The organism is Metabacillus indicus LMG 22858 (assembly GCF_000708755.2).
In the GTDB taxonomy this organism is placed as follows: domain Bacteria; phylum Bacillota; class Bacilli; order Bacillales; family Bacillaceae; genus Bacillus_P; species Bacillus_P indicus.
In genome coordinates this window covers 1-55,126 of record NZ_JGVU02000003.1, presented here as the reverse complement: position 1 = coordinate 55,126, position 55,126 = coordinate 1, and the positions used below count along the sequence as shown (strand labels likewise).

General features: G+C 44.9%; 57 protein-coding genes, 2 tRNA genes and 2 rRNA genes. 1 reads left to right on the top strand and 60 read right to left on the bottom strand.

Annotated elements, in window-relative coordinates; all coding sequences use genetic code 11:
• The 48 genes from AZ46_RS12550 to metG all read right to left on the bottom strand — a co-directional run.
• A 16S ribosomal RNA gene (locus AZ46_RS12550) occupies positions 1 to 131 on the bottom strand; the annotation flags it as partial.
• Positions 132 to 419: 288 nt separating this feature from the next.
• Entirely contained in the window at positions 420 to 1,919 is a 1,500-nt protein-coding gene (gene lysS / locus AZ46_RS12545; RefSeq protein ID WP_029286122.1) for a lysine--tRNA ligase, read from the bottom strand.
• A 109-nt stretch (positions 1,920 to 2,028) separates the two neighbouring features.
• On the bottom strand, positions 2,029 to 3,030 hold the full coding sequence (dusB, locus tag AZ46_RS12540) for a tRNA dihydrouridine synthase DusB (protein WP_029286120.1): 1,002 nt from the start codon (positions 3,028 to 3,030) through the stop codon (positions 2,029 to 2,031).
• A 22-nt stretch (positions 3,031 to 3,052) separates the two neighbouring features.
• Complete coding sequence (locus AZ46_RS12535) at positions 3,053 to 3,262, bottom strand: helix-turn-helix domain-containing protein (protein WP_029286118.1); 210 nt, start codon at positions 3,260 to 3,262, stop codon at positions 3,053 to 3,055.
• Positions 3,211 to 3,738 (bottom strand): 2-amino-4-hydroxy-6-hydroxymethyldihydropteridine diphosphokinase, encoded by a 528-nt coding sequence (gene folK, locus AZ46_RS12530; protein WP_029286116.1) that lies wholly within the window; start codon positions 3,736 to 3,738, stop codon positions 3,211 to 3,213. Before folK ends, AZ46_RS12535 begins: the two co-directional genes overlap by 52 nt.
• A complete protein-coding gene (gene folB, locus AZ46_RS12525; RefSeq protein ID WP_029286114.1) occupies positions 3,735 to 4,097 on the bottom strand; it encodes a dihydroneopterin aldolase in 363 nt (120 codons plus the stop codon). The genes folK and folB overlap by 4 nt, the downstream gene beginning before the upstream one ends.
• Entirely contained in the window at positions 4,090 to 4,947 is an 858-nt protein-coding gene (folP, locus tag AZ46_RS12520) for a dihydropteroate synthase (RefSeq protein ID WP_029286112.1), read from the bottom strand. Before folP ends, folB begins: the two co-directional genes overlap by 8 nt.
• A 14-nt stretch (positions 4,948 to 4,961) precedes the next feature.
• The gene (gene pabC / locus AZ46_RS12515; protein WP_029286110.1) at positions 4,962 to 5,822 is read right to left on the bottom strand and encodes an aminodeoxychorismate lyase; all 861 of its coding nucleotides are present in this window, start codon (positions 5,820 to 5,822) and stop codon (positions 4,962 to 4,964) included.
• A complete protein-coding gene (gene pabA / locus AZ46_RS12510; protein WP_029286109.1) occupies positions 5,822 to 6,406 on the bottom strand; it encodes an aminodeoxychorismate/anthranilate synthase component II in 585 nt (194 codons plus the stop codon). The genes pabC and pabA overlap by 1 nt, the downstream gene beginning before the upstream one ends.
• A gap of 11 nt (positions 6,407 to 6,417) precedes the next feature.
• Positions 6,418 to 7,836 carry an anthranilate synthase component I gene (gene trpE / locus AZ46_RS12505; protein WP_029286107.1) on the bottom strand — a complete coding sequence of 473 codons (1,419 nt, stop codon included), beginning with the start codon at positions 7,834 to 7,836 and terminating at the stop codon, positions 6,418 to 6,420.
• A 112-nt stretch (positions 7,837 to 7,948) separates the two neighbouring features.
• A complete protein-coding gene (gene cysK, locus AZ46_RS12500) occupies positions 7,949 to 8,872 on the bottom strand; it encodes a cysteine synthase A (protein ID WP_029286105.1) in 924 nt (307 codons plus the stop codon).
• Positions 8,873 to 8,991: 119 nt separating this feature from the next.
• Entirely contained in the window at positions 8,992 to 9,900 is a 909-nt protein-coding gene (locus AZ46_RS12495; RefSeq protein WP_029286103.1) for a peptidyl-prolyl cis-trans isomerase, read from the bottom strand.
• Between the two features lie 23 nt (positions 9,901 to 9,923).
• The gene (gene hslO, locus AZ46_RS12490) at positions 9,924 to 10,799 is read right to left on the bottom strand and encodes an Hsp33 family molecular chaperone HslO (RefSeq protein WP_029286101.1); all 876 of its coding nucleotides are present in this window, start codon (positions 10,797 to 10,799) and stop codon (positions 9,924 to 9,926) included.
• 18 nt (positions 10,800 to 10,817) lie between these two features.
• Entirely contained in the window at positions 10,818 to 11,585 is a 768-nt protein-coding gene (locus AZ46_RS12485; RefSeq protein ID WP_029286099.1) for a type III pantothenate kinase, read from the bottom strand.
• A 214-nt stretch (positions 11,586 to 11,799) separates the two neighbouring features.
• Positions 11,800 to 13,731: an ATP-dependent zinc metalloprotease FtsH gene (gene ftsH, locus AZ46_RS12480; RefSeq protein WP_029286097.1), complete on the bottom strand. Its 1,932-nt coding sequence runs from the start codon at positions 13,729 to 13,731 to the stop codon at positions 11,800 to 11,802.
• A 103-nt stretch (positions 13,732 to 13,834) separates the two neighbouring features.
• Positions 13,835 to 14,377, bottom strand: a complete 543-nt coding sequence (hpt, locus tag AZ46_RS12475) for a hypoxanthine phosphoribosyltransferase (RefSeq protein WP_029286095.1) — start codon at positions 14,375 to 14,377, stop codon at positions 13,835 to 13,837.
• Positions 14,378 to 14,398: 21 nt separating this feature from the next.
• Positions 14,399 to 15,787, bottom strand: coding sequence for a tRNA lysidine(34) synthetase TilS (gene tilS / locus AZ46_RS12470; RefSeq protein WP_029286093.1), 1,389 nt, complete (start codon positions 15,785 to 15,787; stop codon positions 14,399 to 14,401).
• Between the two features lie 108 nt (positions 15,788 to 15,895).
• On the bottom strand, positions 15,896 to 16,978 hold the full coding sequence (locus AZ46_RS12465) for a protein kinase domain-containing protein (protein ID WP_029286091.1): 1,083 nt from the start codon (positions 16,976 to 16,978) through the stop codon (positions 15,896 to 15,898).
• Positions 16,944 to 17,681, bottom strand: coding sequence for a VWA domain-containing protein (locus AZ46_RS12460; RefSeq protein ID WP_029286089.1), 738 nt, complete (start codon positions 17,679 to 17,681; stop codon positions 16,944 to 16,946). Before AZ46_RS12460 ends, AZ46_RS12465 begins: the two co-directional genes overlap by 35 nt.
• Positions 17,682 to 17,784: 103 nt before the next feature.
• Positions 17,785 to 20,265, bottom strand: coding sequence for a stage II sporulation protein E (spoIIE, locus tag AZ46_RS12455; RefSeq protein ID WP_029286087.1), 2,481 nt, complete (start codon positions 20,263 to 20,265; stop codon positions 17,785 to 17,787).
• Positions 20,266 to 20,532: 267 nt separating this feature from the next.
• A tRNA-Glu gene (locus AZ46_RS12450) sits at positions 20,533 to 20,604 on the bottom strand.
• Between the two features lie 9 nt (positions 20,605 to 20,613).
• A tRNA-Met gene (locus tag AZ46_RS12445) sits at positions 20,614 to 20,690 on the bottom strand.
• A gap of 171 nt (positions 20,691 to 20,861) precedes the next feature.
• Positions 20,862 to 21,314 (bottom strand): S1 domain-containing RNA-binding protein, encoded by a 453-nt coding sequence (locus AZ46_RS12440; protein WP_029286085.1) that lies wholly within the window; start codon positions 21,312 to 21,314, stop codon positions 20,862 to 20,864.
• A gap of 81 nt (positions 21,315 to 21,395) precedes the next feature.
• Positions 21,396 to 21,776, bottom strand: a complete 381-nt coding sequence (locus tag AZ46_RS12435; protein ID WP_029286083.1) for a septum formation initiator family protein — start codon at positions 21,774 to 21,776, stop codon at positions 21,396 to 21,398.
• Positions 21,777 to 21,788: 12 nt separating this feature from the next.
• Positions 21,789 to 22,418, bottom strand: a complete 630-nt coding sequence (gene yabQ / locus AZ46_RS12430; protein ID WP_029286081.1) for a spore cortex biosynthesis protein YabQ — start codon at positions 22,416 to 22,418, stop codon at positions 21,789 to 21,791.
• Entirely contained in the window at positions 22,415 to 22,720 is a 306-nt protein-coding gene (yabP, locus tag AZ46_RS12425; protein WP_029286079.1) for a sporulation protein YabP, read from the bottom strand. The genes yabQ and yabP overlap by 4 nt, the downstream gene beginning before the upstream one ends.
• 82 nt (positions 22,721 to 22,802) lie before the next feature.
• Positions 22,803 to 23,066: an RNA-binding S4 domain-containing protein gene (locus AZ46_RS12420; protein WP_029286077.1), complete on the bottom strand. Its 264-nt coding sequence runs from the start codon at positions 23,064 to 23,066 to the stop codon at positions 22,803 to 22,805.
• An 18-nt stretch (positions 23,067 to 23,084) separates the two neighbouring features.
• Positions 23,085 to 24,548 carry a bifunctional methyltransferase/pyrophosphohydrolase YabN gene (yabN, locus tag AZ46_RS12415; protein WP_029286075.1) on the bottom strand — a complete coding sequence of 488 codons (1,464 nt, stop codon included), beginning with the start codon at positions 24,546 to 24,548 and terminating at the stop codon, positions 23,085 to 23,087.
• 20 nt (positions 24,549 to 24,568) lie between these two features.
• Positions 24,569 to 26,164, bottom strand: a complete 1,596-nt coding sequence (locus AZ46_RS12410) for a putative polysaccharide biosynthesis protein (protein ID WP_029286073.1) — start codon at positions 26,162 to 26,164, stop codon at positions 24,569 to 24,571.
• Positions 26,165 to 26,315: 151 nt separating this feature from the next.
• Complete coding sequence (gene spoVT, locus AZ46_RS12405) at positions 26,316 to 26,852, bottom strand: stage V sporulation protein T (RefSeq protein ID WP_029286071.1); 537 nt, start codon at positions 26,850 to 26,852, stop codon at positions 26,316 to 26,318.
• Positions 26,853 to 27,040: 188 nt separating this feature from the next.
• Positions 27,041 to 30,577 (bottom strand): transcription-repair coupling factor, encoded by a 3,537-nt coding sequence (gene mfd / locus AZ46_RS12400; protein ID WP_029286069.1) that lies wholly within the window; start codon positions 30,575 to 30,577, stop codon positions 27,041 to 27,043.
• Positions 30,578 to 30,715: 138 nt separating this feature from the next.
• Positions 30,716 to 30,946, bottom strand: coding sequence for an anti-sigma-F factor Fin family protein (locus AZ46_RS12395; RefSeq protein ID WP_029286067.1), 231 nt, complete (start codon positions 30,944 to 30,946; stop codon positions 30,716 to 30,718).
• 63 nt (positions 30,947 to 31,009) lie between these two features.
• Positions 31,010 to 31,567, bottom strand: a complete 558-nt coding sequence (gene pth / locus AZ46_RS12390; RefSeq protein ID WP_029286065.1) for an aminoacyl-tRNA hydrolase — start codon at positions 31,565 to 31,567, stop codon at positions 31,010 to 31,012.
• 192 nt (positions 31,568 to 31,759) lie between these two features.
• Positions 31,760 to 32,410: a 50S ribosomal protein L25/general stress protein Ctc gene (locus tag AZ46_RS12385; RefSeq protein ID WP_029286063.1), complete on the bottom strand. Its 651-nt coding sequence runs from the start codon at positions 32,408 to 32,410 to the stop codon at positions 31,760 to 31,762.
• Between the two features lie 240 nt (positions 32,411 to 32,650).
• On the bottom strand, positions 32,651 to 33,604 hold the full coding sequence (locus AZ46_RS12380) for a ribose-phosphate diphosphokinase (RefSeq protein WP_029286061.1): 954 nt from the start codon (positions 33,602 to 33,604) through the stop codon (positions 32,651 to 32,653).
• Positions 33,605 to 33,695: 91 nt separating this feature from the next.
• The gene (glmU, locus tag AZ46_RS12375) at positions 33,696 to 35,051 is read right to left on the bottom strand and encodes a bifunctional UDP-N-acetylglucosamine diphosphorylase/glucosamine-1-phosphate N-acetyltransferase GlmU (RefSeq protein WP_029286059.1); all 1,356 of its coding nucleotides are present in this window, start codon (positions 35,049 to 35,051) and stop codon (positions 33,696 to 33,698) included.
• A gap of 217 nt (positions 35,052 to 35,268) precedes the next feature.
• Entirely contained in the window at positions 35,269 to 35,559 is a 291-nt protein-coding gene (gene spoVG / locus AZ46_RS12370) for a septation regulator SpoVG (RefSeq protein WP_029286057.1), read from the bottom strand.
• A gap of 191 nt (positions 35,560 to 35,750) precedes the next feature.
• Entirely contained in the window at positions 35,751 to 36,125 is a 375-nt protein-coding gene (locus tag AZ46_RS12365; RefSeq protein WP_029286055.1) for a RidA family protein, read from the bottom strand.
• A gap of 16 nt (positions 36,126 to 36,141) precedes the next feature.
• Positions 36,142 to 36,975: a pur operon repressor gene (purR, locus tag AZ46_RS12360; protein WP_029286053.1), complete on the bottom strand. Its 834-nt coding sequence runs from the start codon at positions 36,973 to 36,975 to the stop codon at positions 36,142 to 36,144.
• 55 nt (positions 36,976 to 37,030) lie between these two features.
• A complete protein-coding gene (gene ispE, locus AZ46_RS12355) occupies positions 37,031 to 37,900 on the bottom strand; it encodes a 4-(cytidine 5'-diphospho)-2-C-methyl-D-erythritol kinase (RefSeq protein ID WP_029286051.1) in 870 nt (289 codons plus the stop codon).
• A gap of 169 nt (positions 37,901 to 38,069) precedes the next feature.
• On the bottom strand, positions 38,070 to 38,255 hold the full coding sequence (locus AZ46_RS12350; RefSeq protein WP_029286049.1) for a small, acid-soluble spore protein, alpha/beta type: 186 nt from the start codon (positions 38,253 to 38,255) through the stop codon (positions 38,070 to 38,072).
• A 182-nt stretch (positions 38,256 to 38,437) separates the two neighbouring features.
• On the bottom strand, positions 38,438 to 38,707 hold the full coding sequence (gene veg, locus AZ46_RS12345) for a biofilm formation stimulator Veg (RefSeq protein WP_029286047.1): 270 nt from the start codon (positions 38,705 to 38,707) through the stop codon (positions 38,438 to 38,440).
• A 230-nt stretch (positions 38,708 to 38,937) separates the two neighbouring features.
• Positions 38,938 to 39,828, bottom strand: coding sequence for a sporulation peptidase YabG (gene yabG / locus AZ46_RS12340; RefSeq protein WP_029286045.1), 891 nt, complete (start codon positions 39,826 to 39,828; stop codon positions 38,938 to 38,940).
• Between the two features lie 231 nt (positions 39,829 to 40,059).
• The gene (rsmA, locus tag AZ46_RS12335; RefSeq protein WP_029286043.1) at positions 40,060 to 40,941 is read right to left on the bottom strand and encodes a 16S rRNA (adenine(1518)-N(6)/adenine(1519)-N(6))-dimethyltransferase RsmA; all 882 of its coding nucleotides are present in this window, start codon (positions 40,939 to 40,941) and stop codon (positions 40,060 to 40,062) included.
• Entirely contained in the window at positions 40,934 to 41,497 is a 564-nt protein-coding gene (rnmV, locus tag AZ46_RS12330; RefSeq protein WP_029286041.1) for a ribonuclease M5, read from the bottom strand. Before rnmV ends, rsmA begins: the two co-directional genes overlap by 8 nt.
• 151 nt (positions 41,498 to 41,648) lie before the next feature.
• Positions 41,649 to 42,851 (bottom strand): G5 and 3D domain-containing protein, encoded by a 1,203-nt coding sequence (locus AZ46_RS12325; protein WP_029286039.1) that lies wholly within the window; start codon positions 42,849 to 42,851, stop codon positions 41,649 to 41,651.
• A gap of 245 nt (positions 42,852 to 43,096) precedes the next feature.
• Entirely contained in the window at positions 43,097 to 43,867 is a 771-nt protein-coding gene (locus AZ46_RS12320) for a TatD family hydrolase (RefSeq protein ID WP_029286037.1), read from the bottom strand.
• A gap of 91 nt (positions 43,868 to 43,958) precedes the next feature.
• Complete coding sequence (gene metG / locus AZ46_RS12315; protein WP_029286035.1) at positions 43,959 to 45,917, bottom strand: methionine--tRNA ligase; 1,959 nt, start codon at positions 45,915 to 45,917, stop codon at positions 43,959 to 43,961.
• A gap of 593 nt (positions 45,918 to 46,510) precedes the next feature.
• On the opposite strand from metG, the gene AZ46_RS12310 reads away from it, so the two are divergent.
• Positions 46,511 to 46,789 carry an AbrB/MazE/SpoVT family DNA-binding domain-containing protein gene (locus AZ46_RS12310; RefSeq protein WP_029286033.1) on the top strand — a complete coding sequence of 93 codons (279 nt, stop codon included), beginning with the start codon at positions 46,511 to 46,513 and terminating at the stop codon, positions 46,787 to 46,789.
• A gap of 42 nt (positions 46,790 to 46,831) precedes the next feature.
• Here AZ46_RS12310 and rsmI read toward each other — a convergent pair whose 3' ends face one another.
• From rsmI to rrf, 12 genes are all read right to left on the bottom strand, one after another.
• Positions 46,832 to 47,710: a 16S rRNA (cytidine(1402)-2'-O)-methyltransferase gene (gene rsmI, locus AZ46_RS12305; RefSeq protein WP_029286031.1), complete on the bottom strand. Its 879-nt coding sequence runs from the start codon at positions 47,708 to 47,710 to the stop codon at positions 46,832 to 46,834.
• A complete protein-coding gene (locus AZ46_RS12300) occupies positions 47,682 to 48,005 on the bottom strand; it encodes a GIY-YIG nuclease family protein (RefSeq protein ID WP_051865531.1) in 324 nt (107 codons plus the stop codon). The genes rsmI and AZ46_RS12300 overlap by 29 nt, the downstream gene beginning before the upstream one ends.
• Positions 47,992 to 48,735: a tRNA1(Val) (adenine(37)-N6)-methyltransferase gene (locus tag AZ46_RS12295; protein WP_029286027.1), complete on the bottom strand. Its 744-nt coding sequence runs from the start codon at positions 48,733 to 48,735 to the stop codon at positions 47,992 to 47,994. The genes AZ46_RS12300 and AZ46_RS12295 overlap by 14 nt, the downstream gene beginning before the upstream one ends.
• Before the next feature lie 85 nt (positions 48,736 to 48,820).
• Positions 48,821 to 49,189, bottom strand: coding sequence for a DNA replication initiation control protein YabA (gene yabA / locus AZ46_RS12290; RefSeq protein ID WP_029286025.1), 369 nt, complete (start codon positions 49,187 to 49,189; stop codon positions 48,821 to 48,823).
• 13 nt (positions 49,190 to 49,202) lie between these two features.
• Positions 49,203 to 50,030, bottom strand: a complete 828-nt coding sequence (gene ricT / locus AZ46_RS12285) for a competence/sporulation regulator complex protein RicT (RefSeq protein WP_029286024.1) — start codon at positions 50,028 to 50,030, stop codon at positions 49,203 to 49,205.
• 2 nt (positions 50,031 to 50,032) lie between these two features.
• On the bottom strand, positions 50,033 to 51,022 hold the full coding sequence (holB, locus tag AZ46_RS12280) for a DNA polymerase III subunit delta' (RefSeq protein WP_406818056.1): 990 nt from the start codon (positions 51,020 to 51,022) through the stop codon (positions 50,033 to 50,035).
• 18 nt (positions 51,023 to 51,040) lie between these two features.
• Positions 51,041 to 51,478: a YaaR family protein gene (locus tag AZ46_RS12275; RefSeq protein ID WP_029286020.1), complete on the bottom strand. Its 438-nt coding sequence runs from the start codon at positions 51,476 to 51,478 to the stop codon at positions 51,041 to 51,043.
• Positions 51,479 to 51,487: 9 nt separating this feature from the next.
• A complete protein-coding gene (locus AZ46_RS12270) occupies positions 51,488 to 51,817 on the bottom strand; it encodes a cyclic-di-AMP receptor (RefSeq protein ID WP_029286018.1) in 330 nt (109 codons plus the stop codon).
• A gap of 87 nt (positions 51,818 to 51,904) precedes the next feature.
• Positions 51,905 to 52,531, bottom strand: coding sequence for a dTMP kinase (gene tmk, locus AZ46_RS12265; protein ID WP_029286016.1), 627 nt, complete (start codon positions 52,529 to 52,531; stop codon positions 51,905 to 51,907).
• 5 nt (positions 52,532 to 52,536) lie between these two features.
• Positions 52,537 to 53,961: an aminotransferase class I/II-fold pyridoxal phosphate-dependent enzyme gene (locus AZ46_RS12260; protein WP_029286015.1), complete on the bottom strand. Its 1,425-nt coding sequence runs from the start codon at positions 53,959 to 53,961 to the stop codon at positions 52,537 to 52,539.
• Between the two features lie 197 nt (positions 53,962 to 54,158).
• On the bottom strand, positions 54,159 to 54,362 hold the full coding sequence (locus tag AZ46_RS12255) for a sigma factor G inhibitor Gin (RefSeq protein ID WP_029286013.1): 204 nt from the start codon (positions 54,360 to 54,362) through the stop codon (positions 54,159 to 54,161).
• 634 nt (positions 54,363 to 54,996) lie between these two features.
• A 5S ribosomal RNA gene (gene rrf, locus AZ46_RS12250) occupies positions 54,997 to 55,112 on the bottom strand.
• Positions 55,113 to 55,126: the final 14 nt, after the last annotated feature.

Here is a 55,126-nt window from a genome sequence, read left to right as displayed (position 1 = left end):
CAGTCTTACAGGCAGGTTGCCCACGTGTTACTCACCCGTCCGCCGCTGACCTCCGAAGAGGTCCGCTCGACTTGCATGTATTAGGCACGCCGCCAGCGTTCGTCCTGAGCCAGGATCAAACTCTCCGAAGAAAATTTGTGACTCATAAATGTTGCTGACTTAAAAAATTTTAAACGTTTGGTACGCTTTTGGTTTTGTTTAGTTTTCAAAGATCATTTGCTTCAAGAGCAGCTTTATAATAATATCAAATCTCAGTTATTAAGTCAAGCACTTTTTTCACTTTTTTTATTTCTCGCCGTCGCCGTTTTTTGCGGCAACGTTTAATAATATATCACCGCAGACACTATTAAGCAAGGCTTTTTTTATAAAAAATAAAAATAAAAAACCTCCGCCGAAACAGCGGAGGTTTTCATGTGTATTTAACGGTGTCTCATATGAGGGAACAGAAGGACGTCCCTAATAGAAGCGGAGTTTGTCAGAAGCATGACTACACGGTCAATTCCAATCCCAAGACCGCCTGTTGGAGGCATTCCATACTCCAGTGCTTCAATAAAGTCTTCATCCATCATGTGCGCTTCGTCATTTCCTTGTTCTCTTTCCTGCAGCTGCGCTTCAAAGCGTTCTTTTTGATCAATAGGATCATTCAGCTCAGTAAATGCATTTGCATGCTCACGGGCAACGATGAACAATTCAAATCTGTCTGTAAAACGAGGGTCTTCATCGTTCTTCTTGGCAAGAGGCGAAATTTCAACCGGGTGGCCATAGATAAAAGTAGGCTCAATCAGATGCTCTTCCACTTTTTGCTCAAAGAATTCATTGATGATATGGCCGACCGTCATGTTTTTGTTGATTTCCACGTCATGCTCAGCCGCATGCGCTCTTGCATCTTCCACTGACATTTCAGCCCAGAAATCTACACCGGTGCGCTCTTTGATCGCATCAACCATGTGAAGTCTCTTCCACTCCGGCTGAAGATCGATTTCATGTTCACCGTATGTGATTTTTGTAGAGCCTGTTACTTCTTTGGCAATATGGGCAATCAGGTTTTCTGTCAAAGACATGATATCTTTGTAGTCTGCATAAGCCTCATAAAGTTCAATCATTGTGAACTCAGGATTATGACGGGTAGAGATTCCTTCGTTTCTGTAAACACGGCCAATCTCATATACCTTTTCAAGGCCGCCCACTATTAGTCTCTTAAGGTGAAGCTCAATTGCAATCCGCATGTAAAGCTGCATATCAAGAGCATTGTGATGTGTCACGAACGGACGTGCTGAAGCTCCGCCTGCAATGGTGTGCATCGTTGGCGTCTCAACTTCAAGGTAGCCGTTTTGGTCAAGGTAGCGGCGCATAGATTGAATAATTTTACTGCGTGCAATGAACGTGCTTTTGCTTTCATCATTCATGATGAGGTCGAGATAACGCTGGCGGTAGCGCTGTTCAATGTCTTTTAAGCCATGGAATTTATCAGGAAGCGGACGAAGAGACTTAGTTAAAAGCTCAAAGCTTGTAGCCTTAATGGAAAGCTCGCCGACTTTCGTTTTAAACATAACGCCTGTAACACCGACAATGTCTCCAAGGTCAGCTGTGTTGAACAATTCATACTGCTCATCACCGACTGCATCCTTGCGCACATAAATCTGAATCTGACCTTCAATGTCCTTAACGTGGGCAAATCCGGCTTTTCCTTTGCCGCGTTTTGTCATGATTCTTCCTGCCAGCGTGACAGAAATAGATCTTTCCTCAAGGTCTTCTTTTGAAATTTCGCCGTATTCGCGAACGAGCTGCGCTGTGTATCCAGTACGCTCAAAACGTTTTCCAAACGGGTCGAGACCCTTCTCACGCAGTACACTAAGCTTTTCCCGTCTTACTTTCAGCTGGTCATTTAATTCTTCATGTGTCAATTCTTCATTACTCAAAAAAATCAGCTCCTGTCCTCTATAAGGCTTGTTAGTCAATTATACCGGCGAATGCAGAAAAACTGCCAGTTCAAACTGGCAGTGTGCAATCGCTGCGGGGAAAGGCAGTTCAGCCTGCCTGTATGCTGCTTTGTTCTTTCGATTCTGCCTGCAATGTAAATTCATCAAGCAGGTTCACAATCTCGTCTCTTGTTTCTGTCGTATTTACGGCATTTCTTACAATGGCGTGCCCTCTGATCCCTTTCAAGTACCACGCAGCATGCTTCCTCATTTCTCTGACAGCTGTTTTTTCGCCTTTAAGGGCAACCAGACGGTCGAGATGCAGTTTGCATACATCCATTTTTTCGCGTACTGAAGGTTCGCTGATCAGTTCACCCGTTTCAAGATAGTGAACCGTACGGTAAATCATCCAGGGGTTCCCCAGTGCGGCACGGCCGATCATCACGCCGTCAACACCTGTTTCATCAAGCATTCTCTGGGCATCCTGAGGTGTTTCTACATCCCCGTTTCCAATAACCGGAATGCCGACAGATTCTTTTACTTCTTTAATGATAGCCCAATCTGCCGTTCCTTCATACATTTGAACTCTTGTACGCCCGTGAACAGCTACTGCCTTGCCTCCGGCTTTTTCTACAGCCTGCGCATTCTTGACAGCAAAGATATGCTGGTCGTCCCATCCAATGCGCATTTTCACGGTAACCGGTTTATCTACTGCATCTGTAACGGCAGAAACCATGTCATAGATTTTATCCGGATCAAGCAGCCACCTAGCCCCTGCATCACATTTTGTGATTTTCGGAACAGGACAGCCCATATTGATATCAATGATATCGGCCGTAGTGTTTTTATCAACGAACTTGGCAGCTTCTACAAGTGTTTCTTTTTCTCCTCCGAAGATCTGGAGGCTGAGCGGCTTTTCACGCTCATCAATGTAGAGCATGTCCATCGTTCTTGCGTTGTTAAGAAGGATGGCTTTATCACTGACCATTTCAGCGCAGACAAGTCCCGCTCCGAATTCCTTCACCGTAAGGCGGAATGCCGAGTTGCAGACTCCGGCCATAGGCGCAAGGACAACGCGGTTTTTCAATTGGATATCGCCGATATTAAACATCGGGTTACCTCCTTTCAGGGCCTTACTCTCTCGGTGAAAGCTCTTCTACCGTGACGTTCAGCGCGGCCGCTACTTCTTCAATAAGCTGATCATTCGGAAGCCTGTTCCCGCGTTCAACCTCGCCTAAAACAGACACGGATATGCCAAGGTCTTTTGCAAACCCTTCCTGGGTAAATCCTTTTAATTTTCGAAAAGCGCGAATACGTCTTCCCCATTTTTCTGCTGCTTCCATATTCGTACCCCTTCTTTGTCCGGTAGTTGATCGATTATGACTGAAAGCGGCTGATTGCTTGCTTGTATATGAATATTCTGGTCTATCTCATATAACGGGATTAATACGAACGAACGCTCTAACATCCTAGGGTGTGGAATAATTAGTTGCTCTGTTTCAATATTTTCATGATTATAGAGTAAAATGTCAAGGTCCAAAGTCCGGGGACCCCACCTGATGTCCCTTTTTCTTCCGAGACTCTGTTCAATTCCCTGCATGACAGACAGCAGCTCAAACGCTGTCAGATCTGTGCGGACGGAGAGCACCATATTTAAAAATGCATCCTGATTCTCATAACCCACCGGATCTGTCTCATAAATAGAGGAAATTTCCTCCACCTTAATAGAAGAATGTTCATTCAAGCTCAGGATCGCATCTTTTAAATAGCGCTCTCTGTCTCCGATGTTGCTGCCAAGCGCAAGAAAGGCTCTGTTCATGAGCGTCCTCTCCTGATCTCCACGGCCACATAGTCGTAATGGCCGGGTATAGGCGGGTCCGGCTTGTAGAGTTTTACTGTGCAGAAGCTTACCTGCTGAAATTCTTCAAGAACCTCCGCCGCAATTTTCTCGGCGACAGCTTCTACAAGCTTGAACGGCTTTCCTTCAGCAACACCCCTGCAAATTTTATAAAGCGAAGCATAATTGACCGTATGCTGCAGATCATCTGTCTGCCCTGCCTGCTTTAAATCAAGCTCAATGGTCATGTCAGCCCGAAAACGCTGGCCGAGCTTCGTCTCTTCAGGAAAAACACCATGATACCCGTAAAACTCCATCCCGTTCACAAAAATTTTATCCAAGCTCAGCCGCTCCTTTTCCAATCATGGCATCCATCATTTTTGCCATTCTTGCAATTCCTTTCACATCATGCACCCTCACAATGCTGCATCCTTTTTCGATTCCGAGGCAAACTGTAGCCCCTGTACCCTCCATTCTATCAGAAGGCGGGAGATCAAGTATGCGGCCGATGAAGGATTTTCTTGACGTTCCGAGCAGGACCGGATACCCCAATTGAGTGAAAGTCTCCAGGTTTCTCATGACCTCAAGATTATCCTCCATCGTCTTCGCAAACCCGATGCCCGGGTCAAGAATAATTTTGCTGTCCTTGACACCTGCACGTTTGGCGATTGAGACACTTTCATTCAAATCCGAGATCATGTCCGGAATCAGCGCGGTATAATTCCGTTCCGGCCGGTTATGCATGAGGATAATCGGCACATCGTATTTTGCCGCAACAGCAGCCATCTCAGGATCTGCTTTTGCCCCCCATACATCGTTTAGAATCGTTGCTCCGGCAAGAACAGCCTGCTCTGCCACTTCTGCTTTGTAAGTATCAATGGAGATTGGAACACTGATTTCTTTAGAAAGCTCTTTAATAATTGGAACAACTCTCCGGATTTCTTCTTCAGCAGGGACAAAATCCGCGCCTGGGCGTGTGGACTCTCCCCCGACATCAATGATATCCGCTCCGTCTGCAATCATTTCCTTCGCGTGGGCAAGCGCCGTTTCTATGCGGTTGAACCTGCCTCCATCCGAAAAGGAGTCAGGCGTCAGATTCAAAATCCCCATAATCAATGTCTTTTCATAAGGATTTAATCGGTACGGTCCGCAGATCAGATCCTTTTTATCATCAGCTAAAATGGTGTCCATTTATCATCAATCCTTTACAGCTCTTCTCTGCTTTTCAGCATTCTGCTTTGCTTATAAATCCTTTTTAGTGTTTGCGTTACAGCGCCATTCTTTCCTGAAAAAACGCTAGAGCCAATTTCTTTCAGCGGAATGATTTCCTGAACAGAGTTCACGGCAAATACTTCATCAGCCTGAAGCAGCTCATCTGCTGTAAACCTGCCTTCCACCCATCTCATTCCCTCTTTTTCCAGACAGCGGATGACAAACTGCCGGGTGATGCCGTTCAAGATCCCTGTATCCAGAGAAGGTGTATACACACACTCATCTTTTACCCAGAAGAGATTTGAGACAATCCCTTCTGCCACAAACCCGTCTTTCGTAAGAAAAATCCCTTCGACCGAAGGATCATTTCCCGCTTCACGCTTCGCCAGAACATTGTTCAGATAATGATGGGACTTGATCCGTTCTTTTCCCTCAGGGGTATTTCTCGGAACAGACAGAAGCACCCCTCGTTTTTCAAGGTCAGCCGGCAGCTCAGGCAGTTTCCTCATAAACATCATGACAGTGGGCTCACGATATTCCAGTGCACCGAACATCAGTCCGCCGTCTCCCGCTGATACGTTAAGGCGCACCGATACATCCTCATCCTGCAGATCGTTAAGCAGAAGCAGACGCTGAATGACCTCTTCTATATTCAGGCTGGAATCATCCAACTGAATATTCAGCTCTCTCATGGCTTTTTGCAGCCTGCTCATGTGATCATTCAGCAAAAATGGATGCCCCTTATAGACTCTGAACGTTTCAAACACCCCAAGACCATATAAATACCCGTGGTCAAAGGGAGAGATCCTGGCATCCTCTGCCTGAATGAATTCGGAGTTCAGGTAAATATACATCAGATTTTTTCAGCAGGCCGGTGCGTTTTAATGAAGTTGCCGAGCAGATTTTTCCCAAAGGATGTCATGATTGACTCCGGGTGGAACTGCACGCCTTCAACCGGCAGTGTTTTATGGCGGATTGCCATGATTTCGCCTTCTTCGGTCCAGGCTGTGATATCAAAGCAGTCAGGCAGTGTTTCTTTTTTCACAATAAGTGAATGATAGCGGGTAGCTGTAAATGGATTTTCAATATCTTGAAAGATCGTTTTGCCGTCGTGGTGCATTTCGGATGTTTTTCCGTGCATCAGGCGTTCTGCGCGGACGACATCTCCCCCGAAAACCTGCGCGATGGATTGATGTCCAAGACAAACTCCGAAAATCGGAATTTTTCCCGCAAAGCGCTCAATGGCCGCCATGCTGATTCCAGCTTCATTCGGACTGCACGGGCCAGGAGATATCATGAGGAAATCTGGAGCCATCTCTTCAATTTCATCGAGCGTGATCTCATCGTTCCTGCGAACGGTAAGCTCCTCCCCAAGCTCCCCTAAATACTGCACCAGGTTAAACGTAAACGAATCATAGTTATCAATCATTAAAATCATTCTCTCTCACCTCATACTGTCATAGTCTCTTCTTCGCTCAGCTCTTTCGCCCTAAGCAAGGCCTGCGCCTTCTTAAGCGATTCTTTATATTCGTGTTTAGGATTGGAATCGATGACAATTCCGGCTCCAGATTGGATATAGGCATGCCCTTCCTTCGCAAGCAGCGTGCGGATGACAATGTTCATTTCCATATCTCCATTATACCCAATCCAGCCGATCGATCCTGTATAAATGCCTCTTCTTGTCGGCTCAAGCTCCTCAATAATTTCCATCGTTCTGATTTTGGGAGCTCCCGTAATCGTCCCTCCCGGAAAAACACCTTTAAGGACGTCCATATAATCTTTTCCTTCTGCAAGCAGGCCGCGGACATTTGAAACGATGTGCATCACATGTGAATATTTTTCGATGACCATAAACTCGTTTACTTCAACTGTTCCGTATTTGCACACTCTTCCAAGGTCATTCCGTTCAAGATCCACAAGCATGACGTGCTCAGCACGTTCTTTCTCATTCTCAATCAGTTCTGAGGCAAGCTTTTGATCTTCTTCTTCACTTTCCCCTCTTGACCTTGTTCCCGCAATCGGCCTTGTGCTTGCGTGTTCGCCGTCTATTTTTACCAATAGCTCAGGCGAGCCGCTGACAATCTGGAAATCCAGCAGATCCAGGTAAGCCATATACGGCGATGGATTTACTTCCCTCAGGGTTTCATACACTTTAAGCGGATGCACCTTCAGAGGTTCAGTCTGCCTGACAGACAGGTTCACCTGAAAAACATCACCGTTTGCGATATATTCCTTTATCGTCTCAACAGCATCCATAAACGACTCTTTTGTAAACCGGTGCGGGGATGCAGGATTTCCGGTTCCGCCTGCTGGCTTATGAACAAATGCAGCTGTCTGTTTTTCAAACCAGCTCTTTTCCATTTCAGCTATTCTGTTTCGCGCCTCTTTTTGGTCAGTATCAGATGAATAGTGGGTAATGAACCAGATTTCCTTTGTCTGGTGATCATAAACGGCCAGATCATCAAAAAGCAGAAAATTTAAATCCGGTGTTTCAAGATCGTCGATCGAACGGCTTTCAAGCTTCTCAAACGCCCTTACACAATCATAGCTGAAAAAACCGATTGCCCCTCCCTGAAAATCCGGAAGCTCATCATTCTTAACGGTGTTAAACTGACTGAACCAGCTCCTAAACTCATCAAGAATATTTCCTGTCCGCTGTTCAGTTCCGCTCTTTGTCTGGATTGAAAGGACCGAATCTTTCCCTTTAATGACCGCTGCCGGGTGAAGACCCGCGATGCTGTACCGGCCGCCCCTTCCGCTTTCAAGGATCGCGTGACGCTCCTCGTTTCTGGATAGATGCTGATATTGTCTGAAGAAATCAAGATTGTAAGCCGCTTTCTTTGCAAGCGGTTTTCTCTCAAGGTGCATGCTTAACCCTCTCCTTAAAAACTCATATGTTCATTTTACATAAAAGGGCGGAAGAATACATGTTGAAAATTTCTCCCATAAACAAAAAAACAGCCCAAGGGCTGTTTCTTGATTAATCAAATTGGTAAAGCGGCGTGCTTAAGTATCTTTCCCCGTTACTTGGGATAATGGCAAGAACCTTTTTGCCTTTACCAAGCTCTTTCGCTACTTGAAGGGCTGCTTTAATCGCTGCACCGGAAGAAATGCCTCCAAGAAGACCCTCTTCTCTTGCCGCTTTCCGCGCCACTTCAAAAGCTTCTTCATTTTTCACTTGAATGACACCGTCGTAAATATCCGTTTTTAAGATATCCGGAACAAATCCTGCTCCGATGCCCTGGATTTTATGAGGACCCGGTTTTCCTCCAGAAAGGACAGGTGAGTCAGCAGGCTCCACCGCATAGATTTTTATATCAGGATAAGCTTCTTTAAGGACCTCGCCGGCACCCGTAATGGTTCCGCCCGTTCCGATTCCTGCTATGAATGCATCAAGCTGGCCGCCCATCTGACTGACAATCTCAGGACCTGTCGTACGGCGGTGAACTTCAGGATTTGCTTCATTTTTGAACTGCTGAGGCATGAAATAGCCATGCTCTTTTGAAAGTTCTTCCGCTTTTCTGATAGCTCCGCCCATGCCCTCAGGACCAGGAGTAAGAACAAGCTCGGCACCATACGCCCGAAGAAGGTTGCGGCGCTCCATGCTCATTGTTTCAGGCATAACAAGAATTGCCTTAATCCCTTTTGCAGCTGCAACCATTGCAAGCCCGATGCCTGTATTTCCGCTTGTCGGTTCAATGATTGTATCGCCTTCCTTAAGAAGACCTTTTTCTTCGGCAGCTTCAATCATCGCAAGTGCTATGCGGTCTTTTACACTGCTTCCAGGGTTCATGAACTCAAGCTTTAAATATACATCTGCACTGTTTTCATCTACAATGCGGTTTAATTTGACAATAGGTGTTTCCCCAACCAGTTCGTGTATAGAATTTGCTACACGCGTCAATCTGACCACCTCTATTTCCGAGTATTTTTATTGGCTTTAAAAAGAATGTACCAAACCTCAGTCTGAATTGTCAATCTTTTCTTACTTCTCGGATAGGGCAAAATACTCAATTCTGTTTCTTATTCAGATGTGCCGCTGCCGTAAAACCACGTTACTCCCGCTTCTTCCCATAAAGGCTTTACAGAAACGGCTGATTCCATCTGCTCAAGGGCAATTTGCCGTCTGATCTGGTTCTTGGCTTCTTCAAATGAGTACTGCACGCCATTAACCTTCTCTTTCAGAAGGATGACAGAATAGCCGTTTTCACTTTTGATCGGCTTGCTCCACTTATCTTTTTTCAACTTTTCAGCTTCTTCGATATATTGAACAGGCAGATAATCGTTTTCTGATGAAACATAACCAAGGTCTCCGCCCTCGTTTGCAGAAAACTCATCGATTGATTTTTCCGCAGCAAGCGCTTCAAAGCTCGATCCGCCCTCAAGCTCTTCGATTACCTTTTTCGCTTCCGCTTCTGTCTTTGTCACGATGTGAAAAAGGTGATACGTATCTTTAATGGAATAGAGATCTTGATTGGACTCGTAATAAGCCTTCAATTCCTTCTCCGGTATTTCAACATCTTTTGTCAGCAGCTCTTCAAGCAGCATGCTGTACCTGATCTGTTCGCGCAGCTCTCCGTCTTCTGAAAGCTGCTCGTTGTCGAGTGCATTGTACATGGATTTATACATGGTAAGCTCACGTTCAAGCTCCTCATCAGGGATGCTGATGTCATGTTTTTCAGCAAGCTCCTCAACAACCGTAAAGTTAATCATTTCTTCAAGTGTTTCCCTGCCGAAACGATCTTCAAGCTCTGCCATCCACTGCTCTCTTGTTATTTCCTTACCTCCGACAGATGCAATGGATTCTGAGCTTCCGTTTGAAGCAGGTCCGATTGCAGCGATGCTGTCATCCTTTGTTAGAAAATATGCCAGAGTAAAACAGTTGATAATCACGAGTCCGAAGATAATCAGCCAGACCGCTTTTCTGTTCATCTCTCCATCTCCTGACCGCATGTTCAGCGCGCTTCTTCTTTCAGCTCTGTCAGTTCTTCTTTTGAAAAATGATACCGTTCATTACAGAAGTGACACTCTGCTTCAGCTTTCCCGTCCTCTTCAATCATGCTTTGGATTTCATCCGCTCCAAGACTGATAATCGCATTTGAAATTCTCTCGCGTGAGCAAGGGCAGTGAAAAGCAACTGGGTGCTGATCAAGAATCTTCACTTGATCGTTGCCGAGAACCTCAAACAGAATTTCTTCCGGCGTTAGCCCTTTTTGGATCAGTTTCGAGATTGGCTCTACACTACCAAGCCGTTTTTCAATTTCCGCAATCGTTGAGTCGTCCGTGCCGGGCATAAGCTGAATGATGAAGCCGCCTGCCGCAAGAATTGAGTTGTCAGGGTTAACGAGTACGCCTACCCCAACGGATGATGGAACCTGTTCAGAGCTGACAAGATAATAGGTAAAGTCTTCGCCAAGTTCACCCGACACAAGTTCAACAGAACCGGTGAAATGTTCTTTCATGCCAAGATCCTTTACAACGGAAAGCGTTCCGGATGTTCCAACCGCTCTTGCTACATCAAGCTTTCCTTTTGCATTCAGGTCAAAGTGTGTTTGAGGGTTTGTCACATAGCCGCGAACCTCGCCTTTTGCATTGCTGTCAACGACAATCACGCCTATAGGCCCGCCTCCCTCCACTTTAATCGTCATTTTGCTTTCGCCTTTAAGCATTGAGCCCATCAGGACACCAGCCGTCATTGAACGGCCGAGGGCTGCAGATGCAGTCGGCCATGTCTGATGCCTTCTTTGCGCCTCTCCAACTGTGTCTGTTGTTTTGGCTGCGTATGCACGCACTTGTCCGTCAAACGCAAGTGCCTTTACAAGATAATCCATGTTTTATCACCTTTCCAATTAAATGCTGTTTCGTTCAAAAATCAGCTGAAGCCCTTTTAATGTGAGGAACGGATCAACGATGTCAATCACCTTCGACTCAGAAGCGATCAGCGTTGAAAGTCCTCCTGTTGCAATAACCTTAGGCTCTGCTTTAGACTGCTGTTTCATTCTCCCGACAATACCTTCAACCTGTCCGACATACCCATAAAGAATGCCCGCCTGCATAGCGCTGACCGTATTTTTGCCGATAATATCATCAGGTCGTGCAATTTCGATTCTTGGAAGCTTGGCTGCCCTCGAATAGAGAGCCTCGGTTGAGATATTGATGCCCGGAGCAATGGCGCCGCCCATATATTGTTTTTCCTCGTTAATATAGCAGTAGGTCGTCGCTGTGCCAAAATCAACAATAATCAGAGGACCGCCGTATAAATGGATGCCTGCCACCGCATTTACAATCCGGTCTGCACCTACTTCACGGGGATTCTCATATTTAATGTTCAAGCCTGTCTTGATGCCAGGTCCGACAACGAGGGGCTTTTGTTTGAAATATTTCGTGCACATCCGCTCAAGCGAGAACATAATCGGCGGAACAACAGAGGAGATAATGATTCCTTTAATATCGGTCAGATGAATGCCTTCATGTTCAAAGAGGGATTTGATGAGCATGCCAAATTCATCTTCTGTTTTGTTGCGCGTCGTCTCAATGCGCCAGTGATGCTTGAGAGCATCTCCTTCAAAAACGCCTAAAACGGTATTTGTATTCCCTACATCCAGCACTAAAAACATATGTATCACCACTTTATCCAAATTCTTTTTCTCTGTATTCAATACTCTTTCATCATATCATGAAGCCAACTTAAATTTATGCAAAATTTATGTGTGCAGCCCTGTCTTCCCTCACTCATTTTAGTCTTTTTAGACAGCGGAATGCAAAAGGAAGAACCTGAAACGGCGTTAAAAAACCGCATGTTCAATGTGAACATGCGGTTTTGATGTATGGTCAGTCTTCTTTTCGGTCTTCGTGAATCTCAGATGTCTGCTCTTCATCCTTTTTTGGAAGGATGTTCACTTTTACATCTTCTTTCTTTTCATGTTCTGAAACCGGACGGTCAGGCAGTGTGCCATGATCCACTAAATGCTTGATTTGCTCTGCATCGAGAGTTTCGATTTCAAGCAGGGTTTGAGCAATCAGTTCAAGCTTATCACGGTTTTCAGTAAGGATTTTCTTAGCGCGCTCGTAGCATTCTTTGATAATGCGCTGTACTTCCATGTCGATTTCATGGGCAATCGCATCACTGTAATTCTGCTCGCTGTTAAAGTCGCGGCCTAAGAATACCTGTCCCTGGGACTGTCCGAACTGAAGCGGTCCAAGCTTGTCACTCATACCGAACTCAGTTACCATGCGTCTTGCAATGCCAGTGGCACGCTGGAAGTCGTTCGTCGCACCTGTGCTCACTTCGCCGAAGACGATATCCTCAGCCACACGGCCGCCGAGAAGTCCTGTAATTTTATCAAGAAGTTCAGGCTTCGTCATGAAATAACGGTCCTCTTTTGGAAGCATAACGGCATAGCCTCCAGCCTGCCCGCGAGGCACGATTGTTACTTTATGAACCATATCGGCTTCATCAAGAACTACACCGATAATCGTATGTCCGCCTTCATGATAGGCAACAATATTGCGTTCTTTTTTGGAAATAACGCGGCTTTTCTTGGCTGGACCTGCAATTACGCGGTCTGTCGCCTCGTCTATATCCGTCATATCCACTTTCTTCTTGTTGCGGCGTGCGGCAACAAGCGCTGCTTCGTTCAGCAGGTTCTCAAGGTCTGCACCAGAAAAACCAGGTGTACGGGCTGCGATGGATTTCAGGTTAACCGTGTCATCCAGAGGCTTATTGCGGGCATGAACTTCAAGCACCGCCTCGCGGCCTTTAAGATCCGGACGGTCAACTGTGATTTGACGGTCAAAACGTCCCGGACGAAGCAATGCCGGGTCAAGAATATCCGGACGGTTCGTTGCAGCAATCATGATGATGCCTTCATTTCCGCCGAATCCATCCATTTCAACGAGCAATTGGTTCAGCGTCTGCTCGCGCTCGTCATGGCCGCCGCCAAGACCGGCGCCGCGCTGGCGTCCAACAGCATCGATTTCATCGATAAAGATGATACAAGGTGCATTTTTCTTTGCATTTTCGAACAGGTCGCGGACACGGGAAGCTCCCACCCCTACGAACATTTCAACAAAGTCAGATCCGCTTATAGAGAAGAACGGAACGCCGGCTTCACCTGCTGCAGCACGGGCAAGCAGGGTTTTACCTGTACCCGGAGGTCCTACTAGCAGAACGCCTTTTGGAATACGGGCGCCAAGCTCGGCAAATTTGCGCGGGTCTTTAAGGAACTCAACAACTTCGACAAGCTCTTGTTTTTCCTCATCTGCACCGGCAACATCTTTAAAGCGCACTTTTTTCTTTTCTTCGCTGTAGAGCTTCGCTTTGCTCTTGCCGAAATTCATGACACGGCTTCCGCCGCCCTGAGCCTGGTTGAGCAGGAAGAAGAAAAGAATAAAGATAATGACAAACGGTATGATGGATGTAAAGAATGTTACCCATCCGCTCGTTTCTTCTGCAGGAACAAACTTAACATTCGTTTTGCCCTGCGCTGCAGCATCCACACGGTCCAGCGCTTTATCGCTCAATACATGTGTAACAAACTGCTCCTCTTCTTTATAATCATCCAGCTGGCCCTTTACTTCATATACTCCGCGAAGCGGCTGTATCGTAATTTCTTTCACGTCACCAGCTTCAAGTTTGGAAATGAACGTACTGTAAGTTAATGGCTCAGTTTTTGTGTTGTTTCCCTGGAAAAAACTGACGACTCCAATAACCACTAAAAAGATTAGCAAATAAAATATGGTATTACGGAAGATCCGATTCATTCCTTACCTCCTCCCACAGTAAACACAACTATTTTAAATAGTATCATAGAAAATCATTCCAATACAACTGATTGGCCGTTTTGGTACTTGACAAATGCAGCAATTACTTATTTTCGTAAATTTCAGGCTTCAGAACTCCAATATAAGGAAGGTTGCGGTAGCGTTCGATGTAGTCAAGTCCATATCCTACAACAAAAGCATCCGGCACTTCAAAGCCCACATAATCAGCCTGAATATCCGCTTTGCGTCCTGTTGGCTTATCAAGAAGCGTCACAATGCTGATCGTTTTTGCCTTGCGGTAGCGGAAAAGCTCTACAAGGTAGCTCAGTGTAAGCCCGCTGTCGATGATATCTTCAATAATCAGGATGTCTCTGCCTTCTACTGAAGTGTCAAGGTCTTTCAGGATTTTCACTTCACCGGAAGATACTGTAGAAGTACCATAACTCGAAACATCCATAAAGTCCATTTCCAAGTATGTATCAATGTTCTTCAGCAGATCTGCCATAAACGGCATAGCGCCTTTCAGCACTCCGATAGCAAGAGGGAAGCGGTCATTGTACTCTTCAGTAAGCTGCGCTCCAAGTTCCTTTACCTTGCGGCTGATTTCTTCTTCTGTTATTAATACTTTTTCGATATCCTGCTTCATTACAAGTTGCCCCCTACAAAATCATTGCTCTTTATATTGCAAAACAACGTAGTCACCTGCGCCGCACCCGGCATCTTCAAATGAAGACTTTTTAAGGCCGGGAAGCCAAAGGATCTTGCCGCTGCCATCTTCTAAAACAGGCCAGCTGTTCCTTCTATGGACCGGTACTTTTGCATCAATAAATATATCTTTTACTTTTTTCGTACCGTTCATGCCCTTGAGTTTGATTTTATCGCCCTGCCTTCTGGTACGGATAAGCAGAGGCTTGGTCAAAGACTTGGCCGGCATGACGAACACATCGTTTCCAGCTATCCATTCATCAGGCTTTCCGCTGATGATCTCACAAGTGAGGAGATGCCCGTTTGGAAGTATTGTGCTTGACGGGATCTGCACTGTCCTTGAAAATGACTGGTCCTTTATTTGTTCAAAAGTAAACAAACACGTTTGGTAGGATTTGATTACTTTAAGGCCGTCTGGATAATCTAGTGAACCGGAAGGATGTGTATGCGAGAGTAAGGATTGTAGACTCTCAATATGTATAGAAGAAAGGGAAGATGGTTGGTCTTCATAAAGATAGTTTAATATTAGTTGAATACATCTTCTTTGTAAAGGCATAGGCAGGGTGTTGAACAAATCGATATCGAGTTCGGCTTCGTGCTTTTCTTTCCTTTTCAATACTGTATTCAACTTTTCTTTCGATAATTCCTGTAAGAACTCTTCATCTTCTTTGAAAGTCCTGCTGAAATACTGAAATCTCCCGTGCACTTTCGGGTTCTCTTCCTTAAGGAATGGAAGAACCTGTTTACGGAAGCGGTTTCGGGTGTAATCAAGCTTTTCGTTGCTTGGGTCAAACCTTGGAGCCAGATGGTTCAGGCTGCAGTATTCGAGGATTTCCCTTTTATCAGCTGAAAGCAGGGGCCGGATAATGCTTCCGCCTGTAAACTCCCTTTGTTCCGGTATCCCGGCAAGCGCTGTTCCCGCGCTGCCCCTTGTCATTCTCATCAGAATCGTCTCAATCTGATCATCGCCATGATGGCCTAAAGCTATGAACGGGGCATGATGCTTCTTCATGACACTTTCGAAGAAGGAATAGCGGCATTCTCTTGCCGCGCTCTGAAGGCTCATTTCAGGGTTTTCCTCCGCATACTTCGGGACATCGATCTGAACAGCTTCGCACAGAACATCATGGTTCCTGCAAAAGTCCTTTACAAATTCCATTTCAAGAGCGGATTCAGCTCCCCGGAACATGTGATCAACATGAGCGACAGCAAGACTCAGGCCGAATTCGGACCTAAGCCGGATAAATAAATGAAGCAGGGCGAGTGAATCAGGACCTCCTGATACACCTATGACGACTGCTGTGTCTTTCACTCCATAGTGTGTAAGAAAACGTCTGAAACGTTCTAGCATGGCATTCCTCTTTTATAGCATAGTCTTTGCGTACCTTCATACTATCATGACAGCTTTCAGCCCTGCAAAAAAGAAGTCCCCCGTTCACATATTTACCATAAATTCACGCTACATCAGATAGTGATAGACGTAAAACGAGTAGATAATGCAAAGTGCGGCAAGGATCATGATGGTTTCAACCCATCCTCCTGCCCTGCTTCTCTTTTTTGCTTTTACACGGACCGGCCCGTGACTTGCGGCATTGCCTGACGGCACCGGCCTCCCCGCTTTCGCCTGTTTGGACGTTCTGCTTTGGCGTCCATGCACCTGAGACGGTTTTGCCGCTTGAGCCTGTCCTGTCTGCACGCGGCTCTTCTGCTGTTTTTGCGCTGCTGAACCCTGCTCATAGAGCGACGTCAGAAAGTCTTTTTTCATATCAGCGGCATATTGGTATTTTCCCAATAACGCTTTTTTCAAAACAGCTGAATGCTTTCTTAAATAGGGGTGGTCCTGAATGACTTCGAGGAGCTGTCTGCCGCCCTCATCCTGCTTTTTAAACCGTTTGGGATGGACAGAGTTAATGACGATCATGGCAGCTGCAAACAAATCGTAGGACGGCTCAGCCCTGCGGGTGCCGAGACCCCAGTACCCTCTGTCAAAAAAATCGGTAAACTCTTTGATCGACCTTCCATTCAGAGTTGTGCCCCCGACGTCAATAAACCGCAGCTTTACCGGCCGTTCTGCCACCATCAGATTTTCAGGCTTCAAGTCGCCGAATACCCATCCGGCCCTGTGCAGCTCCTCTAAATTCGACAGCAGCTGAACCGTCAGGACTCCTATCCATTCCATTCCCTGATTGCTGATGAAATCCAGGTACTGCTTTCCGCTGATATATTCCATCACATAGAACGGAACCCGCTCCCCCGTTCTTGGATGGATCCAGTCATCTACATCAACTAAAGCAGGCCCAAGGGAACTCCCCTGGACCTTTGAAAAGTGCTTAAGAACATTCACTTCAGACGTAATGGACATGCTGTTCCCGCTTACCTTCAAAGCGGCAAGTCCACTTCTCCCTTCTGCCAAGTAAACGATCCCTGTAGCACCCTGTCCAAGCGGCTTTACGATGCGGTACTTGTTATGATGCCACTTTCCTTCAACGACAGTGCCGGGCAGAAGATTACATGTTTGATTCATTGAAGTATTGTTCATCATCTGAAAGCAGGCTCCTTAACGAACGCTTTTTCTTAAACGAATGAATGCCATCGCGAATGGCAGGTCCCGTAGGCGTAATGCCGCCTGTTGTCAGCTTTGGGAAAATAGAAGAGAGAGATTCAAGTTTCGGCGTCCACTCAAGGACCGTTTCGACTTCTTCCTTTTTCCCAGGAAATACAGACACTGAAAATTGATTTTCTCCTATTCTCGAATTCAGGCTGATTGATAAATCAAGCAGCGATTCTTTAACGGTCGGAAGCTTGGGTTTCATGCTTCCGCTTGTATCAACAAGAATCAGGATCTCCATGCCGATTGTTTCTCCAAGCTCATCGACTACTTCCATGACCTCGCCCCGTTTTTCGGGGGAGAGCTCCTCCATTGTCACTTTTTTGCCCAGAATCTGCTGCAGTTCGGAGTTCACAACACCCTGCAGAGTTTGAGTCATCGCCTGTCTGGTGACCATTTGAACCGTCTGTGACAGCTGTTCAGCATACACCACCTGGCTCACTCCGCCCCCGGACATCGCAATTCCTTCGATTTCATTTATCGCATCCTGGTCAACAATGTTTTCTTCCAGTATTCCAATGACGTTAACGGTAATCCCCTGTTCTTTTGCAAGAGCAGCCATCGCGACCGGATCTTCGCCATGATTGGAACATCCGTCTGTTATCAGCAGTATTTGTTTCAGTTTCCCTTTATTCATTGGTTCAGCCCCTCCAGGTATCCTCTTATCACCAAGGAAATAATGTAGTATCATCCTCGCCAGTAATAAAGAGTTTTATACTCTGAAAGAAGGCTTTAAAGCTTTAAACCGCCCCTTGCTTTTTAATATGTTTTGCAGTCGGAATGGATGCCCATTTCGGTGTATTGTGGTCGACTTTAGCAACGACAACGGTCATATCGTCCTCAATTTTCCCGCCCCGAGTCCGGATAACCTCCTCCATAATTAAATCTGCGACCTCCTGAGGATCCATTGTCTCAAGCTCTTTAATCTTCCGTTTCATCCAAAGATCGTGATTCTCTACATGCTTTGGCCCTTCAAAGATGCCGTCGCTCATCATAATCAGCAGATCTCCCGCTTTCAGCTGCTCTCCCACAACTTCCACATCAAACTCATCAATGATGCCCATCGGAAGATTGCTTGCCTGTATCTTCATGATCTGGTCTCCGCGTTTAATAAAGCTTGGCGTAGAACCGATTTTAAGAAACTTGCACGTAGCATCCTGCAGATCGACAATCGCAAGGTCAAGCGTGGAAAAAATTTCATCTGTCGTCCTCAGGGACAGGATGGAATTGATCGTTTTAATCGCTACCTTTTCTTCAATTCCGGACTGAAGAATTTTCTGAAGCAGCTTGATGGTTTCATTGCTCTCAAAATGGGCTCTTACTCCGTTTCCCATACCGTCGCTGATGGCAATCGCATATTTGCCGAAACCAAGCTCAATAGTTGAGTAGCTGTCTCCCGAAACGAGACCTCCGCCTTTTGCCGCATGGGCGACACCCGAATCAACCCGATACGTTCTTGAAGACCCGAACGATACATGACAGTAGCCATTCGGATAGCTTGAGCATTCCTCATGTTTCACAATGACGGATTCCTCCAGAATATCAGAAAGCATCGGAGCTATGATTTTTTCGCACTCCCCGTGGCCGTTGCAAAACGGGATGCTCATTTCAATATCGACATTTCCCTGTTCAAGACTGTATATATCAACGTGCCCTATCTCAATGCCAAAGCTCTGAAGCGCTTCAAGAATCTGCTCCTCCTGCACAAAATGATTCTCACGCTCACGCTTGATTTCTTTTGAAAAATCCTCCATGACCTGAGACACGCCAAGCAGCTGTTCAGCTACAAGCCGCCTGCTTTCCTGCACTTGCTGCTTCAGTTTTTCGTTCGCATCATAATAGTTGATTTCCTGCTCAATAGCCTCTTCCACCTTTTTCGGTTTGGAGCAGTACTTTTCAAACTCTTTTTTCAGCTTGCGGTTGCTGTGATACGTATTTTCTTTGCTTTCATCCATAATGGCCTTCATAAACTCATAGGTTGTATCAAAATTCTGTACCCAGCACCTTTCTTTTTTAAAGCAGGTCTGGCACGTTTTTTCGGTAATCGTGCTCAAGAACAAATCTGTTCCCCGCTGGTCTTCTGATTCTTCGCTTTTTTCATAGAAGGTGGCAAAGCTTTCAGAAAGAGCATAAAAAACCTGGGAGAACTGATCGACTCTGTGCGCGGTCACGTCCCTGATTTTCCGCACATACTGCTGCTGCTCCTGGGTGTGTTCGTTCGTACCCGGAATGTGCTTGGCAAGCTTATTGGTGATCGCCTTCGGGGTCAGCAAAAACAGGCCGATGGCAATAACGGACTCTGTCAGGTTTTTCATCAGATCTGTTGAACCCTCTCCGTACAGGGTAATAAGCAGCGATCCAATCAGGAGGCCGATTGCCGCTCCAAACTTCTGCCCTTCTTTCAGCAGGCCTCCAAGAAGCCCCGAAAACGCAAGGAGGCTCATCTGATATAAATTCCCTACGTTTGCCAGACTCAAAATCAATCCCGTTACTACACCGACCGTACAGCCGATGCTTGAGCCCCCGATGAAGGCAAACAGCAGGACAATATAGCGAGAAAAGATGTGCTCGGCCTGAAGCTCCTGATAAGTGACGCCGACAAACCCTGTCAGGACAGAAGCCAGAAGAATCATGATGCAGATAATTTCTTCTATTTTAAGTGACTGCTTGTGCTTCTTTGCAGTAAGAAGAGGCAGACTCTGAAGGAAAATGAGCGACAGAATAAAGGCAAGACCGGACTCGACTCCTGCCATCATATAATCGTAAAGAGTAAGCGGGCCCTGAAGATAAAAGTACCCGATCCGTGTAAGCATCATAGAAGCAAAGACAACAAATGGCAGTGCCTTCATCTTGTCTTTGTAAAGAATAGATGTCAGCTTTTTCATCACCAGGAAGACGAAGATTGAGGCGGTGACAAAGAGAGAGGTTTGCCAGGAGATGGTGGCTGCTCCTCCGATCAGAGCAAGCGAAGCAAAAAGCGCTTTATCTTTTTTCATCAGCAGAACGGCTCCGAAAAAAGGCAATGCAAACGGAAGCACCTCTGTCAGAATTAAAGCCCGTCCAAGAAGAAAGCCAATCAGCACAAACAGCAGGCCTCTATGTAAAAAAAGAAGCTGCATTCTTGTCCCAAAACGGTTCAAAGAACGATTGAACCACTGATGCGTTCTTTCAAGGCTGACTTCGGTCATCGGCTCGATTACCCTTCTTTCTACCTTTTCCATATTTTCATTCCCCCGTTTTTTGATATTACGGCTATTATATAAAAGGCTCAAAAAAGAATTTGTCAAACGAGGGGCCGGTATACCAAGAAACGTTCGACTGTTTTTTTGAATAGCGACAAAATGCACGAAAAACAGGGTCATTTTACAGGAAAAGGGGGTAAGCAGTCTGAGAAATGAGTCGCAACCGGGGGAAATGGCAGGAAACTGATAGGAAAAAATCCATACAAAAAACCCCGGCTCTCAATATGAGAACCGGGGTTTACAAGATGACCCGTACGGGATTCGAACCCGTGTTACCGCCGTGAAAGGGCGGTGTCTTAACCGCTTGACCAACGGGCCAGTTAAAAATGGTAGCGGCGGAGGGAGTCGAACCCACGACCTCACGGGTATGAACCGTACGCTCTAGCCAGCTGAGCTACACCGCCATTTTTATAAGCCATTTGTGTTAGGCACAAGATATATAATACAAAGGATTGTCCCTTTCGTCAACAAAAAGTTTAAAAAAGTTTTCAGGATCCATTTTTTCCATAAAAAAAAGAAAGCACACGCGCATGTGCTCTCCTGACGATTAAGCATTTATATCAGATAGCAGCAAGTTAACCTCTTCTTGCTCCGCGACCGCCGCGTTTTGATTCCGTGTTGCGTTTTAGAGATGATAAGCGATCCTCGCTGTCTTTAAGGAATCTGCTCATTTTTTGCTCGAAATTCTCTTTAGGACGGAACTCATTTGTATTTGATCTTCCTCTTGGACGATCTGGGCGGTTTGGACGGTCTGAGCGGTTCGGGCGGTCTGGACGTTCTGGGCGCTCAGGACGATCAATAGCTTTCTTGATGGATAAACCGATTTTTCCGTCTTTCTCTACGTTGATGACTTTTACAGTAACTTCGTCACCTACTTTTAAGTGATCGTTAATATCCTTCACGTAATTATCAGCGACTTCACTGATATGGACTAGTCCTGTAGTGCCGCCAGAAAGCTCTACGAACGCTCCGAAATTTGTAATGCCCGTTACCTTACCTTGCAGCTTGCTGCCAACTTCTATCGACATAAAAAAAATGCTCCTCCTTAATAAACATAAAAACTCATTATAGTTAATTATACATAATGTAAAAATCAAGTGTCAACAACACTACTCTTTACCTTTTTTTGGCAAAGAGAAGATAATTTCGTTCTCATCCGATAAAAAATAGTCGCGGCGGGCGATTTTTGCAATATAATCATCGTCGTTCAGCTTCACAATTTCTTCTTCGAGCACCTTTTCTTCTTTCTCAAGCTCAGCAAGCTGACTCTCAAGCTTTTTCTTTTCTTCTGCCTTTTCTTCAATGGCGCTTGATTGGGAAATCAGGGTCGAAAGCACAATAACAGAAGTTACAGCTGCAATTAATCCAAATAACGTCAGCCGTCTGATAAGGCCGCGTTTCCGCCGTTTCATGATCTGGTCTTTTCGCTCCTGCTGCTGCACGTACTGTGACTGAAGCTGGGTAATTTTCCGTTCTTTAGCGAGACTCATCCATTAGCCTCCTTACTTCTTCTTTTTCCGTAAAATCCATAAGTTACCACACATATTCAAGATTTTCAAACAAAATCCTGCCGCTTTTTTGAAATAATTGTGAAAGAATTTCCGTATGCGAACAGGAACAAGTTTAAGCAATCCTTTCAGTATCCAAATGACAGGAGCCATCAGCACTTTAAGCGTTCCGAATATCAGCCTGCAAAGCCATTTTACCAACTTCCATAAAAAGATGACAAGTCCGGTGACAATGGCAATGAGCAATTTTGTCAGCCCTGTGACAGGCTTGACCAACATGAAATCACCAATTCTTAAAGCTGTTCTGTACAGACCGACAGCAAACCTTATCATCCATTCCAAAACAGCCAGGTACATTTTTTTCAAAAGACTCTGGTAGGCAGCATATCCGCACAGCAGCGCAAGGAGAATGTATACCCTGAACTCGCCTTCATTAACCTGGAGAAGAACGTAAAATAAAAGAAGGCCCTGAAACAGCCAGAAAAAGACGTCGTTTATAAACACAATCCATTTTGCTCTTTTTGACCGCATGAGGAAACGGCTGTATGTATCAAGGGAAACTCCGATAAAACAGCCGGATCCGACCATGCTGAGCATGGTAAGGAATTGAACGGACAGCGTCATTTAAACAACTTGCTAAAGAGCCCTTTAGCTTTCTCCGTCTGTTGGTCATCTAGGTAGACAAGGTCAAAAACTCTCCCTTTGATGGAGACAATGCCTTTGTCGACATCCAGGTTTTTCATTTGCAGATTTTCCCCGCGAATGGCAAGTGCGCCCATGACCGTCTCAAGAAGAAACTCTTCGTTGTCAAAACTTTCTACATGGGTTACGCCTGTGATGTCCAGCAGCTTGCGGCCTCTCATAATCACGTCATGCTCCTGGATGGTTCCTTTAGACTGTGATCCATTGTCATAATATTGATTCATAGCCAGCCCCCGCATTCTTCTTAGAAATATTCTTATCTATTTCTATGAGAAAGGGAGGCAAAATAGAACAAGCCCCTGCTGACTATTCTTCGCTTAGCTTTTCTTCCTTTATGATTGTGAACATGCCGGCTGCATCTTCTTTCTTAGAAGAATCCTGGAGTTTTTCGACCTTGGCCGTAATGCGTTTTTGTCCGAAGCGGATTGCGAGCTCGTCCCCTTCTTTAACAGTTGAACTGGCTTTTGCAACCGTTCCGTTCACAGTAATCCTGCCCTGGTCGGATACTTCCTTTGCAAGCGTCCGGCGTTTAATTAATCTTGATACTTTTAAAAATTTATCCAGTCTCATGGTTTAAGCACTCCCCTTTTACAGGCCCTTTTGTTTCGCTTCATTCCAGTAAGAGTCCATTTCTTCTAAAGACATGTCCTCAAGCGGTTTGTTCAGCTCTTCAGCCCGCTTTTCAATATATTCGAATCGTCTTGTGAATTTATGGTTAGTAGACGTCAGCGCTGTTTCTGGCTCTACGTCATAAAATCTGCCGATATTCACGAGTGCAAAAAGGATGTCCCCGAATTCTTCAAGCACTTTTTTGGAATCCGCTCCTTTTGCCTCGTGTTTGAATTCCTGTATTTCCTCCTGCACCTTGTCCCATGCAGGGTTCACATCATCCCAGTCAAAACCTGCCTTGGCCGCTTTTTTCTGAAGATGAAAGGCCTTTGACAGGGCAGGCAGTGAAGCTGCTACAGATTTCAGGAACGGCTCCTTCTGCTGTGAGCCTTTTTCTGCGCGCTTAATCTCCTGCCAGTTGGCAAGGACTTCTCCTTCATCACGGGCCTCTGCCGTCCCAAAGACGTGAGGGTGTCTCCGGATCATTTTATCCGTCAGCGTCCGAATCACATCATCTATGGAAAACATGCCTTCATCAGATCCGATTTGGGCATGCAGCATAACCTGCAGCAGGACATCCCCGAGCTCTTCAACCATGTGGTCGTCGTCCTCTTCGTCAATCGCTTCGATCAGCTCATAGCATTCTTCGATTAAGTACCGCTTAAGAGAGCTGTGTGTCTGCTTTTTGTCCCATGGACAGCCGTTTGGGCCCCGAAGCTCGGCAATGACTGAACGCAAAGTCTGAAATTGATGATTCAGCTGCTCTTCTTCTTTTATCGGAGGAACATAGACACTTGTTAAATTATCCACTGCCGCGGCTCTGTCCAGTTCAAACAAAGGGACTTTAACAATCTTTTCGTCCCGTCCTCCGGCTGCAGTGACGATCATCACTTCATACTCATCAGGCAGATCTTCCATCAGCGTCAGCTTTACTTCAGAAGCAACCATCTGATCATAGACCTGGCAGATAATCAGGTGCTGCCTGTAGTTCAGCTGCTCTCTTTTCATCGAGAGGCCGTCCACCATCTGAAAGCCGTCAATCGGATCGATTCCAAGTGCCGTAAATGTCGGATCCAGGAAGCTTTGTCCTCCTGCAATCTCAACCTCATACCCTCTTTTTCTCCCGTTTTGCAGAAGATATTGAACGGTTTGCTCTGCAACGAGGGGATGTCCGGGTACAGCATAAACAATGTCCTTGTCACTTGCTTCTTTATAAAGCTCTTCTTCAATTATTTTATATACATCACCGAACTGGCTGTTTTCTTCATAGACAGAATCAAAGGACACATAGCCCGGAAGCTCTGCCCCAAGCTCTGCTACAACAGGATGCTCCTTTGTTCTTAAGTACAGCGCAGATGCTGAAGTGAGTCTGCGGTATACCCCAAGCGGCATATGGCTTGCATCAGAGCCGCCAAGTCCGACAACCGTAATCTTCCTGGCCATATATTCATACCCCGTTTCCTTTATTTTAAAAACGCTCCGAGCTTCTTTCCGCCCGGAAAAGCTTCAAGTTCTTTTTGTGTAAATATAGATAATTTCAGGATGGCAATCAAGTAGATTGTTCCCCCGAATAAAGCTCCTGAAAGTGAAGCTGTCGTTGCAAGCAGACGGTTTTTCCCATCCCATATTTGTTCAAATCCCTCTAAGAAAAGATATAGACCGACAATCATAATAAGTGTTGCAAAAATAACCTTTATAACATCCCGTACACTTAAAAGCAGATAACCCTTTGACTTTAGGTATCCTGCATTCAATACTGCAATAAAAAGATAGGCCAAAACAGTTGAATACGCGGCTCCGCTCGTACTGTATTGCGGCACAAGATATATATTTAAAGCAAGCTTTACAATTGTCCCTAAGACTACAGTGACAGCAGGAAAAACAGTATGATGCAGACCTTGGAGTATCGCGGACAATGTCAGCGAGAATGACGTGAAAATGACAGAAATACTGAGAATTGATAATACTTCCGTTCCAAGCTTGTTTCTAAAGAGCATGATATTTACAGGTTCCATTATCATAAGCAGGCCTATGGATGCACCAATTCCAACTACAGTACAAATTTTAAGCGACATTTTTATCTTTGAAGCAATAACCGTTTCATTGTTATTTTTTCTTGCAAAAGCAATAAGCGGCACGAGTGACAGTGAAAATGACGTGGCAACAACCGTCCCAAGCTGGATAAGGGGTTGTCCGCGGTCATAAACCCCTTTCAAAGCCTTTGCTGCATTCGCTTCAATTCCGCCTTGCAGCAGCTCTGAATATAAATGCATTGCGTCAACAAGTTGAATAAATATAATCATTAAGCTTGTGATGCAGATTGTAAGAGAGTGTTTCAGCAGATAAGAAATAATGGCAGTTGTTTTTAGATTCCGTTTTGCTTCTTCATTTCCAACTGTCAGCATTTTCTTTTCTCTTGAAAAGAAAATGAATAATATAACAGCTGCAGTTAATCCTCCTGTAAGCGAGCCAAAAAGAGCCCCTCCTCCCGCTTCGTACAATCCGTAACCGTTAGTAATCAGAATATACGAAAAAAAGAGGATGGTGATTACCCTTATTCCCTGCTCAACTACCTGGGAGAGGGCTGTAGGAAGCATGTTCTCCTTTCCCTGAAAGTAACCTCTTAATAAAGAAATAAAAGGCACAAGCAGGAATGAAAATGAAATAATTTTTACTAGCGGTTCAAGTTCTTTGTCACCCATTATAAATGAAATCCGACCGGCACCTAAATATAAAACAAGGAAAAAAAGAGTACAGATAGTTATTAAAAATAGGAAAGAGATTCTTAAGATTTTGGAATTGACCAGTTGATTTTCTTTCCCGTCAAATTCAATGATCATTTTAGAAATAATAACTGGAAATCCAGTTGTAGCAAGCATAATAGCTATGCCGTAAAAGGGATATACCTGCTGATATATGTAAAATCCTATGTCACCAACTATATTTTGATAAGGAATTCTATATGCCGCGCTCATTATTTTTATAATTAAAGCAGCTAACGTCAGTACTATTGTTCCCTGCAGAAAGATTTGTTTTGCCGGTCCAGAACGAAAGTTCATGGCCCTATTCCCCTTCCAAATTTAAACTAAGATTTGCCGCTTCATTATAACATAAAATTAAATACATCCATTTCATTCAACTGTTTACTTTAAAACGGCATAAGAAAAGGCAGCAAAAGCTGCTGCCTGATTAAAACGGTATAAATAAAGACTATTGTTCCATCTGACGGGCTAAAAAGCCTGCAGCTGTTTCTACTGCTTTATGTTCTACTTCCCCAACAGACTGATCCTTCGAGAAAATGACAACCGCCCCGATTGGATCTCCATTTGCAACGATCGGTCCGACTGTGAACGATTTAAGTTCCTCTGCATTGCCGTCGATAAGCTCGATGCTGCCGCCCTCAGTATTCAGCAAAGAGCTGCGGTCCTCCATTGCTTTTTCAACCTGCTCGCTGATGTTTTTGTTCATGTATTCCTTCTTTGAACCGCCTGATACTGCTATGTAGGTATCACGGTCACAAATGAGGACTGGATGTCCAAGGCTGTCATACAGAGCGTCTGCATATTCCTTTGCAAAGTCACTCAGTTCACTGATCGGGGAATATTTCTTTAAGATAACTTCACCGTCGCGGTCTACAAAGATTTCAAGCGGATCTCCCTCACGGATGCGCAGAGTTCTGCGGATTTCCTTTGGAATCACCACGCGGCCTAAATCATCAATACGTCGTACTATACCAGTTGCTTTCATCTAATGCTGCCTCACTTTCACTTGATGATTGAGTAGTTGATGATTGCTTGCTCGCAGGAACTCTTTGCAACAACCACCATTTCTTACGGATAGTATCCTTCAGCCCTGCACGCAATATACACAACATCAGTGAAATTTTCTTGATTAGGCAGTATTTTCTTCTACAGCTTTGACAGTCAGAGGCAGATCTAAACCCCTTTTGCAGAAATCTCTTCTTTTTTTGCTGATCCAAGACCGTTCAGCAGTCCTTCAGCGATCTTGAGCCATTTATCCGGCTTAACTCCCTTAATCTGAATCGTCATCTTCAGGCGTTTCCCGTCCATGCCAAGACCGACCGCGCGTCCATATTGATTGCTCAGATCAAACAGCTTCTGGCCGTCTACCTGCGCGCTTGTCTCTTCGCTTACATAGATGGACACCGTGTCCTTATCCTGCTTGATCATCTCCACTTTTTCCTGAACGGCGAACACTTTAAGCTTGGCAATCTGCATAAGGTCATTTACTTCCTGAGGATAGTCCCCGAAGCGGTCAATGATTTCCTCCTGCAGCTCTTCTAGATCGGCAAGAGAAGAGATTGCTCTAAAGCGCTTGTAGATGTCGATTTTCTGTCTGCCGTCTGAAATGTATGTTTCAGGAAGGTACGCATCGACTTCAAGATCGATTTCAACCTGGAACGGCTTTTCTTTCGGCCCTTCCACACGTCGCTCTTCAATGGCTTCTTTCAGCATTTGAGAGTACAGGTCAAATCCGACGGAATCAATAAATCCATGCTGCTGGGCACCAAGCAGATTTCCAGCTCCGCGGATGGAGAGGTCCCGCATGGCAATTTTAAAGCCTGAACCAAGCTCCGTAAATTCTTTGATCGCCTGCAGACGTTTCTCTGCCACCTCTGTCAGAACTTTATCTTTCCGGTAAGTGAAATATGCATAGGCAATTCTGCTTGAACGTCCGACCCGGCCTCTAAGCTGATAGAGCTGAGAGAGGCCCATCTTGTCTGCATCATGGACAATCAGCGTATTTACATTTGGAATATCAACGCCGGTTTCAATAATCGTCGTACTGACAAGCACATCAAATTGTCCGTCAAGGAAATTAAGCATGGTTGACTCAAGTTCATTTTCCGTCATTTTCCCGTGTGCATAGGTCACCCTTGCGTCAGGAACAAGCATGGAAATCTCATCTGCTTTACGGTCAATATCATCCACTCTGTTATAGAGGAAATAGACCTGTCCGCCGCGTGCAAGTTCCCGCTCGATGGCTTCGCGGACAAAACCGCCGTTGTATTCAACGACATACGTCTGAACCGGAAACCTGTTTTCAGGCGGCGTTTCAATTACAGACAAATCACGCACTCCGAGCATGGACATGTGAAGCGTCCGCGGAATTGGTGTAGCCGTAAGCGTAAGTACGTCAATGTTGGCTTTCATCTGCTTGATTTTTTCTTTATGCGTCACGCCAAAACGCTGTTCCTCGTCAATGATGAGGAGCCCAAGCTCTTTATACAGCACGTCTTTTGAAAGAAGGCGGTGGGTACCTATTACCATATCCACCGTTCCGTTTTTAAGACCTTTTACGGTTTCATTCATCTCTTTTCTCGTTTTGAATCTGCTTAACAGACCGATATTAATGGGATAGTCCTGAAAACGCTCACGGACTGTTTCATAGTGCTGCTGGGCAAGAATGGTCGTAGGTACAAGCAGTGCGACCTGTTTGCCGTCAGCAACCGCTTTAAAGGCAGCCCTGATGGCAACCTCCGTCTTTCCATAGCCCACGTCTCCGCACAACAGCCGGTCCATCGGGCGTTCCCGTTCCATATCATGTTTAATTTCATGAATGGAGCGAAGCTGATCATCGGTTTCCTGATAAGGGAAAGCGGCTTCAAACTCGCGCTGCATTTCGCTGTCAGGTGAAAATCCGTACCCAACGCTTGCTTCACGCTCAGCATAAAGCTTGATCAAATCATCTGCGATATCCTGTACAGACGATTCAACCTTCCGTTTTACACGCTTCCAGTCACTGCCGCCAAGTTTATAAATCTTAGGCTCTTTGCCTTCTGATCCAACATATTTCTGGATAAGGTCAATTTGCTCAACAGGAACATACAGCTTGTCGCTTCCCTGATAGCGGATGTGAAGATAATCCTTGTGAACGCCGTTGATGACAAGCGTTTCAATTCCGAGGTACTTCCCGATCCCGTGATTGACATGCACGACATGGTCGCCGACCTGAAGCTCTGAATAGCTTTTAATTCGTTCAGCATTCGAGATTTTCTGGCTTCTCGGCTGCTTTTTGACCCTCTTCTTAAACAGCTCCTCCTCCGTTACGACTGCAAGTTTTTGCATCGGGAGTTCAAAGCCTGTCTGAAGGTCGCCCTCCATCATGTACAGATTGCCAAGCTTGGGTGTCTCATTTTTCTTTAAAAAGGCAGCATTAATTTCGTAGTCACCTAAAACAGCTTCAAGCTTTTTGACCCGCTCTTCTGTTGCGCCAAGGAAAACGACGGAAAAATTCGCTTTCTTCCAGCGTTCAATTTCACTTCTCAGCACATTCATCTGCCCGTGGAAATTCTGCATCTGCTTGCACGAGACATTAAGAATGTTCTGAGGGCTGGTATGCGGGACGTGGCGCACAAATAGAGAGAGATAGACCAGCGGATGCTTCGTCTTTGTAAGCACATCTGAATAGTCGTGCGAAAGCTTGATATTGTTCACGATCTTCCCGTGCTCAAGCAGGCTTGTATACCAGTCTGCCTCTTCTTTTTCAAGACTCTCATACATTTCCTGTATCCGGCTGATCTCATCCATTACAACAATGGTCTGCTCCGGAAAATAATCTAGTAAACTAGCAGGCTGCTCATAGAAGAAGGTGAGATATTTCACCATTTCCTGATTAAACTGACCGTTTCTGAGCTGTTCAAGCTCATATCCGATATTTTCAGCAAGTATTTCTTTTTGCTTATCGTCTTTAAGGCGTTTCAGGCTGTATGCAAGCGCCTGTTCCAGCTTTTCAATGCATTTCTTGATTCGCTCCCCGTTAACAACAAGCTCTTCTGCTGGTCCTATATGGATCTCTTTCAATTTTTCAATCGAACGCTGATCTTCGCTGTTAAAAGTGCGGATTGAATCGATTTCTGTATCAAACAGCTCGATGCGGACAGGATACTCTTCTGTCAGCGGATATATGTCGATAATCCCTCCGCGCAGACTGAACTCACCCGGCGAAGAAACCATACCGGCCCTCGCGTAACCCATTGTCACCAAAGAGGCGAGAATTTCATCCAGGTCAAGATCCTGACCGAGCTTTAGGTGAAACTGATTTCTTTTCCATTCTTCTTTTGGCGGCAAAAATCGTCTCAGTGCCGCAATCGGTGCAACAACCACTCTCTTTTTATCTTCTGAAAGCTGGTTTAAAACATCCATACGCTGCGCTTTAAGCTCAGGGCTTGCTATCGCAAGCTCAGATGCAATGAGTTCGTTAACTGGGTAGAGAAGCACCTGATCGCCGGCAAGGTTCGTCAGGTCCTCATAAATTTTCTGAGCCTGAAAAAGGTTATGGGTGATCACAAGGAGCGGTTTGTCTGCATGCTTAAAGAGCGAAGAAGTGAACAAAGAGCGTGCAGACCCCGAGAGCCCTGCAACAAGCTGCTCCTTTAACCCTCCCTGTATCCCCTGTAAGATGGTTTGAAAATCATCATTTTCATAAAAGTAATGCTGCAAACTTTGCAAAAGTGGAACCTCCCCGTTCGGCAGTGTTTCAGCCGTTTATCTATCCGAATGAAGCAGGACAGGGATTCTGCCGTCTTTCTCCCTGCCTGCCAACTAACAGAAAAATGCCTTGACTTCATAACAAAGCCAAAGCGTCGCTTATTGAATAAATCGCTGCAGCTGGTGATAGTCCGGATTGCGTTCGAGCGCTTCCTGACAATCCTCGCAGATGGTTTTTACTTGAATATCGCCATTTTGTTCATAGGAGATCATCTCTCGTCTCTCTTCCTGCGACAGGTGCTGAAAACCCAATTGCTCGCTGTATACTGAAACGCTCTCAATTGTTCCGACCTTAACGCCGCAATGGCGGCATGTATAGTGTAGCGCCATTTTAGCCCCTCCTGGAAAGGTTTTAGTTACAGTATGAACCTTCAGGGGGGCGCTTATACTAAATCAATTGTATTTGTTCATCACTTGAAGGAAAGGCTCTTTAATAAAACTCTCGCATGCATCTGCAGAAAGAGCGACTGCATCCTGAATGCTCGGCCACTCTTCTTTTCCAAAAGAGCCAAGCACGTAATTGGATACACTCATCCCTCCTGAGGGACGGTCGATCCCGATTCTCACGCGGTTGAATTCCTGTGTATTCAAATGCTGGATCATCGACTTGATTCCGTTATGTCCCCCGGCACTCCCTTTTGTTCTCAGTCTGACCTTCCCTGCCGGCAGATCTAGGTCATCATAGATGACGGCGAGATCCTGGTCATCGATCTCATAATAGTCCATTAACGGCCTGATGCATTCACCGGAGAGATTCATGTAGGTAAGTGGTTTTAATAATATGACTTTCTCTCCCGAAACATGCCCCATTCCGTAAATCCCGTTAAATTTCGTGCGGTCAAGAGGGATGCCGAACCGTCTGGAAAGCTCGTCAATCGCGATAAAGCCTACGTTATGACGTGTGTTTTCATATTGTTTTCCCGGATTTCCGAGTCCAATGAAAAGTTTCATGATTGTACCTGCCCATTCTTTAAGCCAAACGGCTCTTTGTCAGTATGCCCATCCATCCGGAAGGACCTTATGTTTAAAATCAGGCGCCAATGAAGCCCCGAGCTTCTAAGATCAGGCTGCCGTCATTTTCAATGTGTCTTCAGTTCAACAATACCATAAAAAACGCAGCCATTAAACGGCTGCGTTTTTAATTTACTCTTGTTTTTCGCCTTCAGCAGCATCCTCTTCGTTTTCTCTGCCTTCAGCATTCTCAGGCTCTCCAGGCTCCTGCTCCTCACCGCTGTCGATTTCCTCTTCCTGCTGAGGAGGAAGAATAGAAGCAACGACCTCGTCCTTTTCATGGTTGAATGAGTATTTGCCCGAGATCTTCACATCGCCGATTGTCAGCGTGTCATTTACGCCAAGCTCTGAAATATCAACCTCAATTGTCTGAGGGATTTCACCCGGTTTGGCTGTGATGGAAGCCTGGTACAGAGGCTGCTGCAGCACGCCGCCGTCCTTGACTCCCTGTGCATCTCCAGTAAGAGTGATCGGCACATCGACTTCTACATCCTCTTTCATGTTAACAACGTAGAAATCTGCATGAGTGATTTCGTTTTTAAGCGGATCCGTCTGCATTTCATACAGCATGACAGAATGGGACTTTCCGTCAAGATCCAGTTTAATAATTGCGTTGCGGCCTTCGTCGCGCAGCGTTTTAATTAATTCTATGCTATCTAATGAAATAGATTTAGGTTCTGTTGTTTTACCGTAAATCACAGCGGGAACTTGTCCTTCTTCGCGGACCTTTCTTCTCGCCGAGTTCGTAAATACTGTACGTTCTTTTACTTTTAGAGTTGTCATAGTCCAAAACACCTTCCTAACGATAAGTTATGTCTTATTTAATTCCCATTATTGAATGGGTCTAAACATTTTTCTTATGAAAAGGATTGTTTTCCCCTGGCTGAAATGAGCCCTTAAGCAAAGATCAGTATGTATTTTAAACGAAGATCAAGGTGTTTTTCAAGTTATAATGCTCCGGGTTTGTAAGTGTACAGCTGAATAAAAAACCCCTCCTGCTCTAAGCAGAAGGGGCTGCAATGATCAATCAAACAAAGTAGAAACAGATTGCTCTTCGTGTACACGAATGATGGCTTCACCGATAAGCGGTGCAACAGAAAGCTGCTTAAGCTTGTCGATCTTTTTCTCTTCGCCGAGAGCAATAGAGTTTGTTACTACAAGTTCTTTAATATTTGAGTTTTGAATGCGTTCGATGGCCGGTCCTGAAAGTACAGGGTGCGTACAGCACGCGTATACATCTGTCGCGCCGTTTTCTACTAGTGCATTTGCAGCAAGAGTGATTGTTCCGGCTGTGTCGATGATGTCGTCGATCAAAATGGCTGTTTTGCCTTCGATGTTACCGACAATGTTCATGACTTCCGCAACATTCGGTCTTGGGCGGCGTTTATCAATAATGGCAATCGGCGCTTTCAGACGGTCAGCAAGTTTGCGGGCGCGGGTTACTCCGCCGTGGTCAGGAGAAACAATGACGATATCCTTAAGGTCTTTCTCCTGGAAGTACTCAGCAAGAATTGGAACACCCATTAAATGGTCAATTAAAATGTCAAAGAAACCTTGAATTTGAGGAGCGTGCAGGTCAAGAGTAATTACTCGGTCCGCTCCTGCTGTCTCAAGGAGGTTTGCAACAAGCTTAGCTGTAATCGGTTCGCGTGCACGGGCTTTGCGGTCCTGGCGAGCATATCCGTAATAAGGCATAACAATGTTGATTGTTTTTGCAGAAGCACGCTTTAACGCATCAATCATGATCAGAACTTCCATCAGGTGCTCATTTACCGGAGCACTCGTAGACTGAATGACAAAAACATCACAGCCGCGGATACTTTCTTCAATGTTGATCTGAACTTCGCCGTCACTGAAGCGTGTTACCGAACATTTACCTAAATCAACACCGACTTCATCTGCAATTTCCTGAGCCAAAGCAGTGTTTGAGTTTAATGTAAAAATCTTTAAATTTGAATCTGCATAACGATTTGACATTTTTAAAGGAGACCTCCACTGGGTTTTATTGGTTAATCTGTATAAGCCGGGTGAACAGCAGCAGAATGCCTGCCGCTGCTCTTTAACCTTTTTATTTTAAATAATCATCTTTATTGACTTGTCTTGCACGTGCGATGGAAAGGGCTTTGCCTGGCACATCATCTGTAATCGTAGAACCTGCAGCAACATAGGCTCCCTGGCCCACTGTTACAGGTGCGATTAAATTCGAATTGCAGCCGATGAAAGCTCCGTCTTCAATCTTAGTGAGGAATTTATTTTTGCCGTCATAATTGACTGTAATCGATCCGCATCCCAGGTTTACGTCTGCACCCACTTCAGCATCTCCAATATAGCTCAGATGTGAAGCTTTGCTCGCTTTGCCCATGGATGATTTCTTGATTTCAACAAAGTTTCCGATCTTAACTTCGTCACCGATTGAAGAATCCGGTCTGATATGTGCAAACGGTCCGATGTTTACATCATGGCCAATTTCGCTGTCGTGTGCAGCGGACTGGCGGATTGTTGTCCGGTCTCCGATTTTGCAGTTTTTAATTTCCGTGTGAGGTCCGATAACCGAATCTTCACCGATTTCGGTTTTCCCCGAAATGACGGAACCTGGATAGATAACCGTATCTCTTCCGATGACTGCATCGCTTGAGATATACGTGTTGTCAGGATCAATGATAGAAACACCATTCTTCATATGGAACGCATTAACGCGCTTTTTCATGAACTTCTCTGCCTGGGCAAGAGCCACTCTGTCATTAACACCTAGAGTCTCTTCAAAAGATGCCGTCTGAAAAGCCGAAATGATTTCATTTTCCGATTTTAAAATTTCAATAACATCCGGAAGGTAGTATTCACCTTGGGAATTTTCATTGGACACTTTCTTCAATGTGTCAAAAAGAGCCTTATTGTCGAAGCAGTATGTTCCAGTGTTGATTTCTGTAATAAGAAGTTCCTCTTCGTTTGAATCTTTGTGTTCAACAATCTTCTCAACATGTCCTTCAGCGTTTCTGACAACACGTCCATAGCCTGCAGGATCGTCTGCTTTAGCTGTAAGAATCGTAGCTTTTGCATGTGTCTCTGCGTGATGAGCAAGCAGGGATGCCATTGTATCTGCCGTAATTAACGGTGTATCGCCGCAAATAACAATGGTTGTCCCTTCTTTTCCTTCCAGCTGGGATGCAGCCTGCATAACAGCATGAGCCGTTCCAAGCTGTTCACTTTGAAGGGCATATTCTGCTGTATCGCCAAGCTGATCTTTTACTTTCTCCGCACCGTGACCAACTACAGCAACGATTTTGCTTAAGTCAAGTTTTGAAACTTCATCTGCTACGTGCTGAACCATTGGCTTGCCGCCAACTGGATGAAGCACTTTATAAAGCTTTGATTTCATCCTTGTGCCTTGTCCTGCAGCTAAAATAACTGCGTATCGGTTATCCATTATCGAGGCCTCCAGTATCCCTTTTTATCCATAGAAAAATATATCTCAAATAACCCTTTATTTCAAGAAAACATGAGAAAGTACATAATATTTCATAAAATTGTCATGATCTGTCAAGCTTTATTTATAGCATTCCCTATTTTAAAAAATCTTCTTTGCACTACGTAAAAAGCCGGTCAGGATCTTGTCCTGACCGGCTTTTTTAAGCTTCATATAATCAAGAAGCACCTGCTTCTTCAAATTCAACTTCAAGTTCACCTAAACGATGATACTCTGTTAATACAGCTTCCTGAATTTTCCCTCGAGTTCCAGAATTGATCGGATGCGCGATATCACGGAACTCACCATCAGGAGTTCTTTTGCTGGGCATTGCAACAAACAGCCCGTTGTTGCCATCAATAACGCGGATGTCATGAACAACAAATTCATGATCAAGTGTGATGGATGCAATCGCTCTCATGCGGCCTTCGGTGTTTACGCGGCGTAATCTTACGTCAGTAACTTCCATTCTGTTCACCACCTTTTCCCTGTATGAAAAACTTTAGTTAAGTTATTCAACGGAATCTTTCTATTTCCTGCAAGAACAGAAAAATATTTTGAAAAATCAGGTGATTTTATGGAGTCTTGTATACCATTTCATATTTCTTCAGCAGGTTTGTATGGTACAAAAGGTTTACAGACCGATCAGCAGCGCGTAAATCAGCTTACAGCAGCAATAACTTCTATCTCCACAAGCGCATCTTTCGGAAGTCTGGCAACCTCCACGCATGAACGTGCAGGCTTGTGACCGCTGAAGTACTGGGCATAGACATCATTGAAAGCGGCGAATGAATTCATATCTTTCAAGAAAACGGTGGCTTTAATGACACTTTCAAGTGAAGCGCCAGCTTCTTCAAGTACAGCCTTCAGGTTTGAGAAAACCTGATGAGTCTGCTCTTCAACAGTGCCTGTAACCATTTCTCCTTCTGGAGTAAGCGGAATCTGGCCGGAGCTGTAAAATAATCCGTTGATGACGATCCCCTGGCAGTATGGACCAATGGCAGCCGGCGCCTTTTTCGTATCGATTGTTCTCATCTTACCCTCTCCCCTGTCAGTTCGTTTTATTTAAAAACCGGAAATAATTTCCGTCCGAAACTTCTATCTGTTTTTCCTTTACATCAACGTCTGTCAGTTTGACTACTGATATGTACTCATCAACAAGACGCTCTTCAACGCCCTCTGATTCTACCAGTACACCAATGCCTGCAAGGTTTGCATTGAACTCCTCGAGCATGCTGACCATTCCGTTAATCGTCCCGCCGGCTTTCATAAAGTCATCAATGATCAGGACATTTGACCCTGTTTTGAGGCTTCTCTTTGAGAGAACCATCGTTTGAATCCGTTTTGAAGAGCCTGAGACATAATTAATGCTGACTGTAGGACCTTCTGTAACCTTGCTGTCGCGTCTGACAATGACAACGGGCACATCAAGCTGATTAGCCACAGCATAGGCAACAGGAATCCCCTTCGTAGCGACCGTCATGACAAGGTCAATTTTCCGGTCCGCGAAAACAGACGCGAAAAGTCTTCCAATCTGGTTCACAATGGAAGGGTTGCCAAGAATATCTGTTAAGTATAAATATCCTCCAGGCAGCAGTCTTTCCGGTTTAGCCATGAGACTGCACAGCTCGTCAATGATCTCTCTTGCTTCTGAAGCTCCGATTCTCGGGATAAACTTCACCCCGCCGGCTGCTCCCGGCACCGTTAAAAGAGAACCAATGCCTCTTTGTTCAAATGTTTGCTTTATAATAGTCAAATCCTCACTGATGGACGATTTGGCAGATTGGTACTGATCAGAGAAAAAAGTTAAAGGAACAAGTGCATGTGGATGTTGTAGCAAGTAATAAGTCATATCAACAAGCCGTCCACTGCGACGAAATTTCATGGAATAACCTCCAAAATCCGAATATTTTAAAGTAAATATAACTTAATATACGGATTTAATCAAGGCTATTCCGTTCTCCAATCAACCTTACAGCAAAAACCTGATCACAGAAACCTCTTAATCCGTTATACACCCGGTGCAGCCTTGACTCATAGCGGACCAGCCCAAAAACAGTGGGCCCGCTTCCGCTCATCAGAACGGCATCGGCACCAAAGCGTTTCATCTGATCTTTAATATTCGCAACCTCAGGGTACATATTCAGCGTGACATCTTCCAGCACATTGCCGAGAAGGCCGCAGATTTTGTCAAAATCCTGTTCCTTAATTCCCTCTACCATTCCGTCAACATCAGGATGTTTAACAGAATCAAGTTTCAGGTTCCGGTATACATCTGCCGTTGATACGCCGATTGTCGGCTTGGCAAGCACAACCCAGCAGTGCGGAGGAGTATCAATATGCTGAATCTTTTCCCCGCGGCCGGTAGCAAGGGCCGTTCCTCCATACACACAGAATGATACGTCGGAACCAATTTCCGCTCCAAGCTCTGCAAGCTCATCCAGGCTTAAACCAAGCTTCCACAGCCGGTTCAGCCCCCTGAGAGCGGCAGCTGCATCGCTGCTTCCTCCTGCAAGTCCCGCAGCAACCGGAATGACTTTCGTTATGGCGATGGAAACGCCCTTTTTCACCCCGTACCTCTTTTTCAGAAGCAGGGCGGCCTGATACGCGAGGTTCCGCTGATCATCCGGAACAAAGCGGTTGTGGGAGATAATTTGAATCGTATCTTCAGGCAGTTCCACAAGTTCAACGCGGTCAGCTAAATCTATCGTTGTCATGATCATCTTGACTTCATGAAATCCATCTGGTCTTTTATGGAGTACATCAAGCGAAAGGTTGATTTTAGCCGGCGCTTTTTCCAAAATACGCAACATTTTCACCTACTTTTAACGAACTGAAATTATCCACATTGTACCACAAAAAAGGCGAATATAACGGGTTTTTCCGGCAAAACCGCTATAAGGCGCGATATTTCAGTATTTCAAAAGATTTTCTTGCAGAAAAAGCCGGAGCGGAATGCGCCCCGGCTTTATAAGTTCGTTACTTTTTCACCTGACCGGCCATATGCTGTTCCGCAAATTCAATTGCCCGCTTTACCATATTTCCTGCATCACGGGATCTGATTGCCCCCCAGCCATCCTGTTTGACCGTGTCGTAAAACCCTAAATCCTTTGCCAGCTCGTATTTAAACTCTTCGGACATAATTCCTTGACGACGTCTTCCCATCACAGAACACTCCTATCCTCTGGCTTTTGCTGCAGCCGGAAAGACCGAAGCCCGGCCGGACGGCAGTCTGCTTTACCTGAAAATAAAAAAGCAGCACCATTAGTATGTGCCGCTTCATGTATGTATATCCTTCAATTGCCTGCAAGCTTTTTAAGGCAACAAAAAAAGCAGCAAACGAGTGTCTACTGCCCAGCAACTGCTACTGAACCTGATGTATCTTCAAAAAAAGTTAATTGCACGGTTTCAGTTAAGACATCTGCATAACTGTATGATACGCGTTCAAATGCATTTTCATCCTGATCTAGTTGTACAACGAAAACAGCTGGGTACGTCTCTGTAAGAACACCTGAACGTTCAATCGTTTTTCTTCGGCCGCCGTTTGCTTTCAGCGTAAGCCGCTTGCCAAGATTGGATTCCAGGGAGTTTTTGATATCGCCTAACGTTTTTGCCATTGCAACCACCTCACTACATTCAGTATACACTACCGCCCAAATTAAGTCAAATAAAATTTAAATTATATCAGTGATGAAAGATCACTGTCAACAAAATATTTTCTACAAAATTCCCTCTATCTCTACAATGTAGGATTTACCTAATTCTCTTGTTTTATGTAAAGAAAGGAAAAATTGTTTTCATAAAGAGATTTAAGGGGGAAAAGACCGCTGTCTCACGAGAAGCGGTCTCACGAAGAACTGTTGTCTTCGTGCCTGCGATAAGGCATTCCTGTTCTGAGTACTCCCTTTGTTTCAATGCCGCCAAGCCCCTTTTCCCTTGTCAGGGTATTGCGCAGCACATCCCAGACGTTGATTCGTTCTGAAAATGGCGTAAAACTGATTTTGGCTACAATATAAACAGGGTCAAGCGCATGAATATTCACTCTTGACGGGGAACTGGCAAAATTGGCTCCCGCTCTTATAATCGACTCAAAATGCGACTGGCACGCACCGGCAAAAATGACCAGCTGATCTAGATGCGGCACCGCTTTCCGCGCATTTCTGACGGTCTGAACAAAGTGCTTTGAATGGCGGTACGCATTCAGGTCATTGATCGGCCCTTTATGCTTTGAATAAGCATCATGACCCGTTATGACCAGAATGTTCGGCCGGTATTCTTCAATCAGCTCTGCCACAACATTTTCCATTTCCGTTTCTTTCACGTGAACGCCAAAAACAGGAACGCCCACCCGTTCGTAAAGCGACAGGCACTTTTGCAAGTATGTCGGATCTCCGTCCAGGTGAAGAACCTTTCCCGGAAGATGAAAAAACTCCTCATTGTGGCTGTAGTTTGCCGTTGCCTGGTACTCCCTTTTTTCCTGCAGCAGCCGGTAATCCTGTTTCAGCAGATAGAGAGACTGCTCAAGCTTTTCTTTTTCGTGCACTTTCCTCTCCATGCGCTCGCGGTCATCGATCACCGCTAAATCATCGCAGAGAGCATCAGCGATCAGACGTACTTCTTCTCCGTATAAAATAGCAGCCCAATTGCCGTCTTCTGTCTGCTTCAGATCTATGACCCTGAACAGGACATCGCACTGATACGATTTGCGGGCTACAATATCACCTATTTTAACTTGCATGTTCTTCACTCCAAATGACCGATTCGCTGAAACATTCCCATACAGGACACTGCACAGACCAAGAGAGGACTCGCTGTGCCCGATCCGTAAACATCAGTGTGCTTAGAACTCCTTTTCTAGCCTATGACATTTCAGCAAAAGTGTGATAATTTGGAAGCTTCCTTCCCTCAGTCCGCTGCATGCACATAGAAAAACCCTGCAGCCTCATGGACTGCAGGGTTCACCTTGCCGTTATTCCTTAAAATCCTCAATGAGCTGATCACTGAGCAAAGCAAATTCTTCGATAGAGAGTGTTTCTCCCCGTCTTCTGCCGTCGATGCCGGCCTTCTCAAGAGCCTCTTCAATGACACCCTTCTTTTCTTTTCCGTTTTGGAGGGAGTGCTGCAAATTGTTGAGCAGGGTTTTTCTCCTTTGAGCAAAGCTTCCTCTGACCACTTTAAAGAAAAACGACTCATCTTTCACCGTTACTTTCGCTTCGTTTCGGAGCAGAAGCCTGATGATGGCCGAGTCCACGTTCGGCTGCGGCATGAAGACTGTTCTTGGGACTGTCATGACGGTTTTGGCCTCTGTGTAGTACTGCACTGCTATAGAAAGCGATCCGTAGTCTTTAGAAGACGGAGACGCCTCAATTCTGTCTGCAACCTCTTTTTGGAGCATAACAACGATTCCTTTTAAAGGAAGCTGATCTTCAAGCAGCTTCATAATGATCGGAGTCGTCACGTAGTAAGGCAGATTGGCAACGACCATGACTTCCTTGCAGTCTTTAAACTGATCATTCATGACCGCTTTGACATCAGCCTGCAGGACATCCTGGTGAATGACTGAAACGTTATCATAAGGAGACAGAGTATCCTCTAAAATCGGGATCAGCCGCTGGTCAATCTCAAAGGCAACAACTTTCTTGGCCCGCTTTGCCAGCTGTTCTGTCAGTGCCCCTATTCCGGGGCCAATTTCAATAACACCCGTTTCTTCCGTTACCCCTGCATGGTCAACAATTCTTGTCAGGACATTCGGATCGATCAGAAAGTTCTGCCCAAGACTCTTTTTAAATGAAAAGCCGTACTTTTCTAAAATGGCCTTCGTGCGGACCGGTGTTGCAATATCTTTAATCATTCTGCTGCTCCTCCCGAACAATCTCCTCAATAGCTTGTGCAAAAGCTTCTCTTGTTATCTTGAACATATGAAGTCTTTTTTCAAGCTGCTTGCCGTTTGTGTAACCTATTTTCAAAAGCACGCCAAGTCTTTCTCTCCGGTCCTTTGCTTTTGGACCTCCGATTAGACCCGCTGTGAGCAAATCGCTTTTAAGAATGACAGGATCAGTATCCGCCATTTCTTCTTTAACATCCTTCAGAGCGTTCCTGATGGCCTCTTTTGAAGCATGCTCTACGCCTATGCCCCTGCCGTTTTTCGGACGTGCATCCGGCTTTGCCAAAAAGGCATGCTTGCAGCCGGGAACCTGTTCGGCAACCAGCTTGCGGATTTTTTCACCAGGAAAGTCAGGGTCTGTAAAAATAATAACTCCCCGCGTCTCCTGTGCAAGACGGATCTGCTCAATGACCGCATCTCCGACCGCAGAGCCGTTCGTCTCAATTGTGTCGGCGTCAACAGACCGTTTGATGGCCGTCGTATCGTCTCTGCCTTCCACTACAATAATTTCTTTGATTTTCATATTTTCCTCCAAAAAAGGTGAAACTTTTATGAGTAGTCAAACGTCTAATTTATAAATAGCGCTTTGTGCTTCGCTGTCCGGTTAAAACGTAATTGTACCCCATTCAAACACAAAAAGACAGAGGGACTTACATCCCCCTGCCGTCATATAATCAGTTCAGTACTCTTATTTTAACGGTCTTTCTTCCCCAGCGATAGGCTGCTCCCTTGTCAGAGAAGAATACATCAATCTTTTTCCCTTTAATTGCGCCGCCTGTATCAGAGGCAACGGCATACCCGTAGCCTTCAACATACACTTTTGTGCCAAGCGGAATCACGCTCGGATCAACAGCAATAACCTTGGCGTTTGGATTTGCTCTCAAATCCACGCCTGTAGCCGTTGTACCTGAACATCCATTGCAGTGTGCTGTGTATGCGGTTGATGTTACATAAAACTCCTTGGATACAGAATCATTAGACCTTGACACTGTTTCCGGTTTGCTTGCAGCCGGTTTAGGCGCAGCTTTTGTGCCAAGTGCCACTACACGATCCTGACTTTCTTTTACAGTCTCTTCTTTGATCAGCTTTCTAGACACTTCTTTTCCATTTTCAAGCATAACTTCAAAATGTTTCGCAACTTTGCCTTCTGAACCAGGTTTAATAACTTCCTGTTTTCCTTTAGGAATGTCTTGGTCATTCTTTGTTACAACTGAAAACGCAACTGGTTCTTCCACTACATCGGTGACTTTTTCTACGCGTGTGACGATTACGGCATCATTTGCACTCAATGTTTCATGAATTTGGGGTTCAACCTTATCAAGTTCATTTACCTGTACTTTTTGGTCTTTCAAAAAGTCAGCGACAGTAGTCGAAGTTGACCATACTTGTTGTTTTTTATCTCCAACTGTTAGTGTAATCTGTATGGCTTTCTCAATGTTGAGCTTAAGATTATCTGAGATCTTTGTATCTTTTGAAGCATTCATCTTATCGTGCTTGGTAATCTTTATTTTCTGTTCCTTCAAAAATTCTTCTACGGTTTTGGCTGTTGTCCTTATTGTCCTTTTCTCATCATCCACAGTTACGTGTACAGGTTTCGAAGCCTCATAAACAACGTTCAGGTTGTTTTTGATTTCAGCATCGCCTTCCGGTGATACATTATCTTCTTTTTTTCTATCTATGTTCAAATCTTGGAGTAATTCATCTACTGTACGTGCATGTGTCCTGAGCTTCTCGCTTTTGCCGTTCATCGTGACAGTTACGGTGTTCTTCGTCGCTTCAAATGTAGCGAACGCGGTACCCGTAGCTAAAACGACTAAACTGACAATTGCGAGGACAATCTTGTTCATGCTTAGTCTTTCGGATAACAGCTTTTTCATAAGATTTATCACTATGAAAAACGCCTCCTTCTCCTCCGAGGATTATATAGAGTAACGATCTTGCTGTCAACCCTCACCCACTTTTTTCATTTTTTTCTAATCGTAAACACTATTATGCTAAAAAAAGATCAAAAAGTGAAGAATTTCTTGTCGACAAATATATCCTATGAGGAAAAGAAGACAGGTAGAACTTCATATTTCTATTGAGTTTTTGGACAGGCTCCCGCAAAAAATGACAAAATCTCTTAGCGAGAAATGCCGAAAATTCTTTTTGCATTGTCGGACGTTTGTTTTACAAAATCCGCGTAATCCATGCCGCGAAGCTCCGCAATCTGCTCCGCTACATACTTTACATAGCTTGGTTCATTTCGTTTTCCTCTGAACGGATGAGGTGTCAAATAAGGACAATCCGTTTCAATTAAAAGTCTTTCCATTGGAATTTCAGCTGCGACCTCTTTTGGCTTTTTGGCATTTTTAAAAGTGACAGGCCCGCCGAATGAAATGTAGAAATTCATCTCCATGCACTGTCTTGCCACTTCAAGGCTTCCTGTAAAGCAGTGCATGATCCCGCCTACTTCGCTCGCCCCTTCTTCCTGAAGAATCTCCACCACATCTGCTGTTGCATCCCTGTTATGGATAATAATCGGCAGATTTACTTCCTTTGCGAGGGCAATCTGCTTTCTGAATACCTCTTTTTGAACATCCTTTGGTGATTTGTCCCAATAATAGTCAAGGCCCATTTCCCCTATAGCAACTACTTTAGGATGAGACGCAAGCTCTTTAATCCATTCTAAATCTGCATCCGTCATATCAATCGCATCAACTGGATGCCAGCCGACTGCTGCATAAATAAAGTCGTATGCTTCAGCAAGTTCAATCGCTTTTGTAATCGTTTCTGTATCAAAGCCAACGACAACAGTATGGGTCACGCCTTCATGGAGCGCCCTTTCAATCACTTCTTCAAGGTCATCCTGATACTGGATGGCGTTCAAGTGTGCATGTGTATCAAATAACATCTTTCGACATCCTTTCGCCACGATTTGAAACAGAAAAAAAGAGGCGTTATCCCCGATTGTTACACGTGAAACACCTCTTTTTTTCTCTTTTTTATTTAATAATTGTACCATTCGGGAGACTTGAATCGACAGTAGCAAGCGACAAGTTTCCTTCTCCGCCGCCTGCAAGGATCATTCCTTGTGACAGCTCTCCGCGAAGCTTAACCGGTTTAAGATTTGTAATGCAGATGACTTTCTTCCCTAAAAGCTGGTCAGGCTGATAGCTTTTGGCAATCCCTGATACTACTTGTCTTTTTTCTGAGCCAAGATCAAGCTGCAGCTTGAGCAGACGGTCTGCTTTTTTTACAGGTTCTGCATGGATGACTTCAGCAACACGCATTTCAACCTTCATAAACTCATCAAACGTAATTTCCGGTGCTGTTTCTGCTTTTTCTTCTTTCTTAGCTTCTTCAGCTGGTGCAGGAGCCGTACCCTGCATCTGTTCTTTAATGTAGGCAACCTCTTCTTCAACCTCTAAACGGGGGAAGATTGGAACTCCTTTGGCAACCTTTACCTGAGGGATGCTGCCGAATGAGGACAGGCTGTCCCATTCCTTCAGGGAAGCATCCGAAATGCCAAGCTGTTCGAACATCTTTTCAGGTGTTTTGGTCAAAAACGGCTTCAGCAGAATGGCAGAGATGCGGAGCGACTCAGCTAAATGCACCATCACCGAACCTAATTTGCCGCGGTTTTCCTCGTCTTTTGCAAGAACCCATGGCTGTGTTTCATCAATGTATTTATTTGTTCTGCTGATAAATTGCCATAGTGCATTAAGAGCAATCGAGAATTCCATCTTTTCCATCGCTTCTTCATACTTCTTGATCGTTTCCCCGCTGAATGCAGCAAGCGTACCGTCAAATTCTGTTTGCTCACCCGTGTAGGCAGGAATTTCGCCGTCAAAGTATTTCTGAATCATGGCAACCGTTCTGTTCAGCAGGTTCCCCAAGTCATTGGCAAGGTCATAGTTCACTCTTTCAATAAATCCTTCCGGAGTGAAAACACCGTCAGAGCCAAAAGGCACTTCTCTCAGCAGATAGTAGCGGAGAGCATCGAGGCCATAGCGGTCAATAAGCGTGACCGGATCCACAACATTGCCTTTTGATTTGGACATTTTACCGTCTTTCATCAGCAGCCAGCCGTGTGCGAACACTTTCTTTGGCAGAGGCAAATCAAGAGCCATCAGCATGATCGGCCAGTAAATCGTATGAAAGCGGACAATTTCCTTGCCGACGAGGTGCACATCCGCCGGCCAGTATTTCCGGTACTTTTCATCATTTTCAGTGCCGTATCCAAGAGCTGTTATATAGTTGGAAAGAGCGTCAATCCATACATAAATGACGTGCTTCGGATCACCTGGAACCTTTACTCCCCAGTCAAATGTCGTACGGGAAACAGCAAGATCCTCAAGGCCGGGCTTAATGAAATTGTTGATCATTTCGTTTTTGCGTGATTCAGGCTGAATGAATTCCGGGTTTTCTTCGTAGTACGCAAGAAGACGGTCGGCATATTTGCTCATTTTAAAGAAATAGGACTCTTCCTTTACTTTTTCAACAGGCCTTCCGCAATCAGGACAGTTGCCGTTTTCAAGCTGTCGTTCTGTAAAGAAGGACTCACACGGCGTACAGTACCATCCTTCGTATTGATCAAGATAGATATCGCCCTGCTCAAGCAGCTGTGCAAATACTTTCTCTACTATTTCTTTATGGCGGTCCTGAGTCGTACGGATAAAATCGTCGTAAGAAATGTCGAGCTTGCTCCACAGATCTTTAATTCCGCTGACAATGTCATCGACATACTTTTGCGGAGTGACGCCGATTTCTTCTGCTTTCCGCTGAATTTTCTGTCCGTGCTCATCTGTTCCTGTCAGATACATGACGTCGAATCCGCGCATGCGTTTATAGCGGGCCATTGCATCTCCGGCAACGGTTGTATATGCATGTCCAATATGTAGCTTTCCGCTTGGATAATAAATAGGTGTTGTAAGGTAGAACGATTTTCTCTGATCTTCCATCGGTTTCCCTCCCGGTAATGGTGACTGTCTCTAGGATAGAGATAAGAAAAGCGCAGGCGTCTGTTGCCGGCAATGCGCATCTATATATTCTTATTTCTGGAAAAAGCCCCCGCCCAATGGACGAGAGCGATTATCCTCAATAGATTTCCAATCGAATTATACTCTTTATGATACCATCTTAGCCTTTAATATCAAGAAAATATACCTTCTATGGACAAAAAAACAAAGACCCCCATGAATAGTATGAGTGGCATATTTATGCCAAATGTTTCCTGATGAATAATTTTTGTTGATTCTTGTCGAACAATCGTTATAATATAGTTAACATTATTTTGAATTAATACTATTCTATGTATAATTATATATTCCCTTTTATGCGTTTATTTTCCTTTTTTGACGGGTATATATCTTAATACCGCTAAGGCTGTAGGGGTTCACGAAAATTTCACTTATTTTCGCAGCCTATTGAATAGTTTCTGATTGACGTTTATTGGAAACACTGTTATGCTTATGAGGATGAAGATTTTGTCGAATTATGACGAAGTTTAAGAAAAAACACATATAGAACCTTTATTATTGGGAGGAGAACAAATATGAAATCTACAGGTATTGTACGTAAAGTTGACGAGCTTGGCCGAGTGGTAATTCCGATCGAATTGCGCCGTACACTTGGAATTGCTGAAAAAGACGCTCTTGAAATCTATGTGGATGATGAAAGAATTATCCTTAAAAAATATAAACCAAACATGACTTGCGCTGTAACTGGCGAAGTATCTGACGATAACTTCACTCTTGGCAACGGAAAATTAGTCCTGAGCCGCGAAGGTGCAGAGCAGATCCTTAAAGAAATCCAAAGCAACTTAGTGAAATAATGACGAAAGACCTGGCGGAAATCCGCCAGGTCTTTTTTTATCCTATTCAACGTGATAAGACTGATACACATCTCTCTTCGGAACATTCCGCTCCTTTGAAACCTGTTTGATGGCCTCTTTCGATGACATTCCTTCGTTCACATAATGCGCAACATGCTCTTCAAGCGACAATGAATCCCACCACTCATCTTCTGCAGGGATGTTGTTTACATCCTGTCCTTCCACAATCAGACAGAACTCTCCGCGGATCTGGTTTTCCTCAGCCCACTTCACAGCTTCAGGTATTGTTCCTCTGATGAATTCTTCGAATCGTTTTGTGAGCTCTCTTGAAAGACAGATACGGCGTTCTCCCAGAATCTCCGCCATTGCTGCAAGTGTTTCTTTCAGCCTGTGCGGAGATTCATAAAAAATCATGGTTTCGGTCCGGTTTGCTAGAGCTTCCAGCTGTTTTTTCTTTTCTTTTTTCTGCCTGTCCAGAAAACCGAAAAAGTAAAAGGGCTGGGGAGTTATGCCTGATGCTACTAGTGCTGTAAGTGCTGCATTTGCACCAGGAAGAGGGATAACCTTTCCGCCTTCAGCAAGAATATCCTCCACAAGCTTGCTTCCAGGGTCCGAGATAATCGGCATGCCCGCATCGCTGACAAGCGCTACATTTTTCCCCTGTTTCATCAGTTCCAGGATTTTAAAGCCGCTTGATTCTTTATTATGTTCATGATAGCTGATCAGCTGTGTGCCAATCTCAAAATGATTGCAGAGCTTTTTAGACTCCCGTGTGTCCTCTGCAGCAATCACATCCACTTCTTTCAAAATGGAAACGGCGCGGAAGGTCATATCCTCCAGATTGCCGATCGGCGTTGGCACAAGGTAGAGCGAGCCCCACTCTGTGTCTCTGTTAAAGCTTTTCTGTTCCTGCATTTCCATCATCCTCTCCCTGCCAGAAATCCCAAGCTGCAAAGCGTTCAGGATCAGCGAGAAACTCTTCCTTCTTTTTCCTCGTCAGCTGTTTAAAAGCATATTCCGCCCTCATTGCCGGTCTTTTTGAGGAGAATTGCTTAGCGTACAGAAGCTTTACAGGGCCTCTCGCCCGTGTATACTTGGCACCCTTTCCGGCATTATGCTTTTCAAGGCGGGCGGCAAGATCATTCGTATAGCCTGCATAGTAACTGCCGTCCCTGCACTGGAGCACATAGAAAAAATGAGTGCTAGTGCTTTCCATACAGGATTTCTTTCACTTCATCTGTATATTCATTGTTCTGATCATAAACAAAAAGCGGAGGAAGAATTTTCAGATCTGGCTGCCCGCCTTTAATTCCTTCTATCAGTAGGGTATTTGCCTCTTTTCCCTGCTTAGGATAAACGAGCTGAATCCGTTTCGGCTCGATTTTGTATTTTTTCATAAGCTCCGTAATTTCAAGCAGTCTTCCCGGCCGGTGAACAAAGGCGATCTTTGCCCCCATTCGGGCAAGCTTGCTGGTTGCACAAATAACATCCTCAAGCGTGCAGAGAATTTCATGCCGCGCAATCGCTAAATGCTCATTCTGATTTTGTTCATCCTTTTTCGGTGTTTTAAAATATGGAGGGTTGCACGTGATCACATCAAACTTCCCGTGGCCAAGTACGTCAGGCATATCCTTTAAATCACCGTGAATCATCTTGATTTGATTTTGGAGGTTGTTATAGGCAATGCTTTTTTCAGCCATTTGAAATAGCCGCTCCTGAATTTCAACTCCAGTAATGTCTGCCTTAGATCTTGTCGAAAGCAGCAGCGGAATTACCGCGTTCCCGGAGCATAAATCAAGCACTTTCCCTTTTTGAATCGGCATATAAGCAAATTTGGAAAGAAGAACCGCATCTAAACTGAAGGCAAATACAGACGGACTCTGGACAATCCTCAAATCCTCAGCCAGAAGGTAATCCAAACGCTCATCTCCTGTTAAATCGACCATCGTAAAATCCTTTCTTTCTATAAATATGGACAAAATTTAATGTTTCAGACCTTAAAAAAAGCTTTCCCCTCGCAGGAAAGCCCGGTTATTTCTTATTAAGAAAGGAAAGACAGAACAAACAGTCTCCGTCTTTGCGGACACTTCCATAGTGAACATTGCATATATGGAAACCTTCCTGATAGAGACGGGCAAGATTATCATAGCCCTCTCCAATGTCCACAATCTTTGAATCCATTCCCTGTTTATCTGTATGCTGTTTCATCTGCTTCTTTTGATCTGCTGCAGCTGCTGTTGCATTCAGGCGTCTGCGGAGGTTATCATTTTCAATCTGAAGATGATGATTCTCCTCAAGCAGGCCGCCAAGGTGATGCTTCAGCTCTCCAAGCTGTCTGTACAGGGAACCGATTTGTTCTTCCATGCTGCTTACAGATTCAAAGATTTCTTTTTTATCCACTTGTTCCACCTCATCAATCTGTGGATTTCATTGGAACAGCGCCTTCTTTCATTAATTCTTCCCAAGTAAATTCAACCACGCGGTCTTTTTCTGAAAGTTCAACCTGCAAAACCCGTTCCAATATATTTAACCCGACTACTTTTCCTGTTCCTATCGGCGTGCCGATTGACTCACCGATATCAGGAAGCTGTTCTTTGGCAGATTCATATTCGTCATTTTCATATTTCAGGCAGCACATAAGCCTTCCGCACAAGCCGGAGATTTTTGTTGGATTGAGTGAAAGGTTCTGATCTTTTGCCATCTTAATGGAAACCGGTTCAAAATCTCCAAGGAACGTGGAGCAGCAAAGCATTCTGCCGCAGGGTCCGATGCCTCCAAGCATCTTCGCCTCATCCCTGACGCCAATCTGGCGGAGTTCAATGCGCGTTTTGAAAATAGCCGCAAGATCTTTTACAAGCTCCCTGAAGTCGACGCGGCCGTCTGCTGTGAAATAAAAAATAACCTTGTTCCGGTCAAATGTATACTCAACATCTACAAGCTTCATATCAAGCCGGTGCTCTGTCACTTTATGCTGACAGACCTCATACGCCTCTTTAGCTGCATGATGGTTTTCATCTACGATCAAGCGGTCTTTTGCATCAGCCACCCTCAGCACTTTTTTCAGAGGAAGAACGATGTCATTCTCTCCAACCTGCTTTTTATGAATGACGACTTTGCCGAACTCGACGCCTCTTACTGTTTCGACAATCACAAAATCTTCGTTTTCTATTTGAAGCCCATTAGGGTCGAAATAATATATTTTACCCGCTTTTTTAAAGCGGACACCCACTACATCGTACAATTCTATCCCTCCTGCAAAGATAAAACCAATTGCTCCATCAGTAATTGTGGACTCACATTCATCTGGAGTCTTTTTTTTGCTTCTAAAATAGAAGTGATTTTTTCAAGGATCTTTTGTCTGGATACTTGAATGGCATGCTGTTCTAACTGTGGAAGCAGATCTTGATAGATAACATGATCTGTATTGCCTATTTGGATGGAAAGAATGTCTTTATATACATATAAAAGCAAGTCAAAAGCCATGTCCTGCTGTTCTTTTTCAGCGAAAAAAGGCACCCATTGCGTTTGAACCTGGACGAACGCCTGTCCATTTCGCTTAAAGATCACTTCATACAATTTTATCACTACAAGTCTGGCCTGTGCAAACCAATCATCTCGACTTAATTCGAGCGCTTTTTCAGAACTGTTGGTCATTCTTGCAGCGAGTCTTGCATAATTAGCAGGCACATCCTGCTTTAGCAGCTCTTTTTCAATGGCTGAAACGGGAAGAGGCATGAAAGTCAGCGTCTGGCATCTTGAGAGAATAGTGTTCAGCATTTGATGCACTTGTTCGGTCAAAAGAATGGCCATCGTGTCTGCGTTTGGCTCCTCCAGGAATTTAAGCAGGCTGTTTGCGGCATTTGCCGTCATTTTATCAGCGTGGGAGATGATATACAGCTTTTTGTGTGATTCTACCCCTGTTTTTGTAAACTCTTCCTGAAGGCTTTGAATCTGCCATTTTTTTATCGAAAGTCCGTCCGGCTCCACCAGATGCAGATCTGGATGGTTTCCTGAATGGATGCGCTTGCAGTTTCTGCATGTCTCACACGGCTTATGTCCGTCCGGTTTTTCACAAAAATAGCTTCTGGCGAGAAGAAGACTGACTTCCTTTTTCCCGGTCCCTTTTTTCCCTTCAAAAAGGTACGCGTGAGCAAGGCGGTTCTTCTCAAAGCTGTTTCCAAGAAGTTTAAGGACTCTGGGCTGGTACTCTTCTAAATCATTCCACGTGCTCATCGTCATTTCTATCACTCTTTACGTATAAAGGTTCATTAAAAGGCCTTTAATTTCGCCTATTTTTGCCAGTATGTCAATGGAGGACTGCTCCTCTTGAAGCAAAGCCTCTGTCAGCTCAATCAGCTGCCGGTCAATTTCCAATACGGTTATATGATTTCTGCTGCTGCCGGTGAAGTCAAAACTTGAGGACTGTTTCAGCTGCAGTCCGTATTCTACAGCTTCTTTCATCATCCGCTTTACAAGGGATTTGTACCGCGCAAGGTCCCTCATATTACGGGACTTGGCCACACGGCGGCCGGCTTCCTCCACACTTGCAAGCATTCCGTTCAGCTGATGCAGATGCAGCTTCGTCTCCTGTTTTTGCACAAGTTCGGAAAACGGCCGGCTTGCACCGGATGGCGAAGGGCCTGCATTTCGTTTATCCGGCGCTGTGCGGAGCTCCTGATTAATTTTCATATCGTCACCTTAAAAATGGTGAAATTGTTCAATCGGAAGAACAAACACAGTCGCTCCGCCGACCTCTACTTCAACAGGATAAGGGACATAGGAATCCGCATTTCCTCCCATTGGAGAGACGGGTGCCACCAGCTGTTCTCTAGACTGGCAATTTTCCCTGATGACAGACAATGCCTTCTCAACCCGGGCATCTTCTGTCCCAATCATGAACGTTGTGTTTCCGGATTTTAAGAAACCGCCTGTTGATGCAAGCTTTGTCGCTCTGAAATTATGTTCAACCAATGCACTCGACAGCTTATTGCTGTCCTGGTCCTGTACAACCGCAATGATCATTTTCATCATTATATGCCTCCTTATAGTTTAACAGCTATCTTTCTATAAAGCATTGTTTCATTTATGGTAATTGTATTCCCATTATATCAGCGTTCACTTTAAATAAGGAATTAAAACTTCCATTACGTCCCGGCACACATCTTCAAGACTCTGATCGGCGTTGATCACTTTGATCCGGTCCGGAAATCTTTCTATCGTTTGTTTATACCCTTCCTGAACTTTCTCATGAAAATCCATCTTTTCAAGATCAAGCCGGTTCACTTCACGGCCGTCATTGCCGCTGATCCTCATCAAACCGCGTTCAGGAGCGATATCAAAATAAATCGTGAGGTCAGGCATGACCCCGTCGATGGCAAACAGATTGATGGAATATACCTCTTCTGTGCCAATCCCGCGCGCATATCCCTGATAAGCAAGAGAACTGTCAATAAAACGGTCGCAAATGATCAGCTTTCCTTCATTTAATGCCGGAATGACTTTTTCGACCATATGCTGTCTTCTGGCTGCTGCATAAAGCAGCGCTTCTGTTCTGGCATCCATTTCCGTATTTTCTTTATTTAAAATCACTTCACGGATTTGTTCGGCAATCCGGATTCCCCCGGGTTCTCTTGTGAAAACAGCCTGGATGCCTTTTTGTTCAAACTCCTCACGGATCTTTTGCAGAACAGTCGTTTTCCCTGCACCCTCCGGCCCTTCAAATGTAATAAACGTCCCTTTCAATACAATCACCTTTTCTGTATATAAACAGCAAGCTGTCCGTCTTTCAGTGCCTGTCCGCCCTGAAAGCGCGCTTTGCATGCCAATAATGTTCTGATCTGCCTAACATGCTCCTCCGTAATGACTTCCCCTTCCATTAAAAGAGGAATACCCGGCGGATACGGTATAACAGCCTCTCCGCTTAAATGCCCGGCTGCATCCTTAAATAATACGGCTTCTTTACTATACCCATTTAATTCCCCGTACGATAGGGGAAGCATACTGATTTTTTGATTTTCTTCCTTATATAATAAAGGCTCAAATGGAATACTGCCCTCACCGCTATTATCAGAAGAAAAGAGGAATGAATCTGCCTGATTGCTGCTGAGGGGCAAAACAAGGAGAACATTTTGGATATCTGCAAGCTCAGTGAAGACTCCCTGTTTTTCAAGGCGGCGCTGAAGCTCAAACCCTGAAAGCCCGGCTGCAGACCTGATTGCCAGTTTTAAAGGATCGATGATTGCACGTTTATCTGTTGTCGTGACAATTTCAACCTCCTTGTTCGCCTCCACGCTCTTTTTAAAGACATCGACAGCGCGCAGGATTGCATCCGCCTCTTTTGACAAAATGAGATTCTCTATATACTCTCTGGCCAAATCAAGCGAAGCCATAATGGGATAAGAAGGACTGCTGCTTTGAAAAACAGACAGATAGTAAGACAGACGCTCTCGATCAATTAGCCCGCCATTCACATGGAGGAATGAACCCATTGTCATTGCAGGAAGCGTTTTATGCGCGGACTGAACAACAGCATCAGCCCCTGCTTTAATTGAAGAAGCAGGGAATGGCAGACCGGGAACAAAATGAGCGCCATGAGCTTCATCCACAAGAACAGGAATTCCTTCACTGTGAGCAAGTTCCACCGCTCCTCTGAGGTCTGCAGTGATACCGTAGTAATTCGGATTTGTCAAAATGAGTGCCTTTGCCTCAGGGTACCTCCTTACGGCTTCTGAAACCGTCTCAATCTCCACGTAAGAAGGAACACCGTACGCTTCATCCATCTTAGGGGAAAGGAATACCGGCTTTGCACCGGAGAGCCTGATGGCATGAATGATCGACTTATGGCTGTTGCGCTGAACCAAAACAGGCTTTCCCGGCTCACAGCACGCCATGATCATCGCCAAATTCCCGGAAGTTGACCCGTTAACAAGGAAAAATGTTTCATCTGCCTGATACAGCTCAGCAGCCAGCCTCTGCGCCTCCAATATAGGGCCGCTTGGATCATGAAGGTCATCAAGTCCCGTGATCTCCGTTGCATCAAGCCTGAGAACGCTCCTGAAATCTCCTGCAGCCTCCTCCGGAAAAACCTTTCCATACTTATGCCCCGGCACATGAAACGAAACCGGATTTTGAAGCTCATGCTTCTTTAATGCTTCATACAGTGGTGCTGCCATCTAACCAAACCGTCCTTTATTATGTCTTATGGCCATTATATCAATAGAAGCCCGCCAAAAAAAGCGCAAGCGCCGGAGCCAGTTCTGACAGACTTGTCCGGCGGATTCGTCCCGGCTGTATGGCGGACGCTTGCACCAGAGAACTAAACATATACTTCTTTTCGCATAAAACAAAGAAAGCCGCCTGTAACGGCAGCTTAAGAATAGAGCGGCGGTGTTTTCACTCTCCGCAGTTTATCAACGTAATAGGCGTACTTGGGATCTTCCGTTTCTGTCTGAATCATATCAGTCTCGCAATCTGTACAAACAAAACTTGTATAGAGATGAATTCCCTTCGCCTTTTCTGTATCGCATATAATACACGTTTCCCCAGCCGGTTTCTTCACATCTTCCGAATTCACTGTACTCCACCTCCATACAAGCAGTTTTGCCACAGATCCACTGTTGTATACAAAATTTCGAATACTCATTCCCTCTCCCATTGTATGCCGGTGAGCCCAAATCGTGTATGTCTATATAAAATAACCGGGCTGCAGGGAGAGGCGTTCATTTTTTATAGATCATGCAGGGTCTACTTGCTTTCATTTTGGCTTTTGCTTACCCTCCGTTATCGATTTACGGTTTTAGAGGGTACGATTCGGGCGGTTTCTTACCCTCGGATGTCATTTTTTCGGCTTTGCTGGGTAGGATTTGGGACTTTGCTTACCCTCTGATGTCATTTTATCGGTTTTGGTGGGTAGGATTCAGGCTTCTGTTTACCCTCTGATATCGTTTTTTCGGCTTTGCTGGGTAGGATTCAGGCTTTTGCTTACCCTCTGATATCGATTTACAGTTTGGGAGGGTACGATTCGGGCGTTTGCTTACCCTCTGATATCGTTTTACGGTTTTGGAGGGTACGATTCGAGCGTTTGCTTACCCTCTGATATCGTTTTACAGTTTCACAGGGTACGATTCCCCATTTGTTTGCACTAATTAATCCTGCATTCCTTCAGAACAACAAAAAAGACAGCATCTCTGCTGTCCTTTTTTCTGCGTGCCTGGCAACGTCCTACTCTCACAGGGGGAAACCCCCAACTACCATCGGCGCTAAAGAGCTTAACTTCCGTGTTCGGCATGGGAACGGGTGTGACCTCTTTGCCATCATCACCAGACAATATGCAATTGG

What these genes read in the sequence shown, in the direction of transcription:
- hpt (WP_029286095.1), bottom strand. Translation starts at nt 14,377, where the DNA reads ATGAAGCAGGATATCGAAAAAGTATTAATAACAGAAGAAGAAATCAGC.
- ftsH (WP_029286097.1), bottom strand. Translation starts at nt 13,731, where the DNA reads ATGAATCGGATCTTCCGTAATACCATATTTTATTTGCTAATCTTTTTA.
- AZ46_RS12380 (WP_029286061.1), bottom strand. Translation starts at nt 33,604, where the DNA reads ATGTCAAATCGTTATGCAGATTCAAATTTAAAGATTTTTACATTAAAC.
- AZ46_RS12260 (WP_029286015.1), bottom strand. Translation starts at nt 53,961, where the DNA reads ATGGCAGCACCACTGTATGAAGCATTAAAGAAGCATGAGCTTCAAAAT.
- AZ46_RS12320 (WP_029286037.1), bottom strand. Translation starts at nt 43,867, where the DNA reads ATGTTATTTGATACACATGCACACTTGAACGCCATCCAGTATCAGGAT.
- AZ46_RS12295 (WP_029286027.1), bottom strand. Translation starts at nt 48,735, where the DNA reads ATGGTCGATTTAACAGGAGATGAGCGTTTGGATTACCTTCTGGCTGAG.
- yabQ (WP_029286081.1), bottom strand. Translation starts at nt 22,418, where the DNA reads ATGACGCTGTCCGTTCAATTCCTTACCATGCTCAGCATGGTCGGATCC.
- pabC (WP_029286110.1), bottom strand. Translation starts at nt 5,822, where the DNA reads ATGTATATTTACCTGAACTCCGAATTCATTCAGGCAGAGGATGCCAGG.
- AZ46_RS12495 (WP_029286103.1), bottom strand. Translation starts at nt 9,900, where the DNA reads ATGAACAGAAAAGCGGTCTGGCTGATTATCTTCGGACTCGTGATTATC.
- holB (WP_406818056.1), bottom strand. Translation starts at nt 51,022, where the DNA reads ATGAGCACGTGGAATGATTTAGAAGAGTACCAGCCCAGAGTCCTTAAA.
- hslO (WP_029286101.1), bottom strand. Translation starts at nt 10,799, where the DNA reads ATGGATTATCTTGTAAAGGCACTTGCGTTTGACGGACAAGTGCGTGCA.
- AZ46_RS12420 (WP_029286077.1), bottom strand. Translation starts at nt 23,066, where the DNA reads ATGAGACTGGATAAATTTTTAAAAGTATCAAGATTAATTAAACGCCGG.
- folP (WP_029286112.1), bottom strand. Translation starts at nt 4,947, where the DNA reads ATGGACACCATTTTAGCTGATGATAAAAAGGATCTGATCTGCGGACCG.
- AZ46_RS12440 (WP_029286085.1), bottom strand. Translation starts at nt 21,314, where the DNA reads ATGTCGATAGAAGTTGGCAGCAAGCTGCAAGGTAAGGTAACGGGCATT.
- AZ46_RS12460 (WP_029286089.1), bottom strand. Translation starts at nt 17,681, where the DNA reads ATGAATAAAGGGAAACTGAAACAAATACTGCTGATAACAGACGGATGT.
- AZ46_RS12435 (WP_029286083.1), bottom strand. Translation starts at nt 21,776, where the DNA reads ATGAGTCTCGCTAAAGAACGGAAAATTACCCAGCTTCAGTCACAGTAC.
- spoVT (WP_029286071.1), bottom strand. Translation starts at nt 26,852, where the DNA reads ATGAAAGCAACTGGTATAGTACGACGTATTGATGATTTAGGCCGCGTG.
- rnmV (WP_029286041.1), bottom strand. Translation starts at nt 41,497, where the DNA reads ATGAAAATCAAAGAAATTATTGTAGTGGAAGGCAGAGACGATACGACG.
- glmU (WP_029286059.1), bottom strand. Translation starts at nt 35,051, where the DNA reads ATGGATAACCGATACGCAGTTATTTTAGCTGCAGGACAAGGCACAAGG.
- pth (WP_029286065.1), bottom strand. Translation starts at nt 31,567, where the DNA reads ATGAAACTTTTCATTGGACTCGGAAATCCGGGAAAACAATATGAAAAC.
- AZ46_RS12535 (WP_029286118.1), bottom strand. Translation starts at nt 3,262, where the DNA reads ATGGAAGCAGCAGAAAAATGGGGAAGACGTATTCGCGCTTTTCGAAAA.
- AZ46_RS12465 (WP_029286091.1), bottom strand. Translation starts at nt 16,978, where the DNA reads ATGATGAACAATACTTCAATGAATCAAACATGTAATCTTCTGCCCGGC.
- trpE (WP_029286107.1), bottom strand. Translation starts at nt 7,836, where the DNA reads ATGCACCTTGAGAGAAAACCGCTTGCAAAGAAAGCGGCTTACAATCTT.
- yabG (WP_029286045.1), bottom strand. Translation starts at nt 39,828, where the DNA reads ATGCAAGTTAAAATAGGTGATATTGTAGCCCGCAAATCGTATCAGTGC.
- AZ46_RS12275 (WP_029286020.1), bottom strand. Translation starts at nt 51,478, where the DNA reads ATGAAAATTAATCAGGAGCTCCGCACAGCGCCGGATAAACGAAATGCA.
- AZ46_RS12385 (WP_029286063.1), bottom strand. Translation starts at nt 32,410, where the DNA reads ATGACAACTCTAAAAGTAAAAGAACGTACAGTATTTACGAACTCGGCG.
- spoIIE (WP_029286087.1), bottom strand. Translation starts at nt 20,265, where the DNA reads ATGGAAAAGGTAGAAAGAAGGGTAATCGAGCCGATGACCGAAGTCAGC.
- metG (WP_029286035.1), bottom strand. Translation starts at nt 45,917, where the DNA reads ATGGAAGATCAGAGAAAATCGTTCTACCTTACAACACCTATTTATTAT.
- AZ46_RS12485 (WP_029286099.1), bottom strand. Translation starts at nt 11,585, where the DNA reads ATGTTTTTAGTGCTGGATGTAGGGAATACAAATACCGTTTTAGGCGTT.
- AZ46_RS12365 (WP_029286055.1), bottom strand. Translation starts at nt 36,125, where the DNA reads ATGAGAACAATCGATACGAAAAAGGCGCCGGCTGCCATTGGTCCATAC.
- AZ46_RS12410 (WP_029286073.1), bottom strand. Translation starts at nt 26,164, where the DNA reads ATGAACTTTCGTTCTGGACCGGCAAAACAAATCTTTCTGCAGGGAACA.
- AZ46_RS12325 (WP_029286039.1), bottom strand. Translation starts at nt 42,851, where the DNA reads ATGAAAAAGCTGTTATCCGAAAGACTAAGCATGAACAAGATTGTCCTC.
- AZ46_RS12300 (WP_051865531.1), bottom strand. Translation starts at nt 48,005, where the DNA reads ATGGAAAGCACTAGCACTCATTTTTTCTATGTGCTCCAGTGCAGGGAC.
- purR (WP_029286053.1), bottom strand. Translation starts at nt 36,975, where the DNA reads ATGAAATTTCGTCGCAGTGGACGGCTTGTTGATATGACTTATTACTTG.
- tilS (WP_029286093.1), bottom strand. Translation starts at nt 15,787, where the DNA reads ATGCTAGAACGTTTCAGACGTTTTCTTACACACTATGGAGTGAAAGAC.
- AZ46_RS12350 (WP_029286049.1), bottom strand. Translation starts at nt 38,255, where the DNA reads ATGGGAAGACGTCGTCAAGGAATTATGTCCGAAGAGTTTAAATACGAG.
- AZ46_RS12395 (WP_029286067.1), bottom strand. Translation starts at nt 30,946, where the DNA reads ATGGCGCTACACTATACATGCCGCCATTGCGGCGTTAAGGTCGGAACA.
- rsmA (WP_029286043.1), bottom strand. Translation starts at nt 40,941, where the DNA reads ATGATTAAAGATATTGCAACACCGGTCCGCACGAAGGCCATTTTAGAA.
- pabA (WP_029286109.1), bottom strand. Translation starts at nt 6,406, where the DNA reads ATGATTTTAATGATTGATAACTATGATTCGTTTACGTTTAACCTGGTG.
- yabN (WP_029286075.1), bottom strand. Translation starts at nt 24,548, where the DNA reads ATGGCCAGGAAGATTACGGTTGTCGGACTTGGCGGCTCTGATGCAAGC.
- veg (WP_029286047.1), bottom strand. Translation starts at nt 38,707, where the DNA reads ATGGCAAAAACGTTAGGCGATATCAAAAACTCCCTGGAATCCAATCTT.
- AZ46_RS12270 (WP_029286018.1), bottom strand. Translation starts at nt 51,817, where the DNA reads ATGAAAATGATCATTGCGGTTGTACAGGACCAGGACAGCAATAAGCTG.
- AZ46_RS12310 (WP_029286033.1), top strand. Translation starts at nt 46,511, where the DNA reads ATGAAATCTACAGGTATTGTACGTAAAGTTGACGAGCTTGGCCGAGTG.
- folK (WP_029286116.1), bottom strand. Translation starts at nt 3,738, where the DNA reads ATGAACAGAGCCTTTCTTGCGCTTGGCAGCAACATCGGAGACAGAGAG.
- yabP (WP_029286079.1), bottom strand. Translation starts at nt 22,720, where the DNA reads ATGAATCAATATTATGACAATGGATCACAGTCTAAAGGAACCATCCAG.
- dusB (WP_029286120.1), bottom strand. Translation starts at nt 3,030, where the DNA reads ATGTTTAATATCGGCGATATCCAATTGAAAAACCGCGTTGTCCTTGCG.
- rsmI (WP_029286031.1), bottom strand. Translation starts at nt 47,710, where the DNA reads ATGGAAATGCAGGAACAGAAAAGCTTTAACAGAGACACAGAGTGGGGC.
- spoVG (WP_029286057.1), bottom strand. Translation starts at nt 35,559, where the DNA reads ATGGAAGTTACTGACGTAAGATTACGCCGCGTAAACACCGAAGGCCGC.